This window comes from Streptomyces sp. NPDC003300 (genome assembly GCF_040610915.1).
GTDB lineage: Bacteria > Actinomycetota > Actinomycetes > Streptomycetales > Streptomycetaceae > Actinacidiphila.
On sequence record NZ_JBEXNE010000013.1, the window covers coordinates 175,549 to 227,673 of the forward strand.

Consider the following 52,125-nt stretch of genomic DNA (forward strand, 5'->3'; position numbering starts at 1 on the left):
AAGACCGTGACGATGCGCCTGGCCACCTCGTTCATCAGCGCCGACCAGGCGAAGAAGAACCTGGACCTGGAGATCCCGCAGGGCACGTCCTTCGACAGCGTCAAGAAGAGCGCCGAGCGGCTGTGGAACGCCAAGCTGGGCAAGGTCGAGGTCCAGGGCGCCAGCGACGACCAGCTCACCACGCTGTACTCGAACCTGTACCGGATGAACCTGTACCCCAACTCCGGTTCCGAGAACACCGGTACGGCCAGGAAGCCGGTGTACAAGTACGCCAGCCCGTTCTCCAAGGCCACCGGCAGCAACACACCCACCGAGACCGGCGCGAAGATCGTGGACGGCAAGGTCTACGTCAACAACGGCTTCTGGGACACCTACCGCACCGAGTGGCCCGCCTACTCGCTGCTGGAGTCGAAGACCGCGGGTGAACTCGCCGACGGCTTCGTGCAGCAGTACAAGGACGGCGGCTGGATCTCGCGCTGGTCCTCGCCGGGCTACGCCGACCTGATGACCGGCACCAGCTCCGACGTCGCCTTCGCGGACGCCTTCGCCAAGGGCGTGGAGAACTTCGACGCCAAGGCCGCCTACGAGGCCGCGGTCAAGAACGCCACCGTCTTCCCGACCGCGGGCGGTGTCGGCCGCAAGGGCCTGGACACCTCGGTGTTCACCGGGTACACCAACACCTCGGTCGACGGCAGCGTCTCGTGGTCGCTGGACGGCTACATCAACGACTACGGCATCGCCACCATGGCCGCCAAGCTCGCCAAGGACCCGCACACCTCCAAGGCCGACCGGCAGCGCTACCAGGAGGAGTCCGCGTACTTCCTGGGCCGTGCGCAGAACTACACCAACCTGTTCAACACCGGTGTCGGTTTCTTCGAGGGCCGCAAGGCCGACGGCTCGTGGCGCGTCCCGGACGCCCAGTACGACCCGCAGCAGTGGGGCAACGAGTACACCGAGACCAACGCCTGGAACTACGCCTTCACGGTGCCGCAGGACCCGAACGGCCTCGCCGCGCTCTACGGCGGCCAGAAGGGCCTGGAGAAGAAGCTCGACGCGTTCTTCAACACCCAGGAGACCGCCGACGGTGACGCGGGCGGCTACGGCGGCACCATCCACGAGATGCTGGAGGCTCGCGACGTCCGGATGGGTGAACTCGGCCTGAGCAACCAGCCGTCGTTCGCCATCCCCTACATGTACGACTACGCGGGCGACCCGGCCAAGACCCAGGCCGTCGTGCGCGAGGCCACCCGGCGGCTGTTCACGGGCAGCTCGATCGGCCAGGGCTTCCCCGGTGACGAGGACAACGGCGCCACCGCCACCTGGCAGATCTTCAGCGCGCTGGGCTTCTACCCGCTTCAGGTCGGCAGCGACAACTACGTGATCGGCTCCCCGCTGTTCACCAAGGCGACGGTCCACCTGGACAACGGCAAGAGCATCGTCGTCAACGCGCCGAACAACAGCAGCAGCAACATCTACGTGCAGTCGCTGAAGGTCAACGGCAAGGCGTGGAACAAGGTGTACCTGACGCAGAGCCAGCTCTCGTCCGGTGCGCGCCTGGACTTCACCATGGGCTCCAAGCCGTCCAAGTGGGGCACGGGCAAGAACGCGCTGCCCGCGTCGCTGACCCCGGCGGGCAAGGCGCCGCAGCCGCTGGCGGACCTGACAGGGCCCGACCTCGGCACCGCGACGTCCGCTGACGGCACTGATGTCGCCGCGCTCTTCGACAACACCTCGAAGACCGGGGTGACCTTCCCCGCCGCCGACCCGACGGTGCAGTACGCCTTCACCGGGAGCGCGGCGAAGAAGCAGGCCGGTTTCTACACCCTGACCTCCGGCAGCACCGCGGCACAGGACCCGAAGAGCTGGCAGCTCCAGGGCACCACCGACGGCAAGCACTGGAGCACGCTGGACTCCAGGAGCGGCGAGAGCTTCGACAGCCGCCTCCAGACCCGGCCGTTCCAGATAGCCCACCCCGGCGCGTACTCCACCTACCGCCTGGTGGTGACCGCCAACAACGGTGCCGCGTCCACGACGCTGACCGAGGTGGAACTGCTGGCACAGCAGGGGCAGGGAGGCCACGGGCACTGACCCGCAGGTCCGTACGACCCGTGTGAGACCGGGGGCCGCGACACCATGTCGCGGCCCCCGGCCGCGTTCCCGGCCCCGGTTCTTCGGCGCCCGCATCAGGGATGTCCCGGTGGGGCTGCCCCCACCCCCGTTCGGGCGCGGGCCGCAGTGACCCGGAACCCCGCGGCGCGGGAGGGTCGTTGAAGGCGCCGCGCGCCGCGGCACCGTGCCCTACCCCTTCCTCAAGGGCGCGTTCGCACCTGCCACCGAGGAGGTCACCGCCTTCGACCTGCCGGTGACCGGCCGCGTCCCGGCCGCACTCGACGGCCGCTATCTGCGCAACGGCCCCAATGTGCTGGGCCTGGAGGACCCGCGGACCCACCACTGGATGCTCGGCCAGGGCATGGTGCACGGCGTACGCCTCAGGGACGGCCGCGCCGAGTGGTACCGCAACCGGTGGGTGAGGTCGGCGGGCGTCGCCGCGCAACTGGGGGAGCCCTACCACGGCCCCGTGCCCGACGACGACTTCGCCAACAACACGCACGTGATCCCGTACAAGGGCAAGGTCCTCGCGGTCCAGGAGAGCGGCCCGACGCCGTACGAACTCGACGAGGAGCTGAACACCGTCCGCCCGTACGACTTCGGCGGCACGCTCAGCGGGGCGTTCACCGCGCACACCAAGTACGACGAGCGGGCGGACGAACTGCACGCGATCACGTACTACCCGACCTGGGACCATGTGCGGCACCTGGTGATCGACCACACGGGGAAGGTCGTACGGACCACGAGGATTCCGGTCGCGGACAGCCCGATGATGCACGACTTCGCGCTCACCGAGCGGTATGTGATCATCTTCGACACCCCGGTGACCTTCGACGCGGCGGCGGCCGAGACGGGCGCGATCGTGCCGTACGTCTGGAACGACAAGCACCCGGCGCGGGTCGGGGTGATGCCGCGCCGGGGCGGCCGGGTCCGCTGGTTCGAGGCCGACCCCGGCTCGTACTACTCGCACACGCTCAACGCCTACGACGACGGGCACTCGGTGGTCGTCGACTTCATCACCTTCCCCGCGCCGTTCTTCGCGGCGGGCCGCGGCACCCTCGGCGACGGCCCCTCGGCGCTGGGCACCCCCCGGCTCGACCGGCTGACGATCGACCTGGAGCGCGGCCGGGCCCGCCCGCGGCGGATCGACGACCGCCCGCAGGAGTTCCCCCGCATCCGCGAGAGCCTGGTCTCGCGCCGCCACCGCTACGGCTACGCCGCCACGGCCGCCGCGATGTGGACGGCGTACGAAACGCTGGACGGCGTGCCGCCCGACACCCACTTCGGCAACGCGCTCATCAAGCACGACCTGCTGCGCGGCACCACCCAGACGCACCGCTTCCCGAAGGACGCGGCCGTGAGCGAGCCGGTCTTCGTCCCCGCGCACGAGCACGCCAAGGCCGAGGACGACGGTTACGTCCTGTCCTACGTCCACAACCCCGACCGGGGCGCGGCCGACCTCGTCATCCTGTCCGCCCAGGACTTCACGGCCGCCCCGCTGGCCAGGATCCACCTCCCGGCCACCATTCCGCTCGGCCTGCACGGGAGCTGGGTGCCGACGGTCTGACGGGGGAGGGTGCCGACGGTCTGACGGGGAGACCGGCGACGGTCTGACGGGAGAGGGCGGCGCGCGGTCCGCACCGCCGCTCTCGGCTATGCCCCCACGCTGGCGTGCGCCGTCGTGCTCGGCGCGGTCGTCGGCGTCGGCGGCGGCCTCACCTCGACGCTCACCGGCGCCCTCGTTCAGACCGTCACCGAACCCCGCTACCTCGGCCGCGTCACCGCCGTCACCACCCTGTGCGCCCTCGGGCTCGCCCCCGTCCTCTTCCCCGCGGTCGGCCTCACCGTCGCCGCCTGGGGCTCCGGGGGTCTCTTCGCGGCCTTCGCCGCCGTCTGTCTTCTGGCCGCGGTCGTCGCCCTCGCGTCCACGACGCTGCGCCGCGTCGGCCTCGGGACCCCGCACGGGGTGTGATCCAACTCGCTTGTGGCGTATGCCCCCGGCCCCCGATACTGGCCGTACACGGAGCGGCACGTACAGCAGCACGCGGAGCTGTGCGCGCACGCGCAGAAGAGTACGCATACCGCACGGGCGGGTACGCGCGTGTCCCGCGCCGAGCGGGAACTGCCGCGTCGGCACCCGCGTCTTGTCCTCCAGCGGCCGGACGCACGGGCGCGCCCGCGGTGGGGTGGGGAAGCGCGACGGGCGGTGATCCCGTCCGCGCAGGAGCAGGGGGGAATTCGCCATGACCTGGGACCAGCGGGACGGAGCGGACGCCAGCGGTACGCCGGGCGGCGGCGGGAGACCGGACGGCGCCGACGCGCCGGGCGTTGACGGCACACCAGGCGCGGGCAGTACGCCGAGCGCCGGCGACACGCCGAGCGGCAGCGGCACACCGGGGAGCGGCGGCGCGCCGGAGGGCTTCGGGCCCCCGCCGCCGCCCGCGCCACCGGCCTGGCTGCCGCGGCAGCCCGCCGCGCCGCCCGGCATCCCGTCCGGATATCCGTCCGGCTACGCGCCCGGGTTCCCGGCCGGTCCGCCCGCACCACCGGCGCCGCCGCCCGCCCCGGCGAACGCGCTGCGGGCCGTCGCCGTCGGCCTGCTCAATCTCAGCGGCCTCGGCATCGGTTACGCGCTGACCCGCCGCTGGTTGGCCACGGCGGCCTGCCTGGTCGCGACCGGCGTCCTGCTCTTCGTCGCGCTGCCCGCGACGGCGGACGGCGTGTCCGGCGGCGTCGTCGTCGCCTACGCCGTCTTCCTCGTCCTCGCGGCCGCGCACGGCGCCTATCGCGGCCTGCGCACCCCGCTGTCCTGGCCGCCGCGGACGCCCGTCGCGATCGTGCTCGGCCTCGTGCTGCTCGCCGCGCCCGTCGGCGGCGTCGTCTACTACGACGGCGCGCGCGACGAGGCCACCCAGAAGATGCTGCTCGACCGCCTCGACACCGCCGACCAGCTCGTCCAGGCGGCCAAGAGCAAGCCGTTCGACGAGGCGCGCACCGACTACACCACGGCGCTGGCCGCGTACCGCGACCTCAGCGACCACCACGGCGGCTCCCGCGCCGCCAAGCGCGTACCCGACCGGCTGACCACGTACTACACGGCGGTCGGCACGCCCTACGAGCAGAAGAGGTACTGCGACGCCATCGAGCCGCTGAAGTACCTGCGGACCGTGCCCGAGCACTTCGACAGGAAGGCCCTCGGCACGCTGACCGGATGGCCGGACGACCGCCTCGCGACCTCGCTGTACGCGTGCGGTACGGCCGACCTGGCCGACGCGAGCGGCGCGGAGGCGAAGGACGGGTACCTGAGCGACCTGCTCTCCACGTACCCCAAGTCGCCGCAGGCCGCGAAGGTCGAGCCCGCATTCAAGTCGACCATCGACGCGGCGGCCAGGGACCTGAACGGCGGCGACCCGTGCGCGGCCACCGACAAGGTGCGCGCCCTCGGCGTGCGCGCGGGCAACCTCAAGGGCGGGGACGCGGGCGTGGCCGCGGCCTTCGACAAGGACGCCCGTCGGGCCGACACCTATGTGCGGTCGGGCAGTTACACCTGCGCCGTCCACGAGTACAAGGGCGGCGACTTCAGCAGCGCGCTGGACAAGATCCGCGACTTCGTGAAGAAGTACCCGCGCGACAAGAACACCGCGTACGCCAAGAAGCTCGCCATCGCCGCCGAGGTCGCCGTGACGGTGCCCGCCGCGGGCAAGCGCATGCCGACCAAGGACTCCGGCGGCAGCATCTCCGTGACGGTCAGCAACGACAGCCCCGACCAGGTCGAGGTGCTGTTCACCGGACCGGTGACCGGCAGCTTCACGCTCAAGGGCTGCGGCGCCTGCAAGACGTACTCAAGCCAGGCGTCGGCGCAGACCTCGGCGTGCAACAACAGCGGCAGGAACTACCCGAAGAAGACGCTGAATCTGCCGGTCGGCACCACGTACTTCCTGCACAAGTCAACCAGTTCCGGCGACTCCGCGACGCCCGGCAGCGACACGGTCAAGCTCCGCAGCGGCTACATCTACACGGAGTGCGCCTATGTGGTGCGCGATTCGGCGCTGAGTTTCTGAGGCGCGGGTTTCCGAACCAGTAGGCCGTGGGCGGTTGACGGCCCGCGACCCGCGCGGACACGGCGGGGCCCGGACGACCGGGCCCCGCCGTCGTCACTCCGCGATGCCGCGCGTCAGCAGCACGACGGTCACGAAGGTGCGGTAGAGCCGCACCGGATCCTCGTCGGTCATCCGTACCGTCACCGCGTCCGCGGGATCCCGCTCGACGCCCGTGATCCAGGTCGCCATCTCCGCCAGGTCCGGATTGCGCATCCGCACCGTCAGCGTCGCGGGCAGCGCGATGTCCGGCAGGGCCGCCGACGGCAGCCCCTCGACCGCCCTGCGGGCGGCGTCCCGGATCACCTCGCGCGCCTCCTCCGGGTGCAGGCTGTCGGCCGCGAACCGCGACACCGACGACTTGACGACCGCGCCCACCGCGCCGGGACAGAACGGCTCCAGCTCGGCGGCCGTCGTCGCGTCCCCGGTGACCAGCAGCACCGGCACCCCGTGCCCGAGCGCGACCAGCGCGTTGATCCCGCTCTCGCCCGCGACGACCCCGTTGAGCCGCACCTCGCTGATCGCCGCCGGGTTGTACGTGTGCGACAGCGTGGCCCGCTCGCCCGACATCGAGCCGTGGTACGAGACGAAGAAGACCCCGTCGTACGAGGAGTCCAGGCCCTGCATCATGTACAGCGGCTTGTGGCGGCCGGACAGATAGCGGGCCCGCCCGGCCAGTTCGTCCGGGCGCAGATTGGCCATCGTGGAGTGCGAGTCGTTGACCAGGAACGCGTTCGCGCCGCCCGCTTCCGCGCCCTCGATCGAGGCGTTGACCTCCGCCTGGAGCAGCGTGCGGTAATACGCGTACTCGGGCTGCCCAGGACGGCACTGCGACCAGTCGACGACGCCCGCCGTGCCCTCCATGTCGGAAGAGACGAAGATCTTCACAGCACGGTCCTGGGGCGGAATTCGGGCTCGGTCGACGCGTCGGTCATCAACGCGTAGACGCTGCCCTCCTGTCCGGCCGCGCCGCCGTGCCTGCCGTCGGGGGTCAGGGCCAGCGCGCGCAGCTCGGAGCGGAACTCGTCCGGCAGGGTGGCCGCGTCGGCGAGCGCGTCCCGGCACGCGTCGGACGGGTCGAGCCCCGCCGCCAGCAGGTCGACGATCGTACGGGCGGTGCCGCCGCGCATGCTCAGCTCGCCGCGGCCGGTGCAGGCGGCGCCACCGGAGCGCAGATCGCACCAGTTGCCCGCGCCGGGCAGCGCGGAGTCGCCGACCCTGCCGGGGTACTTGTACGGATAGCCGGAGGTCGAGACCCCGACGCACATCTCGCCCGACGGGTCCAGCGCGATGATGTTGATCGTGCCCCAGGGGCCGTCGTGCGGGGCGAGCCGGCGGATCAGGGCGAGCGCGCTCTCCCGGTAGCGGGCGTCGCCGTCGGTCGCCGCGGTGTTCTCACCCTCCACCGACTCCTGGGAGTCGGCGACCTGCTTGCGCCACTGCTCGCGCGAGGCGTCCGTCAGCAGGTCCGCGGTGTCGAAGCCGCACTCCCGCGCGAACAGCGCGGCGCCCTCGCCAACCAGCAGGCTGTGCTGCGGCAGTCTCTCCAGCACCGCGCGGGCCACCGAGATCGGGTTCGGGTACCCCTTGAGCGCGCCCACCGCGCCGAACTGCCGCCCGGAGCCCAGCATCAGGGAGGCGTCCAGCTCCACCACGCCCTGCGCGTTGGGCAGTCCCGCGGTGCCCACGTAATGGTCCGCCGGATTGTCCTCGCAGCGGCGCATCGCGGCCTCGACCGCGTCCAGCGCCGAGCCGCCGCGCCGCAGCACGTCCATCCCGGTCGGCAGTCCGACCTCGCTGCGCTCACTGCCGATGATCACCGCTTCGGGCATGTTCCTCCTGTCCTGTGCCTGACCGGCCGGAGCCCCCGTCGTGTGGGGGTTCCCGCCGCTTCGCCCGTCCGACCTGCGTATACGCGCCCGCGTCTACGCAGCGCCGGACGTCTGCGCAGTCTGGCACCAGCCGCCCGCGCCGCGGTACCCGGCCTCGCTGGGACCGGTGAAGGGACCTTGGGCGGGCCCGGTCCCGCGCTCCGCCCGCGCTCCGACCGGGACCGCGCCGGGACCGCTCCGCCCGCGCTCCGACCGGGGCCGCTCCGGTCGCTCCGACCAGGACCGCGCCGGGACCCCTCCGGGGCCGCCGTACGCCGTGAAAAACCATGCGGGGCCCGCCGCGCACCGGGGGGAGACTGGGCCGCGTGGACACGATGACGCGCTTCGGCCTGGCGGTGGTGGAGTGGGCCGCGGGCGGTACGGGAGCCGCGGCGGCCGAGGCGGCGGCGCGCGAGCTGGCCGCGGCCACGCACGTGAGGACCGCGGTGCTGGTCGAGGGGACCAGCGACCAGGCGGCGGTCGAGGCGCTCGCGGTCCGGCGCGGCCGGGACCTGGCCGCCGAGGGAACGGTCGTCGTGCCGCTCGGCGGCGCCATGAGCATCGGACGCTTCCTGAGCCTCGTCGGCCCCGAGGGGCTCGACCTGGCGCTGGCGGGCCTGTGCGACGAGGCGGAGGAGGGTTACTTCCTGCGCGCCCTGGACCGCGCGGGCGTCAGCTCGCCCCGCGACCGTCCGCAGATGGAGGCGCTCGGCTTCCACGTCTGCGTCGCGGACCTGGAGGAGGAACTGATCCGGTCCCTGGGCACCGACGCGGTACGGGAGGTCGCGGCCGAACTGGGCGAGGCGCGCTCCTTCCGGATCTTCCAGAAGCAGCCCGCGCAGCGTGAGCGCCCGGTCGACCGCCAGCTCCGGCGCTTCATCGGCACCCACAGCGGACGCAAGTCGCAGTACGCGCACGCGCTGGTCGACGCGCTGGAGCCGCACCAGGTCCCGCGCCCGCTGGACAGGCTGCTCGCGCACATCTGACCGCGCACCGCTCCTGCGGACAGAGCCACGCATACGGTGACGGATTCGTCGCGTCCGCACGCCCTCCGTGCCCGCGCCCCTGGACAACCAATGTTGTCATGATGTCGATCTCCTCCCTAGGATGCGGAGCATGCCGATCCCCGTGACGGCCACCGAACCAGGCGGCCGGGAGCAGTCCGCGGCCGTCCCCGCCCCTCCCGCCGAGGCCGCGGGACCCGGTCGAGCCGCTGAGCCCACCGCTTCCGTCGAGCGGGCCATGACCGGCCTGACCGACGCCGCCGTACGCGACCTCGTCGGTGAGCTGGCCGCGCGATTCGACGAGTTGGCGCCGGGCGACACGTCGTGGGGGCAGCACCCCGAGCCCGCCGCCGCGCCGCTGAACCGGCTGCGCGTGCTGGCCCATCTCATGCGTGCCGTCGACCGGTGCGCGGCGCAGGAGGCCGCAGCCGCGGTCCGGCTCGGCGCGAACTACCCGCGGCTCGGCCAGGCGTGGGGCATCACCCGGCAGGGCGCCCGGCGGCGCTGGCCAGGACTCGTCTTCACCTCGAATCCCCCCTCGAGGCCCCTCATGATCAGGAGCGACCCGATGAACGCCCTCACCCCGCGCCGCACATACAGCGTCCTGCTGGTCGAGGACGACCCCGCGGACGCCCTGCTCATCGAGGACGCGCTGTCCGAGGGCGGCATGACCCGGCAGCTCTCGCACGTCGGCGACGGCATCGAGGCGCTGGAGTACCTGCGCGACCCGGAGCACGAGCGCCCCGACCTGATCGTGCTCGACCTCAACATGCCGCGCATGAACGGCCGCGAATTCCTCGCCGTCCTGCGGGACGACGACGAATTGGGCTCCATTCCGCTGGTCGTGCTGACCACCTCGGCGGCGCCGGACGACATCGCCGACGCCTACCAGAAGCACGCCAACGCGTATGTGACGAAGCCGGTCAATCTGGACGATTTCCTTGAGGCCGTGCAGCGCATCGACGCCTTCTTCCTGGAGACCTCCGCCACGCTGCCCGCGCCCGGCGAATAACCGCTCGGACCCGTCCCGCACCCCCGCATAGGGTGCGGGAATGGCCGACACTTTCTCCCCACCCACCCCGGGGGACATCCGAAGCCCTGTCCGCTTCCTGCTGTGGCTGGTCAGAAACCAGCCCGGCCGGGTCGCGGCCGGGGCGACCCTCGGCACCGTGTGGATGCTCGGCCTGGCCGTACCGCCCTATCTGCTCTCCCGCGCCGTCGACGACGGTCTCCGACCGCGCGACCACACCGCGCTGTTCGGCTGGGCCGCGGCGATGTTCGGCGTCGGGGTGCTCAACGCGTTCATCGGCATCGCCCGGCACCGCACCATGACCAAGGTGCGGATGGACGCCTCCTTCCGCGTCGTACGCGCCACCGTCCGGCGGGCCACCGAACTGGGCGCCACGCTGCCGCACCGGATGAGCGCGGGCGAGGTGGTGGCGATCGGGATGGCCGATGTCATGGTGATCGCCCAGTCGTTGACCGTCACCGGGCCCGGAATCGGCGCGGCCGTCTCGTATCTGGCGGTCGCCGCCGTGCTGCTGTCCATCTCGCCGCTGCTCGCCCTCGTGGTGCTGGCCGGTGTGCCGATGGTCGCCGTCACCGTCGGCCCGCTGCAACGCCGCCTCCAGCGGGTCGGCACCGGCTACCGCGACGAGCAGGGCGAACTGACCGCGCTGCTGGTCGACGTGGCGACCGGGCTGCCCGTGCTCAACGGCCTCGGCGGCAAGGACGTCTACGCGGCCCGCTACCGCCGCCGCTCGCAGGCGCTGCGCGACCAGGGCTACCGGGTCGGCTCCGTCACCAGCTGGGTCGGCGCGCTCGCCGTCGGGCTGCCCGCCCTCTTCCTCGCCCTGGTCACCTGGCTCGCCGCGCGCATGGCGGCCGACGGCTCGCTCGCCATCGGCGAGCTGGTCGCGGTGTACGGCTACGCGGCCATGCTCGTCGTCCCGGTCTTCTTCTTCATCGAGGGCGGCAACGACGTGGCCCGCGCGCTGGTCGCCGCCCGCCGCGTGACCGGCTTCCTCGCCCTGACGCCGGAACAGTCCGACGGCGCGCACCCGGTGGCCGCCCCGCCGTCGCCCGCCGCGCTGCGCGACCCGCTCTCCGGCGTCATCGTCCGCCCCGGCGTCCTCACCGCGCTCGCCTCCGCCCGCCCCGCCGACACCGCCGCCGTCGTGGAACGCCTCGGCCGCTTCGCCGCCTCCGACGCCGAGTGGGGCGCCCTGCGGCTCGACACCGTCGCGCTGCGCGAGACACGCGAGCGCGTCCTGGTCGCCGACAACGATGCCGCGCTCTTCAGCGGCACCGTCCGCGAGGCCGTCTCGGGCCGCGCCGACCCGGACGACGCCACCGTGCGCGCCGCGATCCGCACGGCCGCGGCCACCGACATCGTGGACGCGCTGCCCGCGGGCCTCGACTCCTCCCTCAGCGCGGGCGGCCGCAATCTCTCCGGCGGCCAGCGCCAGCGGCTCCGGCTGGCCCGCGCGGTCTGCGCCGACCCCGAAGTGCTGCTGGCCGTCGAACCCACCTCCGCGGTGGACACCCACACCGAGGCCGCGATGGCCACCGGGCTGCGCGCCGCGCGCACCGGCCGGACGACGGTGGTCACCACCACCTCGCCGCTGGTGCTCGACCGGGCCGACGAGGTCGTCTACCTCGTCGAAGGGCGCGCGGTCGCGGTCGGCCCGCACCACGAACTCCTGCACACCGAGCCCGGCTACCGCGCGCTGGTCTCGCGCGGCGCACAGGAAGAGGCGATCCGATGACCGCGCCGAGCGACCCGCCCGCGGCGGACACCGAACCGTCCCGGCGGGACGGCGTCCCCGTGCCGCGCCCTGCCGCCGGTACCGAAGTCCTGACCGCGCCGGGGGAGCCGCCCGCCGGGCAGGCGCCCGCCGCCCTGTCCGCCGCGCTCCCCGTCGCCGACCAGGAGCGGGTGCGGCGCGCCGCCGTCGGCGAGCTCGCCGCCGACAAGCGCGCGTTCTCCGCGGTCCTCGGCCTCAACGCGCTGGCCGCCGCGGCCGGCCTCGTCAGCCCATGGCTGCTGGGCCGGATCGTGGACACGGTCAGGGGCTCGACCGGCCACGCCGCGGTGTCCACCGTGGACCGGCTGGCGGTGGCCATCGTGGTCGCCACGGTCGTCCAGACGGTGCTGTCGCGCTACGCGCTCAACCTCGCGGCCCAGTTCGGCGAGCGCGCCGCCGCGCGGATCCGCGAGCGCTTCGTGGACCGTACGCTCGCGCTGCCCGCCGCCGTCGTGGAACACGCGCCGACCGGCGACCTCGCGGCGCGCGGCACCACGGACATCGACGTCGTGGCGACGACGCTGCGCAGCGACGTGCCGACCGTGCTGATCGCCACCATGCAGGCGCTGTTCATCATCGTCGCCGTGCTCGCGCTCGACCCGCTGCTCGGCCTGTGCGGGCTGTCCTGCCTGCTGGTGATCGCGGTCGCCACCCGCTGGTACCTGCGCCGCGCGCGGACCGCGTACCTCGCCGAGGGCGCGGCCAACTCCGTACTCGCCGAAGTCCTCGCCGCGACCGCGGGCGGCGCCCGTACCGTCGAGGCCCTCGGCCTCCAGGAGCGGCGGATCGCCACGGCGGAGGCGGCCATCGCCGGCGCCGGACGCGCCCGCCTCGGCACCCTGTGGCTGCGCTCGGTGTACTTCCCGAGCGTCGACATCTCGTACGCGCTGCCCGTCCTCGGCGTGCTGCTCGTCGGCGGCGCGCTGTACGACCACGGCGGTGTCTCGCTCGGCACGGTCGTCGCCTCCGCGGTCTACCTGCGGCAGCTCGTCGGGCCGCTGGACACGATCTTGATGCGGGTCGAGCTGTTGCAGAGCAGCGGCGCCTCGTACGCGCGGGTCGAGGGCCTGGACATGCTGCCGCGTACGCGCACCGACGCCGACGCGGTGCCGGCCGACGACCGGATCGAGGTCAGCGGCGTCCGCTACTCCTACGACCACGTCGGCGACATCCTGCACGGCGTGGACCTCGACGTGCGGCCGGGGGAGCGGCTGGCCGTCGTCGGTCCCTCGGGCGCGGGGAAGTCGACGCTCGGCCGGCTGCTGGCCGGGATCGACCGGCCGCGGGCGGGCTCGGTCACCGTGGGCGGTGTGCCGGTCGCCGACCTGCCGCCGGACCGGCTGCGCCGCCAGATCGTGCTGGTCACCCAGGACCACCACGTCTTCCGCGACACGCTGCGCGACAATCTGCTGATCGCCCGGCCCGCCGCCACCGACCAGGAGCTGCGCGCCGCGCTGGACGCGGTCGACACCGGCTGGGCCGACGACCTGCCCGACGGCCTCGACACCCGCCTGGGCGGCGACGGCCGCCACCTGGACGGCGCCAGGGCGCAGCAGCTCTCGCTGGCGCGGGTGATCCTCGCCGACCCGCACACGGTGATCCTGGACGAGGCCACCGCCCTGCTGGACCCGGCCACCGCCCGCAGCACGGAACGCGCGCTGGCGACCGTGCTGGAGGGCCGCACCGTCATCGCCATCGCCCACCGGCTCCAGACCGCCCACGACGCGGACCGCGTCGCCGTCATGGAGGCCGGGGTCGTCACCGAGCTGGGCACCCACGACGAGCTGGTCACGGCCGGCGGCGGCTACGCGGCGCTGTGGCACTCCTGGCACGGCGAGTAGCCCGCCGTCACCGGCGGGCCGCTCGGGGGCGGTGTCACCAGCGCACCGGCAGCCGCTCGGGACCCCGGATGAGCAGGCCGCCGCGCCATTCGAGCCCGGCCGGGTCCGCGTCGAGCGCCAGGCCGGGGAAGCGGTCCAGCAGGCCGCGCAGCGCGATCCTGGCCTCCAAGCGGGCCAGCGGCGCGCCCAGGCAGTAGTGGATGCCGTGCCCGAAGGCGATGTGGCCCCGGGCGTCGCGGCGGATGTCGAAGCGGTCGGGGTCGGGGAAGCGCGCGGGGTCGCGGTCGGCGTCGGCGAGCGCGACCAGCACCAAGCGCCCGTCACCGGGGATCACCGTGTCGCCCACCTCGACCGGAGCGGTCGAGAAGCGGTAGGTGGGCGTCTCCACCGGGCCGTCGTAGCGCAGGATCTCCTCGACCGCGCCCTCCATCAGACCCTCCGGGTCGGCGCGCAGCGCGGCGAGCTGCTCGGGGTGGGTGAGCAGGGCCAGGACCCCGTTGGAGATCAGGTTGACCGTGGTCTCGTGGCCCGCGACCAGCAGCACCCAGGCCATGCCCAGCAGCTCCTCGGCGTTGAGCCGGTCGCCGTCCTCGTCCGCGGTGTGGATCAGGGCGCTCATCAGATCGTCGCCCGGCCGCTCGCGCTTGTCGGCGACCAGGCGGACGAGGAAGTCGTTCATCGCGTCCGCCGCGTCCGCCCTGGCCCGCGCCGACGAGGTGGACAGCGCGATGTTCGACCAGGTCCTGAACTGCTCGCGGTCCATGAAGGGCACGCCGAGCAGATCGCAGATGACCGAGATCGGCAGCGGGAAGGCCAGCGACTCCACCAGGTCGCCGCGGCGCGAGGGCTCCTTCGCCATCGCGTCCAGCATGCCGTCCGCGAGCGCCTGGACCCGCGGCGCCATCGCGTCCACCCGGCGGGGGGTGAACTCCCGCGCCACCAGTTTGCGCAGCCTGCTGTGCACCGGCGGATCGGTACTCAGCATGGACAGGCCGGACGCCACCGTCCGCACGCCCAGTTCCGGCGCCGCGTTGGACCACACCTTCGACAGCCGGGCGTCGTTGAGGAGCGCGCGGCCCGCCTCGTACCCGACGACCAGCCACGCCTCGTGGCCCTCGGGGATCACCACCCGGTGGACCGGCCCCCGCGCGCGCAGCTCCGCGTAGACCGGATACGGGTCGCGTCTGAACTCCTCGCCGAGCGCGCCGAGATCGACGACGGCGTCCGTGGTCATACGTGTCCTCCCCGGGGGACAGCGGCCGGGAGTCCGGCCGGAGGCTGGGCAGCGTGCCGAGGGGACGTTACGGCGTCACGGGCCGTCGCACCGCGTGTTCGGGGCTTCCCGCCGGGAGATCGGCGCGATCCCGCCCCTGGCCCCGGCGCGCGCCTCATCCGTATCCCGCGTATTCTCCCGCCCCACCGCTGTCCAGGATCACCGGATACGTCTGTGACGTAGGCTTTTGTCATGGGCTCGGGCTGCGGGACAGCGCCGTGCCGAACCGAAAGTGGGCCGGAATGGACGTCGTGTACGCAGGGGGGCCGCGCGTGTCCGGCCGCCTGCTCGCTCGCGTCGCGCGTGTCGTGCCCTCCGCCGTGCTGGTCGGAGCGGGCTCCGCCATCGTCGGCACCGCCCCCGACGGTCACTTCGGGCTGGCCCTGGCGGTCGTGCCCTTTCTGGCCGCCGCGGTGCACTCGGTCACCGTCACCGCCGTCCTCGGCGCCCTCACCGTCGCGATGTACGCCTCGCTGCGGCACTGGCTGACCGAGGGCACCGACCTGTGGCTGGTCAAGCTGGCGTTCCTCGCCGCCTCCGCCGTGGTCGCCGTCCTGATCAGCCAGGCCAGGGTCAGGGCGCAGCAGCTCACCCGCAGCCGCGACATCGCCCTGGGGCTCCAGCAGGGTCTGCTGCCGCACAAGGTGCCGCGCAACAGCGCCGTGGACGCCAGCTACCGCTACGTGCCCGCCGACACCGCGGCGGGCGTCGGCGGCGACTGGTTCGACGTGATCCCGCTGTCCGGCACCCGGGTCGCGCTCGTCATGGGGGACGTGGTGGGCCACGGCATCCACGCGGCGGCGATGATGGGGCGGCTGCGTACCGCCGTGCACACCCTCGCCGACCTCGACCTCGCGCCCGACGAACTGCTCTCCCGCATGGACGACCTGGCGGTACGCCTCGCCGACGACGACGCGGACCGCGAGCTGGGCGCCACCTGCCTGTACATGGTCTACGACCCCATCTCGCGGCAGTGCACGGTGGCCAGCGCGGGCCACACCCCGCCCGCGTTCGTCCACCCGGACGGCCGGGTGGAATTCCAGCGGCTCGCGGAGAATCCGCCGCTCGGCGTCGGCGGCACGCCCTTCGAGAGCAGCACCCTCACCCTCGACGAGGGCACGGTCGTGGCGCTCTACACCGACGGCCTGCTCGACCTGCGCCACCAGGGCACCGACGCGGCCGTCGCCGCCCTCGCGCGGGCCCTGCTGCCCGCCACCGACAGCCTCGACGCGCTGTGCGACCGCGTCTGGTCGGGGCTGCCCGCGGAACACGACGACGACGTGGCGCTGCTGCTGGCCCGCACCAGGACCCTGGACGTCGCGAACGTCGCGAGCTGGGAGTACCCCGCGCTCCCGGAGAGCGTCCCGGCCGCCCGCGCCGCTGTCATGGCCCGGCTGGAGGAGTGGGGCCTGTCCGACCACGCCTTCGCCACCGAACTGGTGGTCAGCGAACTGCTCACCAACGCCGTCACCCACGCCCGCGGCCCGGTCTCGCTCCGGCTGATCAGGGACGCGGGGCTCATCTGCGAGGTCTCCGACGGCAGCGACACCTCGCCGCACATGCGGCACGCCCAACTCCTGGACGAGGGCGGGCGCGGCCTCTACCTCATCGGGCAGCTCGCCGACCGCTGGGGGACGCGCTACAGCGAGGACGGCAAGACGATCTGGGTCGAGCAGCACGTCCCGGCCCTGAGCGGGGCCTGAACGGGCAGCGCCCCCCGTCGGCGGGAGCCGACGGGGGGCGCTGCGATCTCACGAACCGGTGCGGTCTACCAGCTCGTCAGACCGGCACCGTAGGGGTAGAGCGGATTCCCGTACGTCGTCGGCACCGTCTGACCGGCGTCGATCTTCGCCCGGATGTCGGCCCGCTCGGCCGCGGTGGCGCCGAGGTCGTAGGGCAGGTCCCACGCCTCGTTGGCGTCCGCCTGATTGTCGCCGCCACCGGGCTTGAGCACCTGGTCGAGGCTTCTGGGCAGCTGCCAGGGCAGCTTGCCGCGCGGGGTGTAGTCGCCGAAGAGCAGGCTGGCCGTCGCCGGTCCGACCTCCTCACCGCCGCGGTAGGTCACCACGATGGCGTCGGCCAGGTTGTTCCAGTCGCTCATGACGATGGGTCGGGGCAGGGTCAGCACGACCACCACCGGAATTCCCTGGTTCTTGAAATTCTGGATGAGGGCGAGCTGGTCCGCCGGGAGATACGGCTGGGTGTCGGGCCACGAGGTGGCGTGGGTGTACGACGGTTCGCCGACCGCCACGACCGCGAGCTTCGGGGCCGGTCCGGTGTCCTGGTAGACGTTGACCCCGGCCGTCGCCGCTCTCGCCTTGATCGCGTCGAGCACGGTCAGCGAGCCGTAGTCCGGGTGGAAGTAGCTGGACCAGATGCAGCACGCGGCGCCGTCGGTCGCCCGCGGACCCGCGACCACGATGTTGTCACCGGAGTTGAGCCTGATCGGCAGCACACCGTTGTTCTTCAGTAGCGTGTTGGACTCCCGCGACGCCTGGTTGGCCAGCGCCGTGTAGCTCGGCTGGTGGAAGCGGTACGGGCCGTTGACCGGGTCGCCGTACGGGTGGTCGAAGATGCCCAGCTCGAACTTGAGCTTCAGGATGCGCGTGACCGCGTCGTTGATCCGGGCCAGCGGCACGCTGTTCTCGAAGCTCGCCATGGTGAAGTCGGCAGCGCCCGGGTCGGCGCCGCCCATCACGTCGGAGCCCGCGTTGGCCGCGTTGATCCAGGCCGTCGACGGCAGCCAGTCCGTGGTGATCAGACCGGTGTAGCCGAGATTCTGCCGCAGGTAGGTGAGGATCTTCGCGCTGTCGCCCGCGCCGGGACCGCCCGGGTCGAGATACGAACTGCCCGCGTAGCCGGGCATGATGTTGACCGCGCCCGCCTCCATCGCGGCCTTGAACGGGATCATGTGGTACTTGATCGTGACCCCGTCGTAGACGATGCCGGCCTCGCCGCCCGCGCCCTCACCGGGCCAGTGCTTGACGGTGGCGAGCACCGAGCCGGGGTTCAGCTCCGGGCCGCCCTGCAAACCGGCCACCAGCGCCCGCAGTTGGGCCGCCGCCACATCGGCGTTCTCGCCGCCGCCCTCCTGGATCCGCGGGTACAGCACCTTCGTGCCGACCTCGGCCAGCGGGGACAGCGTGCCGCGCGCGCCGACCTCCAGCTCCTCCTTGCGCTGCATGTCGCCGAGCTTGTAGTCGAGCGGATAGTCCTTGCCCGCCGCCAGGGTGCTCTGCAACGGATACGTGGTCTGGTAACCGGCGGTGGTGTCACCGGCCGAGACCGGCGGGATGCCCAGCCGGGTGGCCGCCGTGGACTTCAGGACGTTGTCCAGGTCGGCGGGTTGCGCCGGTCCGAAGTGCCAGCCGGACATCGGGTACGACTGGACGTTGTAGAACATCTGGAACGCCTTCTCCTCCAGCGTCATCCGCCCGAGGAGATCACCGACCCGCGTGTCGACCGGCAGCCGCCAGTCCTCGTACGGCTCGATGGAGCCGTCCTTGTTGAGGTCCCGCGCGCCGTTGATGATGCTGATGCCGTCGGCCGCCTGCTTGACGTCGGGCAGATAGACGCTGAACGTGCGGATGTTGGACGTGGTCTTCGCGCCCGAACCGCTGACCGAGACGACGAACCACTTGTACGTCCAGCGGTCGGTGATGTCCCAACTCGGCGTGTAGGTGGTGCCGGTGGGCTCGGCGACCTTGGTGTAGAGGTCGAGCAGATTGCCCGACGCGGTGAAGTCGTAGTCGGTGCGGCTGATGTTGAGCCACACCTCGTAGTGCGCGGCGCCGCCGACGGCCGCCCAGCTCAGCGCGGGACGCCGGGTGTTGGTGACCATGGCCTTGTCGGCCGGTGCGGACAGCGCGAACTGGTTGAGCGTGGCCGGGGCCTTGGTGGGCGCCGAGAGCAGCGGCGGGGTCGCGGTGGAGTTGTCCACCGTGCCGTAGACCTGGAACTCCCAGAGCGAGTAGCCGTATCCGGTGGCGCGGGCCGTGCCGGTCAGCCGGACGTAGCGGCCCTGGCCGGTGACGGGCAGCCGCTCGATGCCGCCGGGGCCGTTGGTCGTGGTGTAGATCGGCGTCCACGCCGTGCCGTTGTCCGAGACGTCGATGTGGTAGCCCTTGCCGTACGCCGACTCCCAGTTGAGCACGATGCCGCTGATCTTGCCGATGTTGCCGAGGTCGACCTGGATCCACTCGTTGTCCGTGGAGAGGCTGGACCAGCGGGTGGTGGTACGGCCGTCGAGAGCGGCGGCCGGGGCGTTGCCGCCCTCGTACGACGAGGCCGACACCTGCTTGTAGGCGGAGATCACCGTGCCGGAGAAGTCACCGCCGCCGCCGTTGGTGGGCGGGGTGGTGGTGCCCCCGGTGCCGCCGCCGGTCCCGCCGCTCCCGGTGGTGTACACCTGGAACTCCCAGAGGGAGTAGCCGTATCCGGTGGCGCGCGCGGTGCCGTTCATCCGGACGTAGCGCCCGGTGCCGCTGACCGTGAGGTTCTGGGTGCCGCCGGTGCCGGTGGTGGTGGAGTAGACGTCGGCCCAGGTGGTGCCGTTGTCCGAGACCTGGATCTTGAAGGCGGTCGCGTAGGCCGCCTCCCAGGTGAGACCGACCTTGCAGACCGCCTGCGAGGAGCCGAGGTCGACCTGGAGCCACTGCGGGTCACCGGCCGCGCTGGACCAGCGGGTGCCCGCGTTGCCGTCGACGGCCGCGGAGGCGGGGGTGCCCGCGTTCTCCGTGGAGGACGCCGTGGCCGGGTGGTTGAGCGCGGCGTTGGTGGTGCCGCAGGTGCCGCCCGCGGCTCCGGTCGAGCCGTAGACCTGGAACTCCCAGAGGGAGTAGCCGTATCCGGTGGCGCGCGCGGTGCCGTACATCCGGACATAGCGCCCGGAAGCGTTTACGGAAAGGGTCTGCTTTCCGCCGGGTCCCGTCGTGGTCGAGTAGGCGTCGGTCCAGGTCGTGCCGGTGTCGGAGACCTGGATCTTGAAGGCGGTGGCGTACGCGGTCTCCCAGTTGAGGCTGACCGAGCTGATGGTCGCCGACGCGCCGAGGTCGACCTGGAGCCACTGCGGGTCACCGGCCGCGCTGGACCAGCGGGTGCCGACGTCGCCGTCGACGGCGGCCGAGGCGGGGGTGCCCGCGTTCTCGGTCGAGGAGGCGGTGGCGGTCTTGCCCTGGGACAGCAGGGTGTCGGCCGCGTGCGCGGTACCGGTCGTGGTGCCGATGGCACCGCCGGTCGCCAGGGCCGCCGCGAGGGCGACGGCCACCAGCGGTCTGCGCCGTCTGACGGACCTCAGAAATGTGGACAGGAGGCTCATGTGCATCTCCACGTGGGGGTGTGATGACTCTGATCACCGTGGAGGCCGTCGCCGGACGGGCGACGGGCGGCAGGCGGCGGCATCCACGGTGGCGGCTGCGAATTGCTCCGGACTCGTCGCACAATGGCCGGAGATGACGGCGGAGAGCGCTCTCCGTGGGAGTCTCTTGCAACGCCTGAACAGTGTCAATCCCCGTGACAGCGCCGGAGCCAACGCCCGTATGGATAACGGTTTTTGGGGTCGGAGTCGGCCTGTTTTCCGGATCGCGGCGGGTCCGGTTCAGCGGGCGGCGGGGTGGTTCGCGAGCTGTCCGAGGATCAACTCGGCCAGCAGGTCGGGACGTTGCTCCGGCAGCCAGTGCGTGCCGCCGACGAGCGGGTGGAAGGCGTAAGGTCCCGCCGCCCAGCGCTCGGTCAGCCACGCCGACCGCGCGCTGATCACGGCGTCCGCCGTACCCCACACGAACAGCGTGGGAACCGACACCGGCGCGGCCCGCAGCCCGCGGGCCGCCTCGCGGGGGAGCGCCCGGTACCAGCCGAGCGCGCCGGTCAGCGCGGCCCGGTCGGTCACGAACCGCCGCGCGTACCCGAGGGCCGTCGCCTCCTCCAGGCCGAGCCGGCGCAGCCAGCGCGCTCCGGTGTGCCCGCGGTCGTGGGTGATCACCGCCTCGGGCAGCCAGGGGAGTTGGAAGAAGAGCAGATACCAGGAGAGCAGGGCCTGACGGCTGGTCAGCAGCGACCGGCCCAGGGCGGCCGGGTGCGGCATCGACACGGCGGTCAGTGACGCGACCCGGTCCGGCGCCCGCTCGGCGAGCGCCCAGGCCACACTGCCTCCCCAGTCGTGCCCGACGACATGCGCGCGCTCCAGGCCCGCCGCGTCCAGCAGGCCGAGGACGTCCTCGACCAGCAGCGGCAGCCGGTAGTCACGCGCCCGGCGCGGGCGGGCGCCGGGGGCGTACCCGCGCTGGAGCGGGGCGAGCGTCCGTACACCCGCCGCGCCCAGCGCCCGCGCGACCCGCGTCCAGCACGCCGGGCCTGCGGGGAAGCCGTGCAGCAGCACCACCGGCTCGCCGTCGCGCGGCCCCGCGTCGCCGACCGGGAACTCCCAGCCGCCGGAGCGGAACGACCTCATCGGCGCCGCCCGCCGACGGACCGGTCGGCGGCCCCGACGAGGGGCAGGCGGACCGCGGTGCTCCCGGCGGGCGCAGGGGCGGTGTCCGCCGCCGCGTGCAGCCGGGGTCCGGCCTTGGCGAGGAAGGAGGTCATCGGCGTCACCGAGTGGTCCTCGATCAGGTCGCCGAGCACGGCGTCGGCCCGCGCGAGCCGGTCGGCGTACACCGGGTCGCGCAGCAGCGGGCCGAACACGTCGAGCCACTGGCCGAGGCCGAGCAGGTCGATGCCCGGCGGACGCCACAGCGTGGGCATCGTCAGCCGCGCGGTCCCGCGCGCGCCCGGCTCCTCCAGCAGGATCAGCGCGCACTTGCGGTAGAACTTCATGTGGTGCGACTCCTGGCGCGCGATCGCCTTCAGCAGATCGTCGAGCGCCGGATCTCCCACCAATTCGCCGATCCGCCGGTAGGTCGTCAGCGCGATGTACTCCTGCATCGCGCCCAGAACGCAGTACATCGCCTGGATGTGCGGCATGAGCAGACCGGCCGCGTACAGCGTCGGCCAGGTCACCAGTGCGCGGATGTGACGGGTGTTGCGACGCACCGCCGACGGTTTCCTCGGAGTGCCGAGCGCCGAAGCGGCGGCGCGCAGCGCGTAACCGTGCTCGGCCTCCTCCGCCAGCCACAGGATGTTGAACTGCGCGAGCGCGTTCGCCCGGTCGCCCCGGATCGCGTGCACCTTTCTGCGCATCAGCGCGGAATCGGTCTCGACGGCCGCGAGCGCGTACAGCATCGAGGCGAAGGTGTCGTTCCCGGTACGGCGGACGGCCGCGACTCGCGAGCGCCATTGCACCGGTCCCCAGGTGAGCGCGTAGGCGTCGAAGACTTCCTGGAGCTGGTTTTCCTGGTCTTTGCGCATGAATCCCCCAGACGGATGTGGAGCGGGCTGTTCGGTGCGACCGAGTCCGTGCGAAGTGACGTCGGGCCGGTGCCAAGTGACGGCGGGCCGAGGAGAAGTGACGGCTGGTCAGTACCAGACGAGGAAGAGGGAGTAGACGCCACCGGCGGTGGCGAGGAGATTGGCGGCGGCCAGCACGATGTCGCGCGGCCGGTTGAAGGGAAAGGACCGGATGTCGCGGACGCGGGCCAGGCGCCCGCTCAGGGCCTCGGACTCGGTGAAGTAGCGGCCCGCCGCCAGCAGAGCGGCGCGGTCGGCCTCCAGCCGCCGCAGCGCGATCCGCAGCCGGGCCTCCTCCCGCCGCTTGAATCCCCGGACCCAGCGCCGGGTGAGCAGCAGCGGCAGCCCGGTGTAGACGGGCAGCGCGAGCAGCCACTGGCCGACCACCGGGATCAGCACCACGACGCTGCACGGGAACGGCAGCGAGATGCCCACCGCGATCAGGGCGAAGCCGTGCAGGGCCATCGAGGTGTAGGTCGGCACCAGGACGGCGCGGGCGCGGCCCCAGCCGAAACTGCCGTCGGCGTTGGCCGGGTCGACGCCGTAGTGCAGGTCGCCGCGGAGCCGCCACAGGCACAGCAGTACGCGGCTGCCCGCGCAGTTCATGACCGCGATCCAGTAGACGCCCGCGGTGCCCACCGTGAGGTAGACGATGGCGCCGACCGGCGAGGTCTGCCAGCTCGCCCACCAGTTGGCGTACGCGGCCCTGCCCCAGGCGTGCGCCTGTCCGGCGGGCGCCAGCGCGTAGTAGATGCCCAGGCGTTTCTCGCTGAGCGAGATGACGAAGACGCAGACGAACGAACCGACGATCATGATCGGCGCCAGATTCCTTATTCGGCGAAATCGCAGATTGGTCCGGTCGATCTCGGCGTGGATCCGCGCCCGCGCGGCGGCGTTCGCCGGGACGGTGAGCGATCCGTCGCGTTCCATTCCCGGCAGCAGGTTCTCAAAGGCGGACCACTGCCGCTGGACGAGGGCCGGGGTGATCAGCAGGATGACGATCGCGCTCAGCGAGAGCAGGTCGCGCAGGAGCGGAAACCGATTTCCCGCCGACGCGTGCCGTCGGCAGTCCGGCCGGTCGAACCTGAGGAATTGGGCCAGGTCGGAACAGAGCTGCCCGCCCAGGTGCGGCATGGTCACCGCGCCGTACAGACCGGAGAACTCGAAGAGCAGGACGATGGTCACGACGGGAATTCCGCAGAGCCAGAGCCACCGGCGAGGGCTCGCGTTGATCCGTGACAGCAGAATGGGTTCCGCGGTGAAGATGTCGAATGTCTTTCCGGCAAGAGCCAGGCTGGTAGCCATGGGCGTCCCTGTCTCGGGTGGTGCGTGGCGCTTGTTGCGTGTTCCTGTGCGAAATTCCGTGCCGAATTGTCGGGTGAGGCGCTGTGCGCACAGCGTGTTCCGGGCGTGCGCCCCCTTTGTGCGCCCCGGCGATCCGGCTCGCCCTCCCGCGACTGGCCGGATTATGGCGACAGTACGGTCGGCCGGGTCTAATGTGACTGCGCGTTGCGCGGGCCGGGGGGCACTGCAATAAATACGCGACGCGTAGGGATCACCGGGGTGGCGATGGCGAACAGCACGCGTGGGCGGCCGTACGGATCGGTCGGACGGCGGCGGTCGGCCGTCCCCGCGCGTGCCCCGCTGCCGACGACCCAGGACCGCGCCGCGTGGCTGCTGCGGGTCAACCGGCTCTACGGCCGCGAACCGCGCTGGGCGAAGGGCGACTCCTTCGCCCGCTCCTTCCACGGCGGCTCCTGGCCCGCGCAGGTGAGCGTCAGCTCCATCTCCCGCTGGGAGACCGGCGTGACGAGGGTCGGCCATTCCGCGGTCCGCCGCTACGAGCAGTTACTCGGCCTGCCGCCGGGCCAGTTGACCGCCACCATCGACATCCTCCACCGGTACGCGGCCCCGTCCGCCGGAGCCGTACCGCTGCTGGCCCGCGCGCCGGGCGATCTCGGCGCGGCGGAACGGCGGGTCGACACCCTCCTGGACCGCGCCCTGGACGACGCGCCGGTCACCGGCGCCGATTGGGACGAGTTGACCGTGCTGCTCGTCCTCCACCCCCAACTGCGGCTGCGCTCACGGGACTGGACGGCCCTGGCCGAACGCCTGCTCACCGAGTCGCTGGTCTCCGACGGCCTGGCCTGGCAGCAGCGGCACGAGGCGCTGAACCGGGTGCTCGGCCACCCCTCGGGTCAGGTGGCGGCGGTCTCGGCGTGCATCGCCTGGGCGGCGGACGCCCACAACCAGGTCTTCCTCGAACCGGTCTGCCTCCTGGACTCCAGCGCGCACCCGGACGCGGCCTCTGGCGTGCTCGCCCAACTGGCCAGGCCCACCAACGACAGCGCCTTCCTCGGCGCGCTGCTGGCCTGCGTCCGCAAGGTCCGGCTCCAGCACTTCGACCGGCCGCAGTCGGCCGTGCTCGCCCGGCTGGTCAAGCAGGTGGCGTACGACGCCGACGGGCGCCAGGCGGAGGAACGCGCGCTCGCCGCGGTCGTGTCGCGCATGCTGGACGGCGCGCCGCCGTCGCTCCCGGCCCGCACCCGTACCGGTGCCGGGGAGCGGTACGGCTCCGACATCGCCGCCCGCGTCACCGCCTCCGCCCTGTCGGCCGTCTCCCGCGAGATCCCGCGCTTCACGGACCCGCTGCTGCCCCTGCTGGTCCGCGAGATGCTGCTGCACCCGGTCTTCGACATGCGCCTGTACGCGGCCATGATGGTCGCGGCCACCCCCTACCGGGCGCCGGTGGCCGCCGCGATGTCGCACGAGCTGTCCCGGCTGGCCGTCGCCCGCGATGTCACGCTCGCCGGGCGGCTGCTCGAGGCCCTGCGGATCGTCGGGGGCACGGCGGAACGGCCGCTGGTCCAGCGGCTGGCGCTCGCTCCCACCCTGCCGGAGGCGGTGGTCAGGGCCGCCACGTCGGCGCTCGCGCACATGGGCGGGGTCAGCCCGCGGTCCTTCTGGGAGAACGCGCTGGCGCTGACCCCCGCCGCCGGCGGCGCCTCCCGCCCGGCCGGTGGGCGCGCGGCCTCCGCCGCCGTCTACGGGCTCGGCATCAGCGGCGAGACCGATCTCCTGCGGCGGGTCTCCGGCGACCTGCGCATTCCCTCCAAGACCCGTGCCGCGGCGTCCTGGTGGCTGCGGCTGCCGTCGCGGGTCAGGGCCGGCGGCGCCGCGAAGCGGGCGTGACCGCCGCCGCGACGGACGGCCGCCGCCGGGAACGGGGTTCCCGGAGGCGGCCGTTGGGGGACGGGAGCGGAAGCGTGGCCCCTGCCCGTGTGCTCAGCCCTTGCTGGAGCCCAGCGACAGACCGGCGATGAACTGCTTCTGGAGCAGGATGTAGACCACCAGCGTCGGCACCGCCGCGATCATCGCGGCGGCGGCGATGAGATTCTGGTTGGAGACGAACTGCCCCTGGAGATTGGCCAGTGCCGAGGTGACCGGGCGTTTGTCGCCCGACGACATCAAGGTGATGGCCCAGAAGAAGTCGTTGTAGATCCAGGTCGTCAGCAGCGTCGCCAGCGCCGCGAGCGCCGGACGGCACAGCGGCAGGGTGAGCTTCCAGTACCGGGTCCACAGCCCCGCGCCGTCGACCAGCGCGGCCTCGTACATCTCGTCGGGGATCGACTTCATGTAGTTGCTCAGCACGAAGACGCAGAAGCCCAGTTGGAAGGCCACGTTGATGACGATGAGGCCGAAGACCGAGTTGTACATCAGGCCGCTGCCGCTGAGGAAGCCGGGCAGCGAGATCTTCAGGTAGATCCGGTACAGCGGGGTGATGATGACCTGCTGGGGGAGCAGGTTGCCCGCCGTGAAGAGGATCAGCAGCGCGATGTTGAGCTTGACGTTGACCCGGGTCAGCACGAAGGCCACACCGGACGCCAGCGCCAGCACGACGATCACCGCCGGAACGGTGATGAGCACCGAGTTCCAGAAGAAGTGCTTCATGTCCGACTGGGTCCACGCGTCGGTGAAGTTCTTGAACGTCAGGTGGTGCGGCAGCGAGACATAGCCGTACTTGCGGGTGTCGGAGTACGGGCGGACGGCCACGTACAGCGCGAAGGCGATCGGCAGCAGCCAGAGGACCGAGGCGCAGATCAGGAAGACCTGCGAGGCGATCTGGCCCCAGGGGCCCGGCTTCCCGGGGCCCGGGGGCCGCGCGGCGGGTTCGGTGTGCAGCCGCGGCAGGGTATCGGTGGTCATCGCGATTCCTCACGGCTGAACGTCTGGTACAGGAAGACGCTGATCGGCACCAGCGAGATCACCAGCAGCACCACGCCCAGCGCGGAGCCGAAGCCGACCCGTTGGGTCTCCCCGACGATGTTGGAGGTGACCAGGACCGAGAGCAGCTCCAGGCCGTTGATGCCCTTGTTGGTGATGTACACCAGGTCGAAGGCGCGCAACGACTCGATGACGGTGACCACCATGATGACGATGTTGATCGGACGCATCACGGGGAAGATCACCCGCCAGAAGGTCTGCCAGGCGTTGGCGCCGTCGACCAGGGCCGCTTCGCGCAGCGTCGGGTCCACGGCCTTGAGCCCGGCCAGGTACAGCACCATGACGTATCCGGCCTGCCGCCAGGTGGCCTCGACCAGGACCGACCACAGGTTCAGGTGTGGATTGCCGAGCCAGTCGATGGCGTTGTCGTTGCCGTTGCGCCCGATGACGGTGTTGATCAGTCCGAAGTTCTGCGAGTACATGAACTCCCAGATGATGCCGACCAGCGCCAGGGAGAGCATCACGGGCAGGAAGAGGATGCTCTGGTACATCCGGCTGCCCCGGATGCCGCGGTCGATGAGGACGGCGAAGAGCATGCCCAGCGGTGTGGCGATCAGGACGAAGACGGCCAGCCAGATCAGATTGTGCCGGACGGCGGGCCAGAACTCCGGGTAGATCGTGGCGGCCTGGTGGTAGTTCTGGACGCCGTACACACAGCCGTTGTTGAGGATCGACGGCAGATTCGGCTGGCAGGTCTTGGTGTGCAGACTGCCGACGCCGTTCCACTTGGTGAACGACAGCAGCACCGTGCCGAGCGCCGGGAACCAGACGAAGACCAGGTCGAGCAGGAGCGGTATGCCCAGCAGGAGCGCGACGACCACGCGGTCGCGCGCACTCAGCCTGCGTATGCCCCGGCGGCGGCGGACCTTCGGCGTGGCCGTGGTTTCCGCCGCCGCCGGGGCGGGCGTCTGGGGGGAACTCATCAGGAGTAGATCGCCTTCGCCTGGGCCTCGGCGCTCTTCTGGAGGCCGGCGATGTTGCCCGTGCTCGGGTCGTCGATGAACTTCTGGATGATCGAGATCATCGCGGTGGCCATCGCCGGGTCGGCGTCGCGGTCCATGAACTGCGCCACCGCCTTGCACTTGGCGATCTCGGCGACCGACTTCTTCTGGATCGCGTTGTACGTCGGCACCTGGAGGCCGGTGGCCAGGCCGACGTCCCACTGGTCGGTCTTGAGGAAGTCCGACTCGGCCTGCCCGGTGCCGATGTACTCCAGGATCGCCTTGGCCGCGTCGGGGTTCTTGGCCTTCTTGCTGAGCATGAAGCCGTCGGTCGGCGCGTCCATGTAGTCCTGGCCGTACGACGGGTTGATCGCGGGGAAGGTGAAGAAGTCCAGGTCGGCGAGGTCGGCCTTGTCCGAGACGTACTGCGCGGCCACCTGGTTGGTGCCCTGGAACATCATCCCGGCCTTCTTGGTCTCCAGGGTCTTGGCCGCGTCCTGCCAGATCCGCCCGTTGGCGCCGGTCTGCGTGTACGGCAGGATCTCGGCCCAGTGCTGGAAGACCGTGTGCACGCCCTGGTCGGTCCACGGGATCTCGTGCTTCATCAACTTGGTGTGGTAGTCGTACCCGTTGATCCGCATGTTCAGGATGTCGAAGGTGCCGAGGGCGGGCCAGCCGTCCTTGTCGCCGAAGGCGATCGGGATGATGCCGTCGCCCTTCATCTTCTTGGCGAGCGCCACGTAGGCGTCCCAGGTGGTGGGCACGGAGTAGCCCTTGGCCGCGAACTGGCTCTTGTTGTAGAAGACCACCCACGGGTAGTTGTACAGCGGCACCAGGTACTGGTGGCCGTCGAGGCCGGTGGAGAGCTTCTTGGCCGCGTCGCCGAAGTTGCCGCCGATCTTGTCCCACACGTCGTCCAGCGGCTGGGCCAGGCCCTGCGCGGCGAAGTACTGCATGCGGTAGCCCGCGAACCAGGTGAACAGGTCGTCCGGGGTGCCCTGGAGATAGCTGGTGATGTTCTCCTGGAACGTGTTGTGGTCGACCGTGTTGATCTTGACCTGCGCCTTGGTGCTCGCGGCGGCGGCGGTGGTGAGGGCCGCGAAGGCGGCCTTCGGCGCGGAGTCGGAGTAGTTGGACCCGAAGGTCACCGTGCCGCCGACCTTGCCGCCGGAGGCGCTGGGGCTGCTCTTGTCCTTGGAGTCCTTGGAGTCGCTGCCGCAGGCCGTCAGCAGGCCGCCGGAGACGACGGCGAGACCGGCCGCGCCCGCGACGCCTCTGAGCACGTTTCTGCGCGACGGCGACGTACCGCTGTCCAGGCCGCTTCCCGCTGTGCTGCTTCCCGTTGATTCGACGTCCGACATGGTGCCTCCATGTGTGTGTGGCCGTTCCGGGTGCGGTAGGCGAGCGATGGCGGAGTGGACGTTTCTGGAGGGCCTGTAGCCTATCGATTTCCAACAGAAGTCACCAAGATGAAACGCCATCTCAACCGCAGGGGTAGTTCTACGCCAGATACCCAGGAGCGTCAACGCCCCATTACGGATGCGTTGCCGGACCGTGATGTGCAGGTAGCGTGCTGATTGGCCGCCCAATTCCGTTGCCGCCCCGCATGAGAGGGACGGTTCAGGGTAGCGGTCGGATCGTGGCAGCTCGGAGGCGGTCCGAGCACGATCGAACCGGATGGAACAACATGCACCAAAGGGGCAACGGGCCCTGAAGATCCATCTCTTCTAATGTTTGATATTGCGTGCTTCCGACGTCATGGCCGAGTCGCGGGGGCGCGCGCCCGGTGAACTCGACATCCGCGCGCCCGAATTGCCGGAGATAGCGGTAAAGTTCGGGCATCACGCGATGATCGGCAATGATCGCCAACACCGGACGAGATCGTTCCGGAAGTCCACCGGCCCGTTTTGCTCCGGTGGTGTGGCTGCCCTGTGTGGCCGGACGATGCCAGGCTGTCCCCATGATGGGCTACATCCCCGAGGAAACGACCAGCTTCGAGGGGCGACAGGAGGAGTTGGCGCGGTTGGACACCGCGCTCGCGACCCACCGGCTGGTCACACTCACCGGTGCGGGCGGCGTCGGCAAGACCCGTATCGCGCAGCGCTCCGCCGCCCGCACCGCGCAGCGGGCCGCGCCGCGGTTCCCCGACGGGGTGTGGTGGGCCGACCTGTCGGCCCTGGAGAACGCCGAGTTGCTGCTGGCCACCGTCTCGGACGCGGTCGACCTCTCCGATCACTCACCGCGCATGCCGGTGGAAGCGCTGTGCGAATGGCTCGCGGACAAGCGCCTGTTACTGGTCCTGGACTCCTGCGAGCACCTGGTCGACGAGTGCGCGCACCTGGTCGGCGAACTGCTCACCTCCGCGCCGGGGCTGACCGTACTGACCACCAGCAGGCGTCCGTTGAACCTGGTGGGCGAGGAACTGACCGAAGTGGGGCCGCTGGACGGCGACGGCGCCGACGCGCTCGCGCTGTTCACCCGGCGCGTGACCGACTCCGACCCCGACGCCCTCGCGGGCCCCGGCGCCGCCCGCGCCGCCGCAGAGATCTGCCGCCGCCTCGAAGGCATCCCGCTGGCACTGGAGTTGGCCGCGGCCCAGGTCGGCCCCTCCACCGTCGAGGACGTCTCCTCCCGGCTCGGCTTCCGCTTCGACGTGCTGGCCCGCGCCGACTTCGTCTGGCCGCCGCGGCACCGCACCCTGCGCACCACCATCGGCTGGAGCCACGAACTGTGCGCGCCGGTCGAGCGCTTGCTGTGGGCCCGGCTCACCGTCTTCCGCGGCTCCTTCGACCTCACCGCCGCGCGCGCGGTGACCTCCGGCGGCCCGCTGGCCGAACACGCGGTCGCCGCCACCCTGGAGCGCCTCGTGGCCCAGTCCGTGGTCCGCAGGGACGGCCACCGCTACCGGATGCTCGACACCATCCGCGAGTACGGCCAGGAGTGGCTGCGCGAACTGGGCGAGGAACACACCCTGGCCGACCGGCACGCCGGGCACTTCCTGGAACTGGCCCGGCGCGCCGACGCCCTGTGGTCGAGCAGCGAACAGGCCCGCTGCTACCGGCAGATAGACGACGTCCACACCGACCTGCGCACCGCGCTCGACCACCTGCTGGCCACCGAGCCCGCCCGCGCCGCCGAACTCGCCGGACTGCTCTGCTTCTTCTGGACCTGCTGCGGCCATCTCAAGGAAGCTCGCGGCTACTTGGAGCGCGCGCTGATGGCGCACGACACCCAGGGCCCCGAACGCACCCGCGCGCTGTGCGCGCTGGGAGTGACCATCACCCTCCAGGGCGACTACCCCTCGGCGCTCCAGGTCAGCGAACTGGCCACGCGGGCCGCCGCGTACGACGGGGACAAGGAGGCGCAGTTCGCCGCCGCGTACCTGTCCGGGCTGCTGGCCCTGCTCACCGGCCGCGCCGAGGACGCCCGCGACACCGTGGACGCGGCGCTGGCCGCCGTACCGGGCTGGGCCTTCGACTCGCCTTCCCGGCTGCGCTGCCACCTCGTCGCGGTCTTCGCGCTCACCGGCCTCGGCCGGCTCCCCGAGGCGCGGGCGCGGGCCCGCGAACTGCGCCAGCACTGCGCCCAGCTCGGCGAGGTCTGGACGCTGTCCTACCTGGAGTACCAACTCGCGCTGATCGCGCTGTTCCAGTCGGCGCCGCACGAGGCCGCGGGACACGCCCGCACCATGCTGGAGAGCAAGCGGCTGCTCGGCGACGCCTTCGGGATCGCGCTCGGCCTCGACCTGCTGGCCGCCGCGCTGGCCGCCGAGGGCAGGGGCGAGCAGGCGGCCACCGTCTACGGCGTCGGCGAGTCGTACTGGCGCAGCGTCGGGCACCCGCAGCGCGGCACGCCGGAGTTGCGCGGGGTGCGCGAGCAGTGCGAAGCGACCGCCCGCGCTCTGGTCGGCGACGCCGCGTACGACAGGGCGTACCGGCGCGGCGCCACGGAGTACGGCCGCACCGCGCTGGCCGCCGCTCTCGCCGAGGAGCCCCCGGCGCAACGCTGACCGCCGTGACCCGGCGGGTGTGACGCGTGACACGGGTCGCCGCCGTGGAGACGGCGCGTTGGCCGATACTGATCGGTAACGAATATCGTGTGTTCCCGGAGCCGACTCCGGCGCTTCACGTTATCGCATTGATGTCAATTGCCCTTTCGGCGGAACCACTGTGCGCCTTTTGCCGTTTACCGTACGGGATTAGATCCGCAGGACGCGCCGCAAGGGGGGTGATCCGGCCGTGCGAGTGACGGCGCCGAAGCGGGCTCGGACGGAGAAGCCGCAGGTCGGGGCGGTTGGTCTCGGACAGGTGTGCCATACCTGCGTCGATTCCAGGCCACCTCTCGGCGTGGAGGAAGGATTGGTCTTCTTTCCTGCTGAATCGCGGGATCATTCGTATGGCGACCCTGCGTTGAGCGACGTACACCACGTCGAGGACGATGGGTCACTGCCTGATGCAAGGTCTGACCCCCATCCATGGCCGATGGCCTGAAAGGCTCCCATGAAAGCTGAGATCGCCGTGCCCGACGGCGCACGGCACACCCGAATTCTCGGTGTCGGCGCGTATCGCCCCCGGTCGGTCGTCGACAACGCCGAAGTATGTCGATACATCGACTCCTCGGACGAATGGATCCGCTCCAGAACCGGCATCGTGACCCGCCGCTGGGCCGGTCCCGACGAAACCCTGGGCGTGATGGCGGAGCAGGCCGCCAGCAAGGCCATCGCGGCAGCCGGGCTCACCCCGGACCGCATCACCTGCGTGATCGCCGCCACCTTCACCCACCTCATGCAGACACCCGCGGTCGCCACGGAGATCGCCCACCGGATCGGCGCCACCGAGGCCGCGGCCTTCGACATCACCGCGGGCTGCGCCGGATTCGTCCACGGCGTGGTGCTCGCCTCCGACGCCGTGCGCGCCAGAGGCGGCCACGTCCTGGTCGTCGGCGTGGAGCGGATGACCGATCTGCTCGACCTCAGCGACCGTTCGACGGCATTCATCTTCGGCGACGGCGCGGGGGCCGTCGTAATCGGCCCGTCGGACACACCGGGCATCGGCCCGGTGGTCTGGGGCGCGGACGGCTCGCAGGCCGACGCGATCGAGCAGACGGCACCCTGGGACGTGCTCAAGGACGACCCCGGCCACGCGTTCCCCGCACTGCGCCAGGACGGGCAGCGGGTCTTCCGCTGGGCGGTCTACGAGATGGCCAAGGTGGCCAAGCAGGCGCTGGACGTGGCGGGCGTCGGCCCGGCCGACCTCGACACGTTCATCCCGCACCAGGCGAACGAGCGCATCATCGACAGCATGGCCAAGTCCATCGGCCTGCCGCCCGAAGTCACCGTCGCCAAGGACATCGTGACCAACGGCAACACCTCCGGTGCGTCCATCCCGCAGGCCATGGAAGCGGTGCTCGCCTCCGGCGAGGCCAACTCCGGCGACACCGCACTGCTGCTCGGGTACGGCTCCGGCCTGTCCTACGCCGCGGTGGTCGCCACCCTGCCCTGACCCACCGCACTCCAGCACAGCGCGCAGCGCGACCACTTGGCACCGGCCGCCGCCCCGGCACACAGGGGCGGCGGCCGGCGCCTTTTCCGCCCGCGACACCCGCCGTTCCGAAATGAACGATCATCGGCCGTCACAGCTGCCGGAGTTAATGACTCTACGTACCAGGAGGAGAACGGGACCCGCCCGGAATCTCGCGCGACCGGGCGCGCACCGCTCTCCCTCTCCCCACTGGTGGCGTGTGACGAAGAAGGCGGGTAGCTGATGAAAGCCCTGGTCACAACGGACAACGCGGACGGTCGACTCCGGCTCGACCCGGTCGACGAGCCGGAACCGCTGCCCGGACAGGCCCTGATCGCGGTCAGCGCGGTGGCCGTCAACCGCGGCGAGCTGTCCGTGCTCGACGAGCTGCCCCCCGGCTCCCGGATCGGCTGGGACGTCGCGGGCACCGTACTGCGCCCGGCGGCCGACGGATCGGGCCCGGCCGCGGGCACCCGCGTCGTCGGCCTCGCCGACCGCGACGGCTGGGCGGAGCGCGTCGCCCTCGACACCCGCAGGCTCGCCCGGCTGCCCGACGCCGTCGACTGGGCCGCCGCGGCGGCCCTTCCCGTCGCGGGCCTCACCGCTCTCTACGCCCTCCAGCGGGCCGGCCGTCTGATCGGCCGCACCGTACTGATCACCGGCGCGGGCGGGGGAGTCGGCCGGGCCGCCGTCCAGCTCGCCGCCGCCGCGGGCGCCCACGTGATCGCCTGGGTCGGCTCCCCGGACCGCGCGACCGGTCTCGCCGCCCTCGGAGCCGATGTCGTCGCGACCTACGGCACCGACCCCGGCGTGCCCGTCGACATCCTGCTCGACAGTTGCGGCGGCTCCGTCCTGACCTGGGCCTTCGAGTCCGTCGCCCCCGGCGGCAGCGTGGTCGTCTACGGCAACACCGCGCGGGCCGAGTTACGCCTTCCCCGCGACTGGGGGCGCGCCCGGCCCGGTGTCAGCCTCCACTACGTCTTCCTCTTCGACGAGATCACCCGCCACGACGTCGGCCACGACCTGGCCTTCCTGCTCCAACTCGTCACCGAGGACCGGCTGGACCCCCAGGTCGCCCTGGTCGGCTCATGGACCGATCCGACGCCCGCGCTGCGGTGTCTGGACCGCCGTCAGGTCAACGGCAAGGTGGTGCTGGCCCTTTGACCCGGGCAGCTCCCGGATGTTCACCGCGCGGAGGGATCGTGCGACCTCCGCGCGGTGAACGCGTCAGCGCCAGGGGCTACTTGGCCCAGGGGGACTGCTTCTCGTAGCGGGGCCGCCAGGTCTTGCGGAAGAGGAAGCGGACCGGCGGCGGAACGAGCGCCAGCACCTTCTGCTCGGTCGCGGCCGGCGCCGAGTCCAGGAGCCAGGGGAAGAACGTCGCCGCCCCCTTCGTCCCCACCTGCCTGCGCTGTTCCGCCCCGAAGGCGTCCCACTGCTTGGCGGTCACCACGGCCCCCACCAGCGGCAGCCCCGCGTCCTCCTCGTGGTCGAAGTGCGCCGTCAGCGCGTCCCGCAGCCGCTCCACGTCCTGGCTCAACCCGGCCGTGTCACCCGCCGCGAGCCGCGCATCGACCGCCGCGATCAGCGGATCGAGCACCGCGTGCTCGGCCTCCATCGCGTCCAGCAGCGCGACCCGCTCGGGGTCGCTTCCGATCCGCCCGCGCATGGCGGGCCACAAGGTGGTGTCCTCGGCGGTGTGGTGGATGTCCAAGTAGTAAGTGAAGTTCTTCCAGCCCTCTTTGAAGGCCCGCGGACTCCCGGCCTTGTGGTCGGCGGCCGTGACCAGCCTGCCGAGGTCGCGCCGGAAGGCGTCGTGCACCGCGTACATCATGGTGAAGTCGAGCCGGGACTGCGCATCCGACGGGGTGTAGGTACTCATGCGTGCCTCCTGATGAGTGCGTGCGCGGGTACGTGGTCAGATGGTGGCACCGACGCCTGTCACGGTGCTTCCTCCTCAGGAACCCCGAGGCCCGCGGCGGCGGCGACTTCCGCGCCGATCGGGGCGAACCCCGCGATAAGGAGGCCGGGTTCGGCCGCGGCCCCTCGTCGCGGGGCCCGGCACGTCACCCCGCCGCGGTCCGCAGCGCCGCCTCCAGCCGCGGTCCCGTGTACTGCCTCACCCATGCCAGATGCTCGCCCCCGGTCCCTCGCGGCACCACCTCGACGAGCATGATCAGGAAGAGGTAGCAGCGGTACAGCGCGATCCGCCGCCGGGCCGCCGCGTCGAAGTCCGTACGCCCGCCGCCCGCGCCGTATCCGGCGAGGAAGGCGGAGTCGCGCTCGATGTCGTCGCGCCCGATCGACAGCGACGCGAAGTCCGCCAGCGGGTCGCCCCAGAACATCCGCTCGCCGTCGATGAGACCGCTGACCGTACGGGCGCCCGCGGGACCGTGGAGCAGGATGTTGCCCGGCCACAGGTCGAAGTGGACCAGCGCGGGCTCGGTGACCTCGTCGAGTACGGGCGCCGCCGTCGCCAGCGCGGCGCGGATCTCGGCGACCGGGAGCGGCAGCCAGGGTCCGTACCGCTCCGCGTCGGCCAGGACGGCGTCGGTCATGGCCGTGAAGGCGGGCCGCCAGCGGGAGTCGAGCGGGGCGAGGGTCTGCGCCGGGTAGCCGAAGGCCGGTCCGCGCACCGAGTGCAGCCGGGCCAGCAGGCCGCCGGTCTCCCGCCACAGCCGCGCGCTCTCGGCCGCGCCGACGCCCTCCGCGGCCTCTCCCGCCGCCGACCAGGTGACACCGGGGCAGTGCGTCATCAGCAGGAAGGGAGCGGCCTGTTCGCTCCCGTCGTCGTACTCGGCGTGCACCACGCGCGGCGCGGGCACCCCCGCCGTGGCGGCGCCCTCGTAGAACCGGGCCTCGCCGCGCAGCAGTTCGCGTTCGTAGCCGAGCTTCGGGACCCGCGACGGCGGCGGGACCTTGAGCACGAGGACGGCGCCGTCGGTGAGTTCGACGCGGTGCATCGCGTTGTACGTGCCGCCCTGGAGCGGCGCGTGTCCGGCGATCCCGGCCGCCGGGATTCCGGCGCGCTCCAGCGCTCCGGCCACCGTGTCGTCCCGCGTCAGCGGTGCCATCCGCCCCTCCCCGTGGTCGCCTTCCGTGGGGCCGAACCCTACGCGGTCGCCAGTCCCCAGCCGAGCGCGCCCACGGCGGCGGCCGCGTAGGCCCACACGGCGGCGAGCACGATCCGCCGCCGGACGGACTCCGACCAGGGCGTACGGGCCAACAGCCAGGCCAGCGCGGGGAGTACGAGGACCGCGTGCAGGCTCACTGCGTGCAGCGGCTTCAAGGCGCCGGTCGAGTGGTACGCGGCCTGCTGGTCGCCGGTCCTGGTGTCGACGACACCGCGGGCGATCATCGCGGCGCCCGAGAGCAGGCCGACCAGCAGCAGCGCGAATCCGGCGCGCAGCGCGAGCGGCATTCCGGCGGGTCCGGCGGGCCGGGCGCGGAAGGCGGCGACCGCGAAGGCGGTGAGGACCACGACGAGCAGCGCGCCGCCGACGGCCAGCGACATGGCGACGGCGGCGTTCACCGGCGTCTCCACGTTGAAGTGCGAGGGCACGTGCCGCCACGCCTGCACGGTGATCCCCGCGACCTCCAGGACGCAGTCGGCCGCGAAGAGGGCGAGGAGCGTGGAGCGGGTCCGCTCGCCGATCCGCACGTACGAGGTCACCCGGGCGAGCGCGATCAGGGTCAGGCCGAAGGACACCCCGAAGGTGAAGGGCTTGCGCCAGGAGACCGGGCCGTCCCACGGTCCGCCGTCCACCGCGAAGACCCCCAGGTGGAACAGGCCCGACACGATGAGCGCGGCGCCGACCGCGTACGCCGCCCGCTCGGCGCCGCGTGCGGGGAGGCGGCCGGGCGGCGGGACGACTGCTGCTGCCGTGGCGGACATGGCGCGGGACTCCTGACCGAGGGGGCCCCGGCGGGGCTCCCGGCCGGGGAGTCCCGGACGCGGCGCGGCCGGGACGCGCTCACGGTAGGCGGCGGGCGGGGCGCGCCGCGTCGTCGCGCGGGAGGCGGTCGCGCTGCTCCCGGTGGAGTACGGCCCCGCCTTCAGGACCCCCGCACCGCTGATCGGCCGTCAGAAGGGTCCGGCGGTCGGGTGGTTCCGGGCGTGCCGTGATTGGGCTGGTCGCACAACGGTCATAGTGTCTGAAAATATGCTTAAAGGTCTCCCCGGGTCGCGCAGGCGACAGGGGCGGTAGGAGCGAGGGCGAGGAGTGTCATGACCCAGCAGACGGGCGGCCGGATCGCGGAACCGCGCGACGGCGCCGACTCCGCGGAAGCGGCGGACGGCGGCGGACGCACGCGCCGCAGACGACTGCTGCCGTGGAAGCACAAACGGGATCTGACCCCGACGCAGCTCCGCCGCCGCCGGCTGGTCACCCGCGGCGCGCTCGGCGTCTGCGTGGTGTGCGTCGGCACCGTGGGCTGGTCGGTCGGCCAGGCGCTGACCTACCCCGGCAAGGACAGCAACGTGGCCAGGCTCGCCGAGTGGGCCCGCGACCACGAGCTGGGCTTCGTGGTCAACAAGCTGGAGGACGTCCAGTACAAGATGGACCCGCCGAAGGTCGGCGGCTCGCTGTCGGCCGACGCGCTGGCCCGGATGAAGGCCACCGCGCCCGCCACCACCGCCGCGGGCACCGCGCCGGAGGGAGCGCCCGCGGCCCCCGCGGCGCCGGTCATCCCGCTGCGCGCCCCGATGCGCCCGCTGGTCACCCCCGGCCTGCCGGGCGAGGGCGTCTTCCGCACCCTGTCCAGCGCCCACGGCCAGCCGATCGTCCAGGGGACGTACGTCAGGCCGGACGGCGACCACACCTCGTACGAGGCGGCCGTCGCCTGGATCAGCGGCAAGCACGCGCGCTTCCAGCTCCACCCCGGATTCCGCGAGCCCGGCGGCACCTTCTCCGTACCGCCCAACATCCCCAAGGGACAGCGCACCGGTCTGGTCGCCACCTGGAACGGCGGCTTCCGGGTCACCGACGGCGGCTCGCGCGGCGGCTTCTACCTCAACGGACAGACGGCGGGCGACCTGCGCGACGGCACCGCGTCCGAGGTCTTCTACAAGGACGGCTCGATCCGCATCGGGGTCTGGGGCCGCGATGTGCACATGACCAAGGACGTCGTCGGCGTACGCCAGTGCCTGGAGCTGATGGTCGACGACGGCCGGGTGGTGCCCGACATCGGCGACGACTCCAAGTGGGGTGTCACCGACCAGAGCAAGATGTTCGTCGAGCGCTCGGGCGTCGGCATCACCGCGCAGGGCGACATCATCATGGTGGTCGGCCAGGCCCTGTCCGCGCGGACCCTCGCCGAACTGATGCAGCACGCCGGGGCGGTCCGCGCCATGCCGCTGGACATGAACCGCGCGTGGCCGTCCTTCATGTCCTACGACAGCGGCAAGAATCCGGCGGACCCGAAACCCACCAACATCCTCGACTTCGAGGACCCGCCGGACCGCTACTACACCCAGGCCACCCGCGACTTCGTGGCCGTCTACGCCCGCTGACCGTACGCGCGGCGGCGACCCGCCGGCACGGCCCGCGCGGCCGGGTACGGCGCTACGCCATCTGGTCGGCCGCCGCCGCCTCGGTGAAGGCGCGGATCCTGGCAGTGGCGCGGGACGCCCGCCACACCGGACCCCAGTCCAGCGGCGGCGTGTCGTGGAAGGGGACGTAGACGACGTCGGGGCGGGCGGGGAACCGGGTGGCGTGCGCGCCCACCGGGAAGACCCCCTGGCCCGCCCCGACCAGGGTCAGCACCTCCTGGAAGGTCGCCGCCGAGCGGCCGACCGGGATCGCCAGGCCCGCCGGGGTCTGCTGCGGCGTCCCCGGCTCGCGCCAGTAGTCGGGCAGCGAGCACGGCGCTTGCAGCACTTCGGTGCGCGCCAGATCCTCCACCGAGACCGTGCCGCGCTGGGCGAACGGATGCGTGGCGGGGACCGCCAGCATGCGCGGCTCCGACAGGAGCACGGGACCGTTGGCCAGATCCGGGCCCGACAGCGGCAGGCAGGCGATCAGCACCTCCAGCGCGTCGGCGCGCAGCCGTTCCAGCGCCTCGGTCATCTGGACCTCGCGGATCTCCACCTCGCAGCCCGGATGCCGGGTACGGAACCGCTCGGTCGCCCTGACCAGCAGCTGACTCGCCGCCGCGCCCACGAAGCCCACCCGCAGCAGCCCGGTCACCCCGCGCCCCTCGGCCACGGCCGTCGCCAGCGCCGCCTCCAGCCGCTCGAACGCGGGCCGCAGGTCGTCGTGGAGGCGCCGGCCGATCGGGGTCAGCACCACACTGCGGCTGGTGCGCTCGAACAGCGGTGCCCCGACACGGCGTTCGAGCTTGCTGATCACCTGGCTGACCCGGGCCGTGGTCACCCGCAGCCGCATGGCGGTCCGCCCGAAGTGCAGCTCCTCGGCGAGGGTCAGGAACGTCTCCATCTCGTACCGCTCCATGCAGGCCCCCTTCCTGGTGCCGTCGAGGCATGTGTGAGCGCGCTGTTAAATCGTACTTAACGATCATTCCATGAAGTGGAGTTGATCCTCCCGCCCCCGTCAGGGAAGTCGGTTGACACCGGCCGCCCGCGCTGCCTAGCGTCGTGCCCGTATGTGACTGCTATTCAGATGAAAGAACGCCTCGGAGTGAGGCGGAGAGCGGGGACCGTGGCAGAGCAGCAGCAGCGTCGCGTGGTGGTGTCGGGCGGCGGGACCGGAATCGGACGGGCCACCGCGGCGGCCTTCGCCGCCGACGGCGACCGGGTGACCGTCCTCGGCCGCCGCGAGGGCGTCCTGCGCGCCGCCGCCGAGGAGCTGAACGAGGAGTACGGCAAGGGGCGCGTCGACCTCTTCGCCGCCGACCTCACCGAGCCGGAACAGGTGCGCGCGGCAGCCGCGTTCATCACCGCCGAGGGCCCCGTGGACGTCATCGTCACCAACGCGGGCGGCAACGCCGCCTTCGACGACGACGGCACCCTGGAGGGCATCGCCGACGGCTACCGGCGCAACTTCGCCGCCAACGTCCTGACGGCCGTCCTGCTCACCGAGGCGCTGCTGCCGTCCGTACGGCGGCCCGGCGGGCGGATCGTCCACCTGTCCTCGATCGCGGCGGTACGCGGCCCCGGCTCGTACGGCGGCGCGAAGGCGGCCGTGCACGCCTACACCTTCGAACTCGCCCAGCGGCTCGGCAAGGACGGCATCACCGTCAACGCGGTGGCGCCCGGCTTCGTCGGCGACACCGAGTTCTTCGGCGACCGCGGCACCCCGGGGTTCATCGCCTCCCGCGTCGCCCAGACGCTGACCGGCAACCCCGGCAGGCCCAGCGAGATCGCCGCCGCGATCAAGCACCTGGCCGCGCCCGAGGCCGCGTACACCACGGGACGGATCCTGCACGTCAACGGCGGTGCGATGCTGGGCCGTTGACCGCCCGGACGCGCCCGGGCGGTCACGCGGCCGAGCGGACGCCCCCGCCGCGTCGAGCCGGGTGCCCGCGCTGTCCAGGATGCGGCGGGCGGTGTCCGCGTGCCCACGACGGTCTGGTCGAGCGCCGCCGGCAGCATCCCCGGCATGATCGTGCCGCACACGATGTTGCGCTGACGCACACTCGGAGCGGGCGGCGCCGCCTCCTCGGTCACGGGACCGGTCTCACCGACGGTAGTCACGCCAGCACCCTCACACTGCGCCGCGCACCCCGCACGCGCAGCCGTCCGCCCAGGTGAGCGGGAAACCAGGGGTGACGGGAGCGGACCACGTCGTAGGCTCGGAGGCATGGCTGGTGACGAGGGGAAGCCCGCGGGCGGCGGGAGCGTGCGGGTGGACAGTTGGATCTGGTGCGTCCGGCTGACCAAGACGCGCTCGATCGCCGCCGCGGCGTGCAGGGCCGGACACGTCCGGGTGAACGGCGAGCGCGTGAAGCCCGCCCAGGCCGTACGCGTCGGCGACGAGGTACGGCTGCACCACGCGGGCCGCGAGCGGATCGTGGTCGTCTCCAAGGTGCTGAGCAAGCGGGTCGGCGCGCCCGCGGCGGCCGAGTGCTTCGTGGACAACAGCCCGCCGCCGCCCCCGCGCGAGGACGTCCTGGCGCTGGGCCTGCGCGACCGCGGCACCGGACGGCCGACCAAGCGCGACCGGCGCGAGCTGGAACGGCTGCTGCACGGCAGCGCGCGGCCCGGCGACGGCGGCCGGCCCGGCGGGACCCCGCGTCCGCGCGGCGGCGCCCGGCGTCCCGCGGACGGCTGAGGAGTGGGCGGGGTCCCGCGGACGGGTGAGGGGTTCCCGGCGTCCCGCGGACGGCTGAGTGGCGCCCGTGTGACCCGCGAGTCCTGCGTCGGACCCTGGCTGATGGCTCAGAGCGTCTGAGCGCACTGAGCGGTGCTGGGCGGCTGAGGACCCCGGCGGGACCGGCCGTACGCCGGATCAGTACGACTGGAGTTCCAGGAGGTTGCCGTCCGGGTCGCGCAGATGCGCCGTCCGCATCGACGGGCCCCACTCGGGGCGGTCGGCCGGGGGAGCGACCGGCCGTCCGCCGTGCCGCAGGCACAGCTCGTAGCCGGCGGTGACGTCCGGCACCCGGCTGACCAGCACGGCCCGGTCCCGGGCGGGCGGCGGGTCGGCGGGCAGGCCGGTGCCGCCCGTCACCTCGGCCATCGCGGCCCGGTCGAAGAGGGAGAGGACGCCCTCGGCGCCGACGTCCCAGCTCGCGTAGGGGCCGCTCTCGCCGCCGCGGGTCAGCGCGGCGCCGACGAGACCGGGGAGCACGGCGTCGTAGAAGCGGAAGGTGTCGGCGAACCGGCCGACGAGCAGGCGCGGGTGGAGCGCGTCCATCGGGAGACCTCATTCGGTGCGTACGGGATGATGAGTGACGGGATCATAGGTACTGACCCATCATTGGTGTCAGCCTACAATGAGGTCCATGAACGGAACACCGCCCACCCTCGCCGCCCTCACGACGTATCTGCTGTCGAAGACCGGCAAGGCCGCGCGCGGCAGGCTGGCCGCCGAACTGTCCGACGAGGGTCTGCGGCTGTGGCACATGGCGGTGCTCGCCGCGCTCGCCGACTTCGGCCCGCAGGTGCAGCGGGAGCTGGCGGGGAGGCTGGGCGTCGACCCCAGTGACATGGTGAAGGTCGTCGACGAACTGGCCGCGTCCGGCTGCGTCGAGCGCGCCCGCGACACGGCCGACCGCCGCCGGGTCCGCGTCGCCCTCACCCCGGCGGGACGCGACCGCCTCGCCGCGCTCACCGCCCGCGCCGGGGCCGTACAGGACGACGTGCTCGCCCCGCTCGACGCGCGCGAACGGGCCCAATTGCACGCCCTGTTGCTGCGGGTGCACGACGGGCTGCCCGCCGGGGGACGGTGAGACCGCGGCAACGGCGGGGCTGGGGAGTGCCGGGAGCGGCCCTCGCCCCCGTAAACTTGCGGTGCTAGTTTACGGGGGCGGTACGTACCCACACCCGGGGCCGCCCGACCCGCACCATCGGGTCCCGCCAGGAGGAGCACGCGATGCGACCTGTCCACTTCGCCGCCGCCCGCCGCACCCCCATCGGGAAGCTGCGGGGAGCGCTCTCCACGGTCCGCCCCGACGACCTGGCGGCGACCGTGCTGCGCGGTCTGCTGGACGGCGTGCCCGCGCTCGACCCCGCCAGGATCGACGACGTCTACTGGGGCGCGGCGAATCAGTCGGGCGAGGACAACCGCAATGTGGCGCGGATGGCCGTGCTGCTCGCGGGCCTGCCGGACAGCGTGCCCGGCGCCACCGTCAACCGGCTCTGCGCGTCCGGGCTCGAAGCCGTCACCGCCGCCGCCCGCATGATCGCGGCGGGCGAGGCCGACATCGTGGTCGCGGGCGGCTCCGAGTCGATGAGCCGCGCCCCCTTCGTCCTGCCCCGCCCCGACGACGCGCTGCCGCACACGATGCCGACGTACGACACCCGGCTCGGCTGGCGGCTCACCAACGACCGGATGCGCGAACTGCACGGCGTGCTGGCGATGGGGGAGACGGCGGAGGAGGTCGCCACGCGGTACGGCGTCAGCCGCGCCGACCAGGACGCCTTCGCGCTGCGCAGCCACCGCAATGCCGCCGCGGCCCGTGAGAAGAGCCTCTTCGACGCCGAGATCCTGCCCGTCACCCGGCCCGACGGCGTGGTCGTCACGCGGGACGAGTGCATCCGCGAGGACACCACGGCCGAGCGGCTGGCCGCGCTCAAGCCGGTCTTCCGCAAGGACGGCACCGGGACGGTCACCGCGGGCAACGCCTCGCCGATGAACGACGGCGCCGCCGGGCTGCTGCTGGTCAGCGAGGAGGCGCTGGGCGACCTCGGACTCGAATCCCTCGGCCGGTACGCGGCCGGGGCCAGCGCCGGAGTGCACCCGGACGTCATGGGCGTCGGGCCGGTCCCGGCGACCCGGCGCGTGCTCGCCCGGCTCGGCAGGACCGTCGACAGCGTCGAGGAGGCCGAGTTCAACGAGGCGTTCGCCGCCCAGGCGCTGGCCTCCGTGCGCGAACTCGGCGTCGACCCCGAACTGGTCAACCCCGACGGCGGCGCCATCGCCCTCGGCCACCCGCTCGGCTGCTCGGGCGCCCGTATCCTCACCACCTTGCTGCACCGGATGAACCGCACCGGCGCCCGCCGGGGCCTGGCCACCATGTGCGTCGGGGTCGGCCAGGGCACGGCGGTGCTGGTCGACCGCGACTGAGCGGTGACGGACGCGCGACGGACGCGCGCTCGATCCGTGTCGGTGCGACGGTGCCGCCGGCCGGGCGAAACGGCGGCGAGGGTGACGGGAACCACCTCCGTGACACCCGCCCGCGGACCCGAAAGCCCGGTGCCATCCGCCGCCGTCTGGGACAATCGATCGCGTGCCTACACCACTTAGCGGACGAGTTGACGCACGTTGACCGGCCCCGACAGCGGGGCGCAGCTACTCGCGATCAGTGACCTGCACGTCGGTTACGCGGCCAACCGCCTCATCGTGGAGCAGTTGCGGCCGGGGACGGACGAGGACTGGCTGATCGTCGCCGGAGACGTCGCCGAGAACTCCGAGGACATCATCTGGGCGCTCAGCACGCTCAAGGAGCACTTCTCCACCGTCATCTGGCTGCCGGGCAACCACGAGCTGTGGACCCCGCCGGACGACCCGGTGCAACTGCGCGGCGAGGCCCGTTACCGCCACCTGGTCGAGGAGATCCGCCGCCTCGGCGTCATCACGCCCGAGGACCCGTACCTCTTGTGGGAGGGCGAGCGGGGGCCGGTCGCGGTCGTGCCGATGTTCCTGCTGTACGACTACACGTGGCGCGACGGCACGCCCGGTGCCACCACCAAGGAAGAGGCGCTGGCGCACTCGCGGGACCTCGGCGTGATCTGCAACGACGAGCGGTTCCTGCACCCCGACCCGCTGCCGGGCCTCGACGACTGGTGCCGGGTCCGGGTGGCCGAGACCGAGGCGCGCCTGGAGGCGCTGGACCCGGCGCTGCCGACGGTGCTGGCCAACCACTTCCCGCTGCACCGCGACCCGACGCGCATCCTGCGCTACCCGTCGTTCGCGCTGTGGTGCGGCACCGAGCGCACCGAGCAGTGGCACACCCGCTTCCGGGCCGCCGAGGTCGTCTACGGGCATCTGCACATCCCGCGCGTGATGTGGCGCGACGGCGTCCGCTTCACCGAGGTCTCGCTCGGCTACCCGCGCGAGTGGGGGCGCCGCGACACCGGGCCCGCGGGGCCGCGGCGGATACTGGCCGGACGTCAGGGCGTCCGCCGGTGATCGAGCACCTGCTGCCCGCCGCCGTCCGCTCACGGGCCGTGTACGGCGCGGAACTCGACGGTGCGCCGCTCTTCCCCGAGGAGGCCGCGGCCGTCGCCAAGGCGGTCGCCAAGCGCCGCGCCGAGTACGCGGCGGGCCGCGCCTGCGCCCGCGCCGCGCTGGCCGGGCTCGGGATCGCGCCGGGGCCGATCCCGCGCGACCCCGACCGGGGCGCGCCGGTCTGGCCGGCCGGCGTCGTCGGCAGCATCACCCACTGCGACGGCTACCGTGCCGCGGCGGTCGCCCGTACCTCCGACGTCCACACCCTCGGCATCGACGCGGAGCCGCACGGCCCGCTGCCCGAGGGGGTGCTCAAGGTCGTCACCGCCACCGACGCGGAGGCCGCCGCGCTGGAGCGGCTGGGCGAGGAAGCACCCGAAATCCACTGGGACCGGCTGCTGTTCAGCGCCAAGGAGACCGTCTACAAGGCGTGGTATCCCTTCCACCGCAAGATGCTCGGCTTCGAGGAGGCCGAACTCCTCTTCACCCGCGACCCCGACGCCCCCGACCGCGGCGGCTACACCGCCCGCCTCCTGATCCCCGGCCCCCTCCTCGCCGAGAACATCGGCCCCGACATCTTCACCGGCCGCTGGACCACCCGCAACGGCCTCGTCACCACGGCGATCGTCGTCCCCAACCCAACGGCTGCGCCTGCCGCTTGACCCCCGCGACACCCCGGCCCCAGCACCTCGCGCCCCGGACCCGTGCGCGGCCTGGCGGCCCAGCCCGGAATTCCGCCAAGGCGCCCCGTCCGCCGAGCCAGCGCCGCAACCCGCCGAACCCCCGACCCAATCCGCCCAACGGCCTCCGCCGCTGGGCTTCCGTGCGACAGCAGCCGGGTGGCCAAGTCCGGGCAGACGCCAAACGACCTGCACCGTCAGGCGCCGCGTGGCGGAGTGCCGGTACCGAGCGTCGGTGGGCGTTCAACGGGCTGCGCCGTCGGGCGGAATCGTGGCGGGCGCGGGTGCCGTCCCGCTGCGGGACGTGGGGGCGGGCGCGGTTGATGACCTCCGCCGTCAGGCGGATTCGCGGGGGATCAGGGTTGTTTTGAAGATCGCTGAGCGGGTCTGCTGAGCGGGGTCGTCGATGAGGGCCATCAGGAGCTTCGCCATTTCCGCGGCCATGTCCTCCACCGGCTGGCGGATGGTGGTGAGCAGGGGGCGGGAGGACAGGGCGGCGCTGCTGTCGTCGAAGCCGATGACGGCCACGTCGTCGGGCACGCGGCGGCCGTGGTCGCGCAGGACGAGAAGGGCGCCCTGGGCCATGAGGTCGTTGGCGACGAACACGCCGTCGGTGTCGGGCTGTTCGGACAGCAACTGCTTCATCGCCCGCTCGCCGCCCTCCTGCGTGAAGCTGCCCTCGACGCTGGGGACGTACGCGTAGCCGTGCTCGGCCATCGCCTCGCGGAAGCCCGCGAGGCGGTCCTGGCCCGCGGGGGAGTCGGCCGGGCCCGCGATGGTGGTGATCCGGCGGCAGCCGCGGGCCAGCAGGCGCTCGGCGGCGAGCTTCGCGCCCGCCTGCTGCGCGACGTCCACGAAGCTGATCGGGATCGGCGTGGCCGGCCGGGCGAACAGCACGGTCGGCAGCCCGGCCTCGGTGAGCAGGGACGGCAGCGGGTCGCCCGGCGCGATCGACACCAGCACCACGCCGTCGATGTGCTCCTGCCGCAGATTCGGCACCAGCGAGCGCCGCGCCTTCTCGGAGTCGGCGAGCATCAGCAAGGGGTGCACGCCGCGCGGGCGCAGCACCGTGAGCAGGCCGCCCACTATCCGGCCGAAGAACGGGTCGCTGAAGACCTGCCCGAGGAAGGGGTCGTCGGCCGCGTGGTGGTCGGGCACGGAGAAGACCAGCGCGACCGAGTCCGTACGCCGGGTGACCAGCGACCTGGCCGCGCGATTGGGGATGTACCCGGTCGCCTCGACCGCCTCCTGGACGACCTTCTGGATCTCCGGATCGACATTGCGCGTCCCGTTGACCACACGGGACACCGTCGCCCGCGACACCCCGGCGGACCGCGCGACGTCTTCCAGTGTGGGCAGGCGGGGCCCGGCAGGACGGCTGCTCGTCATGGTCCAGTTATACCACGCACGGAGAGCGCTCTCCCTAAGTCCTGGCCGGACAACACGCAGATGGGGCGGGGTACGGCGGCCCCCCACAGGCCCGCCGCGCCCCGCCCCGGTCTCAACCGCGCGCCCCGGTCACCCGGGTCACGCGTACACCCCGAACTCGTACAGCGAGTACCCGTAGGCCGTGCCGCGCTGCGTCAGATTCAGCCGCACATAGCGGCCGGACCCGTTGACGTCGAACGTCTCCACGCCGCCGGTCGCGGTGGTCGTGCTGTAGATGTCCGTCCACGTGTTGCCGTCGTTGGACACCTGCACCTGGTACGACTTCCCGTAGGCGGACTCCCAGCCGAGCTGGATGTGCTTGATCGCGGTGGTCTGCCCGAGGTCGACCCGCAGCCACTGCGCGTCGGTCCAGTCGGTCGCCCACCGGGTGTCCCAGCGCCCGTCCGTGGTGTTCGACGGCGGGAACGGCGCCCCGTTGCCGGTCTGCTGGTACGAGGACGCGGTCGTCGGCTTGCCGAGCGCCACGTTCGTACCGCCGACCGTCGGCGCCACCACGCGGAACGACTTGGTCTCGATACCCACGTTCCCGTGCCCGTCGAAGGCGTACACGTACACCTTCCACACCCCGAGCGTCTTGGGCGCGGTCACCGTGAACCTGCCGTCGCCGGTCTGCGTGAACGTGACCTGTTGCAGACCGGTCCCGCTGTCCACGTACTTGGTGGAGTACATGAGCTGATACCGGATCAGATCGCCGTCCGGATCGGTCGCCGACGCCGAGACGTCGAAGGTGCCGCCGGCCGGGACGGAACCGCTGTTGCCGACCGTCATCGAGCTGATCACCGGCGGGGTGTTGGCCTGCGGCGTGCCGCCGTAGTCCTTCGCCACCGAGTAGTACATCATCCGGTTCCAGCTCGCCGGGCGGACGTTGAACCACACGCCGCCGAAGTCGTTCTCGTTGCCGTAGTGGAAGATCGTGGCGCCGAGCGCCACCCCGGTGTGGCCCGAGATGCAGTTCCACGCGGACAGGTACGCGTCCCGCTTCTGGATGTCCGTCGGCTCGGTGGGCACCCCGTTCGCGTCGTTCGGCACCTCCCACTCGCCGGCCTCGCCGGTCTCGGTGACGATGTACGGCTTGGTGTAACCGCCGTTGATCCAGTCCTGCTTCACATTGCAGACCGCGCCGTAGGAGTTGACCGCGTAGAGGTCGAGCGACGGCGTGTACTGCTTGTAGTACGGCCACGCGCCGGTCCACGCGTCCGTCGACGTCACCGGGTGGTTCGGGTCGATCGCGTGGATCGCCTGCGTCACCTGCTCGACGAACTTCGCGTAGGCGATGCGCTGTTGCTCGATCGCGGCGCCCGAGTAGTGGTCCTGCGTGGTCAGGATGACCTCGTTGCCGACGTCCCACATCAGCACACCCGGGTGGTTCTTGTACGTCGTCACCCAGTTCTTGATGTCGTTGAGCGTGTTGGTCTTGTACGCCGTGTCGTTGACGTAGTCCGCGCCCTGGTTGAGCCAGAAGCCGTTGACCACCTTCAGACCGAACTGCGCGGCGGCGTCCAGCAGCGGCTTGGTGCCCGCGTCGGTGCCCCAGGTGCGCACGGTGTTGACGCCCATCGCCTTCAGGTCACGCATGTGCGCGTTCGCCGTGTCGTTGGACGGACCCCAGGTCATGCCCTTGACGGTGTACGGCGCCCCGTTGACGGTCAGCTTCCAGTTGCCCTGGCCGCCCGTGACGTGCACGTCGCTGGCGCCGGTCGGCACCGGGGGGTCGGTGAGCGGGGTCGGCACGGTGCCCGCGGCGATCTGGGAGACCGTCACGTTGTCGATGCTCAGCGCGCCGCCGGAGGAGGTGTCGGCGGCCGGAGAGGTGCAGCCGCAGACGGAGTTGGGGTAGGAGCCGCCGATCCGGAGGCTGAAGTCCACGAAGACGCCGTGGTGCACGGCCGCCTCCCAGGTCGCGACGCCGACCTGCGACTCGCTGACCTGCCAGATCTGCTTGCCGTCGAGGTAGTAGCGGATCTGCTCGTCGGACTTCGTGCGGTCGATGATCTCGGAGTACGTGTGGTAGCCGGTCTGGCAGCCGGAGCAGGTGGCCAGGCCGCTGGTCTTGCCGTTGTACTCGTCGCAGTTGCCGCCGGGCGCGGTGCCGCAGTGCAGGGTCGCCGAGAGCTGCGAGCGGCCGTTGACGTTCTCCATGATGTCGCTCTCGCCGACGGCCGGCCACGCGCCGGGGTTGCCCCGGAAGGCGGCGCCCATCGCGCGGAAGGACGGCCAGTAGCCCAGCGCCTTGGCCGGATTCGGCTGCTTGAGCGTGGCGGAGATCTGGAGCTGGCCGCCCGCGGGCGCCGCGAAGTCGGTCCGCTTGGACTCGATCCGGCCGGACGTCCAGGCCGTACCCGACTTCAGGGCCGTCAGGTTGAGGTGGCCGTTGCCGTCGAGGCCCACGTTCGCGGGGGAGTTGGTGGCGGTGTCGACCTCGCCGGTGCCCCAGTTGGCGGGGCCGCCGGGGTAGGCGGTGCCGGTGTCCGTGATCCAGTTGGCGGCGCTGGGCGAGGTGCCGGCCGCGCCGGTGAAGTCGTCGCTCCACACCGTGGTCCAGTTGCCGGGCGGCGGCGTGCCCGTACCGCCGTTGTCACCGCCGGTCGTACCGCCCGTGCCGCCGGAGCCCGCGGTGCCGTACACCTGGAACTCCCACAGCGAGTAGCCGTAGCCGTTGTTGCGCACGGTGCCGTTGATCCGGACGTACCGGCCGGTGCCGCTGACCGTGAGGGTCTGGGTGCCGCCGGTGCCGGTGGTCGTGGAGTAGATCGTCGTCCAGCCGCCGGTGCCGGTGTCGGAGACCTGGATCTGGTACGCCGTCGCGTAGTTCTCCCAGTTCAGCACGACCTTGCTGACGGTGGAGGTGGCGCCGAGGTCGACCTGGAGCCACTGCGGGTCGCTCCAGGCGCTGGCCCAGCGGGTGCCGGCGTCGCCGTCGACCGCGGCGGAGGCCGGGTAACCGGCGCCCTCGGTGCTGGACGCGGTGGCGGGCTTGCCCTGCGAGAGCAGGGTGTCGGCGGCGTGCGCGGCCGTGGTGGGGACGGCGAGCGCGTACAGCGCGAGGCCCATGGCGAGGAGCACCAGAAGGGCCGCGCGCAGCGATGGTGGAAGGGATCTGAACCGGGCGGTCGGTGAGTGTGAGGCTCTCATGCCGATTCTCCTGCGGGGGGAGGTGAGGGAGGGAGGGTGCGGCTCTCCGGGACGGCGGGTTCCGGGGCATGGAGCATTCGGGAGAGCGCTCTCTCAGTGGGCAGATGGTTGCGTCCCCGTTTCCGGGGTGTCAAGGCATCGGACACGAGATGACGACATGTCATGCTCGTTATGGCCTCTAACATCCTGAATTGGCAGGTCTGTTCACCGTCGGAACGTGCGTATCCGGTGCGGATCGGAGTACCGGGTCTTGACACACGCCCGTGCGGGGCGTGAATGTACCGGCATTGGGAGAGCGCTCTCCAAGCGTTCTTTTCCTGCCTGCCCCGGGGTCCCTCCGGCCGCCCCGCCCGTCCGCCCAGAGACCGAGAAATCCGAGGAAGTCCCCATGAGCGACACAGGAAACAGACGCAGGACGTGGCTCGCGGGAGGGGGCGCCGTACTGGCCGCCGCGCTCCTGGCCACCGGCTGCGGAAGCGACTCGACGTCCAAGTCCGGTTCCGGCGACGACGCCGACGCCAAGACCACGCTCACCGTGAACCTGTTCTCGGACTTCGGCTACAAGGACCTCTACGCCCAGTACCACAAGCTCCACCCGAACATCACGATCAAGGAGAACCGCGCCGACCTGGGCGCCCACCACCAGAACCTGCACGCGCACCTGGTCGCGGGCAGCGGCACCGCCGACATCGAGGCGATCGAGATCGGCCAGGTCGCGGGCTTCCAGTCCGAGGCGAGCAAATTCGTCAACTTCCTGGACGAGGGCGTCGACAAGAACCAGTGGGTGCCGTCCAAGACCGCCCCCGCCTCCAGCCGGGACGGCTCCTCGCTCTTCGGCCTCGGCACCGACATGGGCGGCATGGCGCTGTGCTACCGCGCCGACCTCTTCCAGAAGGCCGGGCTGCCCACCGACCGGCAGGCCGTCTCCTCGCTGGTGTCGAGCTGGGACTCCTACTTCTCCACCGGCAAGCAGTTCCTCGCCAAGAGCCCGGACAAGAAGGTCAAGTGGTTCGACGCGGGCAGCAATGTCTTCTCCGCGATGACCGCCCAGGCGCCGCAGGCGTTCTACGACGCGGACGGCAAGGTCGTCGCCGCGTCCAACCCGGCGGTCAAGCAGGCGTTCGACACGGTCGCGGGCGCCATCAAGGACGGTGAGTCGGCCGGTATCGCCGCCTTCACCCCCGCCTGGGACACCGGCTTCCGCAAGAGCCAGTTCGCCACCGTGACCTGCCCGGCCTGGATGAGCTACGAGTTCAAGGCCAACCCGCCCGCCGACGGCGGCAAGTGGGACATCGCCACCATCCCCGGCGGCGGCGGCAACTGGGGCGGCTCCTATCTGACGGTGCCCAAGCAGGGCAAGCACACCAAGGCCGCCGTCGAGCTGGCCAAGTGGCTCACCGCGCCTACCCAGGAAGCCTGGCTCTTCAAGAACAAGGGCTTCTTCCCCTCCGACCAGGCGCTGTGGACCTCGCCCGACATCGCGAACCTCACCGACCCGATGTTCAACGGCGCGCCCACCGGCAAGATCTTCTCCGACTCCGCGAAGAACCTGAAGCCGCAGCCGCTCGGCCCGCACGGCGCCGACATCGGCAACATCTACGGCAACGCCCTGGTCTCGGTCGAACAGGGCAAGGCGAGCGTGGACAAGGCGTGGAGCAACGCCAACGCCGAGATCAAGAACATCGGCGAGTAGTGCCCGGCCGGCGGGCACGGGTGCCGGGCGCCGCTCGCGCCGCCCATGACCCGCCGGTCCCGGCACCACCCTTCCGACGTCCCGGAGCCGGGCCCCGAGCCCGGACTCCCGGACCGAAGTGGCCGCCGGATCGCGGCGGGCGGCCACCGGATCCCGCCGTCCGCGCGGACCGCTGAGCCGCGGGGGGCGCGCGGGCGGGGGGGGGCGGGGGGGGGCGGCCCCCCACGGGGGGTGCTCCGGTTCTACCGGG

The 52,125-nt window shown here is 72.0% G+C and carries 38 protein-coding genes and 1 pseudogene (1 of these 39 only partly in view); 21 read left to right on the forward strand and 18 right to left on the reverse strand.

Annotated elements, in window-relative coordinates:
* The 4 genes from ABZX65_RS20575 to ABZX65_RS20590 all read left to right on the forward strand — a co-directional run.
* A protein-coding gene (locus tag ABZX65_RS20575; protein WP_355341660.1) for a GH92 family glycosyl hydrolase crosses the window boundary here: on the forward strand, nucleotides 1-2,088 show its 3' portion. 1,824 nt of this gene lie to the left of the window's left edge; only the last 2,088 of its 3,912 coding nucleotides appear in the window; its start codon lies beyond the left edge, outside the window; it ends in the stop codon at nucleotides 2,086-2,088.
* A 205-nt stretch (nucleotides 2,089-2,293) separates the two neighbouring features.
* Nucleotides 2,294-3,676, forward strand: coding sequence for a carotenoid oxygenase family protein (locus ABZX65_RS20580; protein WP_355341663.1), 1,383 nt, complete (start codon nucleotides 2,294-2,296; stop codon nucleotides 3,674-3,676).
* A 114-nt stretch (nucleotides 3,677-3,790) separates the two neighbouring features.
* Nucleotides 3,791-4,081: a hypothetical protein gene (locus tag ABZX65_RS20585; RefSeq protein ID WP_355341666.1), complete on the forward strand. Its 291-nt coding sequence runs from the start codon at nucleotides 3,791-3,793 to the stop codon at nucleotides 4,079-4,081.
* A gap of 271 nt (nucleotides 4,082-4,352) precedes the next feature.
* On the forward strand, nucleotides 4,353-6,170 hold the full coding sequence (locus tag ABZX65_RS20590; protein WP_355341669.1) for a hypothetical protein: 1,818 nt from the start codon (nucleotides 4,353-4,355) through the stop codon (nucleotides 6,168-6,170).
* 93 nt (nucleotides 6,171-6,263) lie between these two features.
* On the opposite strand, the gene ABZX65_RS20595 is transcribed toward ABZX65_RS20590, so the two are convergent.
* Nucleotides 6,264-7,094, reverse strand: coding sequence for a M55 family metallopeptidase (locus ABZX65_RS20595; RefSeq protein WP_355341672.1), 831 nt, complete (start codon nucleotides 7,092-7,094; stop codon nucleotides 6,264-6,266).
* The gene (locus ABZX65_RS20600; RefSeq protein ID WP_355341674.1) at nucleotides 7,091-8,038 is read right to left on the reverse strand and encodes a N(4)-(beta-N-acetylglucosaminyl)-L-asparaginase; all 948 of its coding nucleotides are present in this window, start codon (nucleotides 8,036-8,038) and stop codon (nucleotides 7,091-7,093) included. The genes ABZX65_RS20595 and ABZX65_RS20600 overlap by 4 nt, the downstream gene beginning before the upstream one ends.
* A gap of 365 nt (nucleotides 8,039-8,403) precedes the next feature.
* Here ABZX65_RS20600 and ABZX65_RS20605 point away from each other — a divergent pair, with 365 nt between their 5' ends.
* The 4 genes from ABZX65_RS20605 to ABZX65_RS20620 all read left to right on the forward strand — a co-directional run bounded on the left by ABZX65_RS20605 (nucleotide 8,404) and on the right by ABZX65_RS20620 (nucleotide 13,729).
* Nucleotides 8,404-9,063, forward strand: coding sequence for a TOPRIM nucleotidyl transferase/hydrolase domain-containing protein (locus ABZX65_RS20605; protein ID WP_355341677.1), 660 nt, complete (start codon nucleotides 8,404-8,406; stop codon nucleotides 9,061-9,063).
* Between the two features lie 130 nt (nucleotides 9,064-9,193).
* Nucleotides 9,194-10,093, forward strand: coding sequence for a response regulator (locus ABZX65_RS20610; RefSeq protein ID WP_355341680.1), 900 nt, complete (start codon nucleotides 9,194-9,196; stop codon nucleotides 10,091-10,093).
* Nucleotides 10,094-10,133: 40 nt separating this feature from the next.
* Entirely contained in the window at nucleotides 10,134-11,849 is a 1,716-nt protein-coding gene (locus tag ABZX65_RS20615) for an ABC transporter ATP-binding protein (protein WP_355341683.1), read from the forward strand.
* The gene (locus ABZX65_RS20620; RefSeq protein WP_355341686.1) at nucleotides 11,846-13,729 is read left to right on the forward strand and encodes an ABC transporter ATP-binding protein; all 1,884 of its coding nucleotides are present in this window, start codon (nucleotides 11,846-11,848) and stop codon (nucleotides 13,727-13,729) included. The genes ABZX65_RS20615 and ABZX65_RS20620 overlap by 4 nt, the downstream gene beginning before the upstream one ends.
* Before the next feature lie 34 nt (nucleotides 13,730-13,763).
* Here ABZX65_RS20620 and ABZX65_RS20625 read toward each other — a convergent pair whose 3' ends face one another.
* Nucleotides 13,764-14,963: a cytochrome P450 gene (locus tag ABZX65_RS20625; RefSeq protein WP_355341689.1), complete on the reverse strand. Its 1,200-nt coding sequence runs from the start codon at nucleotides 14,961-14,963 to the stop codon at nucleotides 13,764-13,766.
* Nucleotides 14,964-15,244: 281 nt separating this feature from the next.
* Between ABZX65_RS20625 and ABZX65_RS20630 the strand changes: the two genes are divergently transcribed.
* Nucleotides 15,245-16,705 carry an ATP-binding SpoIIE family protein phosphatase gene (locus ABZX65_RS20630; protein WP_355341691.1) on the forward strand — a complete coding sequence of 487 codons (1,461 nt, stop codon included), beginning with the start codon at nucleotides 15,245-15,247 and terminating at the stop codon, nucleotides 16,703-16,705.
* A 65-nt stretch (nucleotides 16,706-16,770) separates the two neighbouring features.
* On the opposite strand, the gene ABZX65_RS20635 is transcribed toward ABZX65_RS20630, so the two are convergent.
* From ABZX65_RS20635 to ABZX65_RS20655, 5 genes and pseudogenes are all read right to left on the reverse strand, one after another.
* Nucleotides 16,771-18,843, reverse strand: a complete 2,073-nt coding sequence (locus tag ABZX65_RS20635; protein ID WP_355341787.1) for a glycoside hydrolase family 3 C-terminal domain-containing protein — start codon at nucleotides 18,841-18,843, stop codon at nucleotides 16,771-16,773.
* Between the two features lie 99 nt (nucleotides 18,844-18,942).
* A pseudogene (locus tag ABZX65_RS20640) lies at nucleotides 18,943-20,319 on the reverse strand (discoidin domain-containing protein); the annotation flags it as partial.
* 279 nt (nucleotides 20,320-20,598) lie between these two features.
* A complete protein-coding gene (locus tag ABZX65_RS20645; RefSeq protein WP_355341694.1) occupies nucleotides 20,599-21,450 on the reverse strand; it encodes an alpha/beta fold hydrolase in 852 nt (283 codons plus the stop codon).
* On the reverse strand, nucleotides 21,447-22,346 hold the full coding sequence (locus ABZX65_RS20650) for an acyl-ACP desaturase (protein ID WP_355341698.1): 900 nt from the start codon (nucleotides 22,344-22,346) through the stop codon (nucleotides 21,447-21,449). The genes ABZX65_RS20645 and ABZX65_RS20650 overlap by 4 nt, the downstream gene beginning before the upstream one ends.
* Before the next feature lie 108 nt (nucleotides 22,347-22,454).
* Nucleotides 22,455-23,690 carry a hypothetical protein gene (locus tag ABZX65_RS20655; protein WP_355341702.1) on the reverse strand — a complete coding sequence of 412 codons (1,236 nt, stop codon included), beginning with the start codon at nucleotides 23,688-23,690 and terminating at the stop codon, nucleotides 22,455-22,457.
* Nucleotides 23,691-23,954: 264 nt separating this feature from the next.
* On the opposite strand from ABZX65_RS20655, the gene ABZX65_RS20660 reads away from it, so the two are divergent.
* Nucleotides 23,955-25,577, forward strand: coding sequence for an XRE family transcriptional regulator (locus ABZX65_RS20660; protein ID WP_355341705.1), 1,623 nt, complete (start codon nucleotides 23,955-23,957; stop codon nucleotides 25,575-25,577).
* A gap of 93 nt (nucleotides 25,578-25,670) precedes the next feature.
* On the opposite strand, the gene ABZX65_RS20665 is transcribed toward ABZX65_RS20660, so the two are convergent.
* The 3 genes from ABZX65_RS20665 to ABZX65_RS20675 are packed head-to-tail and all read right to left on the reverse strand — an operon-like array spanning nucleotide 25,671 to nucleotide 28,971.
* Entirely contained in the window at nucleotides 25,671-26,591 is a 921-nt protein-coding gene (locus ABZX65_RS20665; RefSeq protein WP_355341708.1) for a carbohydrate ABC transporter permease, read from the reverse strand.
* Nucleotides 26,588-27,592, reverse strand: coding sequence for a sugar ABC transporter permease (locus tag ABZX65_RS20670; RefSeq protein ID WP_355341711.1), 1,005 nt, complete (start codon nucleotides 27,590-27,592; stop codon nucleotides 26,588-26,590). Before ABZX65_RS20670 ends, ABZX65_RS20665 begins: the two co-directional genes overlap by 4 nt.
* Nucleotides 27,592-28,971, reverse strand: coding sequence for an extracellular solute-binding protein (locus ABZX65_RS20675; protein ID WP_355341714.1), 1,380 nt, complete (start codon nucleotides 28,969-28,971; stop codon nucleotides 27,592-27,594). The genes ABZX65_RS20670 and ABZX65_RS20675 overlap by 1 nt, the downstream gene beginning before the upstream one ends.
* 599 nt (nucleotides 28,972-29,570) lie before the next feature.
* On the opposite strand from ABZX65_RS20675, the gene ABZX65_RS20680 reads away from it, so the two are divergent.
* From ABZX65_RS20680 to ABZX65_RS20690, 3 genes are all read left to right on the forward strand, one after another.
* Nucleotides 29,571-31,619, forward strand: a complete 2,049-nt coding sequence (locus ABZX65_RS20680) for an NB-ARC domain-containing protein (RefSeq protein WP_355341717.1) — start codon at nucleotides 29,571-29,573, stop codon at nucleotides 31,617-31,619.
* Nucleotides 31,620-32,109: 490 nt separating this feature from the next.
* Nucleotides 32,110-33,111, forward strand: coding sequence for a beta-ketoacyl-ACP synthase III (locus ABZX65_RS20685; protein WP_355341720.1), 1,002 nt, complete (start codon nucleotides 32,110-32,112; stop codon nucleotides 33,109-33,111).
* Nucleotides 33,112-33,372: 261 nt separating this feature from the next.
* Nucleotides 33,373-34,293, forward strand: coding sequence for a zinc-binding dehydrogenase (locus ABZX65_RS20690; RefSeq protein WP_355341723.1), 921 nt, complete (start codon nucleotides 33,373-33,375; stop codon nucleotides 34,291-34,293).
* 76 nt (nucleotides 34,294-34,369) lie between these two features.
* Here ABZX65_RS20690 and ABZX65_RS20695 read toward each other — a convergent pair whose 3' ends face one another.
* The 3 genes from ABZX65_RS20695 to ABZX65_RS20705 form a co-directional block, all read right to left on the reverse strand.
* Complete coding sequence (locus ABZX65_RS20695) at nucleotides 34,370-35,011, reverse strand: hemerythrin domain-containing protein (RefSeq protein WP_355341726.1); 642 nt, start codon at nucleotides 35,009-35,011, stop codon at nucleotides 34,370-34,372.
* 184 nt (nucleotides 35,012-35,195) lie between these two features.
* Entirely contained in the window at nucleotides 35,196-36,203 is a 1,008-nt protein-coding gene (locus ABZX65_RS20700; RefSeq protein WP_355341729.1) for a phosphotransferase, read from the reverse strand.
* A gap of 38 nt (nucleotides 36,204-36,241) precedes the next feature.
* Nucleotides 36,242-37,024, reverse strand: coding sequence for a hypothetical protein (locus ABZX65_RS20705; RefSeq protein ID WP_355341732.1), 783 nt, complete (start codon nucleotides 37,022-37,024; stop codon nucleotides 36,242-36,244).
* A 333-nt stretch (nucleotides 37,025-37,357) separates the two neighbouring features.
* Here ABZX65_RS20705 and ABZX65_RS20710 point away from each other — a divergent pair, with 333 nt between their 5' ends.
* Complete coding sequence (locus ABZX65_RS20710) at nucleotides 37,358-38,641, forward strand: phosphodiester glycosidase family protein (RefSeq protein ID WP_355341735.1); 1,284 nt, start codon at nucleotides 37,358-37,360, stop codon at nucleotides 38,639-38,641.
* Between the two features lie 52 nt (nucleotides 38,642-38,693).
* Here ABZX65_RS20710 and ABZX65_RS20715 read toward each other — a convergent pair whose 3' ends face one another.
* On the reverse strand, nucleotides 38,694-39,581 hold the full coding sequence (locus ABZX65_RS20715; protein ID WP_355341738.1) for a LysR family transcriptional regulator: 888 nt from the start codon (nucleotides 39,579-39,581) through the stop codon (nucleotides 38,694-38,696).
* 207 nt (nucleotides 39,582-39,788) lie between these two features.
* On the opposite strand from ABZX65_RS20715, the gene ABZX65_RS20720 reads away from it, so the two are divergent.
* Both ABZX65_RS20720 and ABZX65_RS20725 read left to right on the forward strand, forming a co-directional pair.
* The gene (locus ABZX65_RS20720; RefSeq protein ID WP_355341741.1) at nucleotides 39,789-40,544 is read left to right on the forward strand and encodes an SDR family oxidoreductase; all 756 of its coding nucleotides are present in this window, start codon (nucleotides 39,789-39,791) and stop codon (nucleotides 40,542-40,544) included.
* Between the two features lie 345 nt (nucleotides 40,545-40,889).
* A complete protein-coding gene (locus tag ABZX65_RS20725; RefSeq protein WP_355341744.1) occupies nucleotides 40,890-41,360 on the forward strand; it encodes an RNA-binding S4 domain-containing protein in 471 nt (156 codons plus the stop codon).
* 177 nt (nucleotides 41,361-41,537) lie between these two features.
* Here the strand turns inward: ABZX65_RS20725 and ABZX65_RS20730 are convergent, their stop codons facing one another.
* Nucleotides 41,538-41,945, reverse strand: coding sequence for a VOC family protein (locus ABZX65_RS20730; protein WP_355341747.1), 408 nt, complete (start codon nucleotides 41,943-41,945; stop codon nucleotides 41,538-41,540).
* Between the two features lie 88 nt (nucleotides 41,946-42,033).
* Here ABZX65_RS20730 and ABZX65_RS20735 point away from each other — a divergent pair, with 88 nt between their 5' ends.
* The 4 genes from ABZX65_RS20735 to ABZX65_RS20750 all read left to right on the forward strand — a co-directional run bounded on the left by ABZX65_RS20735 (nucleotide 42,034) and on the right by ABZX65_RS20750 (nucleotide 45,583).
* A complete protein-coding gene (locus ABZX65_RS20735) occupies nucleotides 42,034-42,480 on the forward strand; it encodes a MarR family winged helix-turn-helix transcriptional regulator (RefSeq protein WP_355341750.1) in 447 nt (148 codons plus the stop codon).
* Between the two features lie 143 nt (nucleotides 42,481-42,623).
* Nucleotides 42,624-43,817 (forward strand): acetyl-CoA C-acyltransferase, encoded by a 1,194-nt coding sequence (locus ABZX65_RS20740; RefSeq protein ID WP_355341753.1) that lies wholly within the window; start codon nucleotides 42,624-42,626, stop codon nucleotides 43,815-43,817.
* Nucleotides 43,818-44,015: 198 nt separating this feature from the next.
* Nucleotides 44,016-44,882 carry a metallophosphoesterase gene (locus ABZX65_RS20745; RefSeq protein ID WP_355341756.1) on the forward strand — a complete coding sequence of 289 codons (867 nt, stop codon included), beginning with the start codon at nucleotides 44,016-44,018 and terminating at the stop codon, nucleotides 44,880-44,882.
* On the forward strand, nucleotides 44,879-45,583 hold the full coding sequence (locus ABZX65_RS20750; protein ID WP_355341759.1) for a 4'-phosphopantetheinyl transferase superfamily protein: 705 nt from the start codon (nucleotides 44,879-44,881) through the stop codon (nucleotides 45,581-45,583). The genes ABZX65_RS20745 and ABZX65_RS20750 overlap by 4 nt, the downstream gene beginning before the upstream one ends.
* A gap of 354 nt (nucleotides 45,584-45,937) precedes the next feature.
* Here the strand turns inward: ABZX65_RS20750 and ABZX65_RS20755 are convergent, their stop codons facing one another.
* Both ABZX65_RS20755 and ABZX65_RS20760 read right to left on the reverse strand, forming a co-directional pair.
* The gene (locus ABZX65_RS20755; protein WP_188285245.1) at nucleotides 45,938-46,990 is read right to left on the reverse strand and encodes a LacI family DNA-binding transcriptional regulator; all 1,053 of its coding nucleotides are present in this window, start codon (nucleotides 46,988-46,990) and stop codon (nucleotides 45,938-45,940) included.
* Nucleotides 46,991-47,128: 138 nt separating this feature from the next.
* Complete coding sequence (locus ABZX65_RS20760; RefSeq protein ID WP_355341790.1) at nucleotides 47,129-50,101, reverse strand: discoidin domain-containing protein; 2,973 nt, start codon at nucleotides 50,099-50,101, stop codon at nucleotides 47,129-47,131.
* Nucleotides 50,102-50,570: 469 nt separating this feature from the next.
* Between ABZX65_RS20760 and ABZX65_RS20765 the strand changes: the two genes are divergently transcribed.
* Entirely contained in the window at nucleotides 50,571-51,875 is a 1,305-nt protein-coding gene (locus tag ABZX65_RS20765) for an extracellular solute-binding protein (RefSeq protein WP_355341763.1), read from the forward strand.
* Nucleotides 51,876-52,125: the final 250 nt, after the last annotated feature.

Bases quoted from the DNA above. Each gene is read 5' to 3' on its own strand.
- ABZX65_RS20590 (WP_355341669.1), top strand. From the start codon at position 4,353: ATGACCTGGGACCAGCGGGACGGAGCGGACGCCAGCGGTACGCCGGGC.
- ABZX65_RS20600 (WP_355341674.1), bottom strand. From the start codon at position 8,038: ATGCCCGAAGCGGTGATCATCGGCAGTGAGCGCAGCGAGGTCGGACTG.
- ABZX65_RS20610 (WP_355341680.1), top strand. From the start codon at position 9,194: ATGCCGATCCCCGTGACGGCCACCGAACCAGGCGGCCGGGAGCAGTCC.
- ABZX65_RS20615 (WP_355341683.1), top strand. From the start codon at position 10,134: ATGGCCGACACTTTCTCCCCACCCACCCCGGGGGACATCCGAAGCCCT.
- ABZX65_RS20620 (WP_355341686.1), top strand. From the start codon at position 11,846: ATGACCGCGCCGAGCGACCCGCCCGCGGCGGACACCGAACCGTCCCGG.
- ABZX65_RS20625 (WP_355341689.1), bottom strand. From the start codon at position 14,963: ATGACCACGGACGCCGTCGTCGATCTCGGCGCGCTCGGCGAGGAGTTC.
- ABZX65_RS20630 (WP_355341691.1), top strand. From the start codon at position 15,245: ATGGACGTCGTGTACGCAGGGGGGCCGCGCGTGTCCGGCCGCCTGCTC.
- ABZX65_RS20635 (WP_355341787.1), bottom strand. From the start codon at position 18,843: ATGGTCACCAACACCCGGCGTCCCGCGCTGAGCTGGGCGGCCGTCGGC.
- ABZX65_RS20645 (WP_355341694.1), bottom strand. From the start codon at position 21,450: ATGAGGTCGTTCCGCTCCGGCGGCTGGGAGTTCCCGGTCGGCGACGCG.
- ABZX65_RS20650 (WP_355341698.1), bottom strand. From the start codon at position 22,346: ATGCGCAAAGACCAGGAAAACCAGCTCCAGGAAGTCTTCGACGCCTAC.
- ABZX65_RS20655 (WP_355341702.1), bottom strand. From the start codon at position 23,690: ATGGCTACCAGCCTGGCTCTTGCCGGAAAGACATTCGACATCTTCACC.
- ABZX65_RS20660 (WP_355341705.1), top strand. From the start codon at position 23,955: ATGGCGAACAGCACGCGTGGGCGGCCGTACGGATCGGTCGGACGGCGG.
- ABZX65_RS20665 (WP_355341708.1), bottom strand. From the start codon at position 26,591: ATGACCACCGATACCCTGCCGCGGCTGCACACCGAACCCGCCGCGCGG.
- ABZX65_RS20670 (WP_355341711.1), bottom strand. From the start codon at position 27,592: ATGAGTTCCCCCCAGACGCCCGCCCCGGCGGCGGCGGAAACCACGGCC.
- ABZX65_RS20675 (WP_355341714.1), bottom strand. From the start codon at position 28,971: ATGTCGGACGTCGAATCAACGGGAAGCAGCACAGCGGGAAGCGGCCTG.
- ABZX65_RS20680 (WP_355341717.1), top strand. From the start codon at position 29,571: ATGATGGGCTACATCCCCGAGGAAACGACCAGCTTCGAGGGGCGACAG.
- ABZX65_RS20685 (WP_355341720.1), top strand. From the start codon at position 32,110: ATGAAAGCTGAGATCGCCGTGCCCGACGGCGCACGGCACACCCGAATT.
- ABZX65_RS20690 (WP_355341723.1), top strand. From the start codon at position 33,373: ATGAAAGCCCTGGTCACAACGGACAACGCGGACGGTCGACTCCGGCTC.
- ABZX65_RS20695 (WP_355341726.1), bottom strand. From the start codon at position 35,011: ATGAGTACCTACACCCCGTCGGATGCGCAGTCCCGGCTCGACTTCACC.
- ABZX65_RS20700 (WP_355341729.1), bottom strand. From the start codon at position 36,203: ATGGCACCGCTGACGCGGGACGACACGGTGGCCGGAGCGCTGGAGCGC.
- ABZX65_RS20705 (WP_355341732.1), bottom strand. From the start codon at position 37,024: ATGTCCGCCACGGCAGCAGCAGTCGTCCCGCCGCCCGGCCGCCTCCCC.
- ABZX65_RS20710 (WP_355341735.1), top strand. From the start codon at position 37,358: ATGACCCAGCAGACGGGCGGCCGGATCGCGGAACCGCGCGACGGCGCC.
- ABZX65_RS20715 (WP_355341738.1), bottom strand. From the start codon at position 39,581: ATGGAGCGGTACGAGATGGAGACGTTCCTGACCCTCGCCGAGGAGCTG.
- ABZX65_RS20725 (WP_355341744.1), top strand. From the start codon at position 40,890: ATGGCTGGTGACGAGGGGAAGCCCGCGGGCGGCGGGAGCGTGCGGGTG.
- ABZX65_RS20730 (WP_355341747.1), bottom strand. From the start codon at position 41,945: ATGGACGCGCTCCACCCGCGCCTGCTCGTCGGCCGGTTCGCCGACACC.
- ABZX65_RS20735 (WP_355341750.1), top strand. From the start codon at position 42,034: ATGAACGGAACACCGCCCACCCTCGCCGCCCTCACGACGTATCTGCTG.
- ABZX65_RS20740 (WP_355341753.1), top strand. From the start codon at position 42,624: ATGCGACCTGTCCACTTCGCCGCCGCCCGCCGCACCCCCATCGGGAAG.
- ABZX65_RS20755 (WP_188285245.1), bottom strand. From the start codon at position 46,990: ATGACGAGCAGCCGTCCTGCCGGGCCCCGCCTGCCCACACTGGAAGAC.
- ABZX65_RS20760 (WP_355341790.1), bottom strand. From the start codon at position 50,101: ATGGGCCTCGCGCTGTACGCGCTCGCCGTCCCCACCACGGCCGCGCAC.
- ABZX65_RS20765 (WP_355341763.1), top strand. From the start codon at position 50,571: ATGAGCGACACAGGAAACAGACGCAGGACGTGGCTCGCGGGAGGGGGC.